This window comes from Acinetobacter sp. SM34 (genome assembly GCF_022012365.1).
In the GTDB taxonomy this organism is placed as follows: Bacteria; Pseudomonadota; Gammaproteobacteria; order Pseudomonadales; family Moraxellaceae; genus Acinetobacter.
The window spans coordinates 1-57,671 of record NZ_JAKLTP010000017.1 but is presented as its reverse complement, the minus strand read 5'-3'; the positions used below and the strand labels follow the sequence as shown (position 1 = coordinate 57,671).

Below are 57,671 nucleotides of genomic sequence, written 5' to 3'. Positions count from 1 at the left end.
GAGCCAGCTGCTGATATTTTCAAACAGTTTCTGGTAATTACGTACATGTTCAAACATTTCCACCGAAACCACACGGTCGAAAGAAGCGGCTTCCAGTTGCAGTACATTGACGTCGCAGGTAATCACCGTCAGGTTTTCCAGTTTTTTCAGACGGGCCTGTTCCTGAATATACTGACGCTGGGTCGAGGAATTCGATACCACGGTAATGCGGGCTTTGGGATAATGCTCGGCCATGTACAAACTGAAAGACCCCCAGCCACAGCCTATTTCCAGAATATCCTGTCCATCCTGCAGCTGTGCACGCTGGCAATAGCTGGCCAGTGCTGCTTCTTCCGCCTGATCCAGTGAGGTATGTGCGTGTTCAAACAGGCTGGCGCTGTATTTCAGACGCTTGCCCAGTACTGCCTGGAAAAATGCGGTGGGCAGTTCATAGTGCTGTTCATTGGCTTTGTCGGTCTCGATGGCAATCTCGCTGTTTTTCAGCATGCTCAGCACATCCATATAGCGCTGTGCTGCCAGTACTGGGTCAAAGCGTCCTTCCTGTGCCAGGCGTTTTTTGCTTAAGCTGCGAATGCCAGCCCGAATCACCGCATCGGGCAGCTTGCCACTTTCGATCAGTTTCAAAGATTGTTGAATCATAAAGTCCATGTATTTACCTACTCTTTGGGTGGCCACGGAATAAACATTGAAGTTCGTTGCTGATAGTCTTTATAGTTGTCGCCGCGATGTGCCAGCGCCTGTTGTTCACTAAAGGGAATCCCAGTGATGTAGTACAGAAACAGCCACATCAACAGTGGATAGAGCCATAATTCATAAACACCTGCCGCCAGACCGAGGACCGGATAAGCAAACCAGTGCAGCCATTCAAAGAAATAGTTTGGATGGCGTGAATATTTCCACAGTCCCCGATCCAGGGTTCTGCCCTGGTTTTGCGGATCGAGCTTGAAACGGTAGAGCTGCTGGTCAGCCGTGCTTTCCCCCATCAGGCCCAGCAGCATAATCAGGGCTGCCAAGAGCACCGTGAGTTGTGTCCAGTCATTCCACTCCTGGACTGGAATGCTCAGCAGTTCCAGCATCGGGTAGGAAAACAGCACCACCAGCCCGGCCTGAAACATAAAAAAGGCCAGAAAACCGAGATGCTGATAATCGCCCATGGCCCGGCGCATATTGGCATAACGGGTATCTTCTGCAGTTTCATTGGCATAACGGCGCAGAAGATGCCAGGTCAGGCGTAAAAACCAGATGCCGCTAAATATGCCCAGAAATACCCGAACCAGCGGTGGTGCAGTTTCCATCACCCAAGCCGCGATAATAACGTTGAGTGCAATACTAAAGCTCCACGCCACATCGACCAGGCCGGCTCTGCGGTTATAGGTGACCAGCAGCCAGCTGCAGAACATGATGAAGACATTCAGCACAAGTAAATCCAGTAGCATGTCAAGCCTCCTGTTTTATCTCGGCTTAGTAAGCACTGGCTTCGAACAGCAGATGCACATCACTGATCACGCCTTCGCGGAAGCCACCTTCGCAATAACACAGATAAAAATCCCACATACGGATAAAGCGCTCATCAAAGCCGAGTTGCATTACCTGATCACGCTGCTCTCGGAAGCGCTGGCGCCAGCAGTGCAAGGTTTGTGCATAACTCTGGCCAATATCTTCCAGATGCTTGATACGTAGTTTTTGCTCGGAAGCAGCCTGGGTCATGACACTGATACAGGGAATAAAACTGCCCGGGAAAATATAGCGCTTGATGTAATCCACCGTATTCAGGGCTTTGGCATAGCGGGCATCCTCAATAGTGATGGCCTGAATCAGTGCCAGACCATTCGGTTTCAGCAGCTCACGGCATTTGCTGAAATAGGTGGGTAAATACTGTTCGCCCACTGCCTCGATCATTTCAATTGACACCAGTTTGTCGTATTTGCCCTTCAACAGACGATAATCTTTCAGCTGGACATCAACGCGATGTGATAGCCCCGCTGCTTCTACCCGCGCGATAGCTTCATCATATTGTGCTTGGGAGATGGTGATGGTGGTGACTTTACAGCCATAATGCTGCGCCGCATAAATGGCAAAACCACCCCAACCGCTGCCAATTTCAACTAAATGGTCCATCGGTTGCAGCTGAAGTTTCTGGCAGATCAGTTCTTTTTTATAATCCGAAGCCTGTTCCAGACTCATATATGGTTCTTTAAATACCGCACTGGAATACATCATGCTGCAATCCAGAAACAGCTTGAAAAAGTCATTGCTCAGGTCATAATGTTCGGCGATATTTTTGCGGCTGCCATCAATCGAATTTTTGCGCGATTTGTACCAGGCCTTTAACAGCAACTGGCTAGCCTTGGCCACTGCATTCTGGTTCATCCGGTCCAGTACATCGCGGTTACGTGCCAAAATTCGGATCACATCCACCAGATCTTCACTGCTCCAGTAACCGCGGATAAAACCTTCTGCGGCTCCCAGTACGCCATTGCGGAACAACAGTTCCATCAGACGGGGATCATGCACCTGAATCACGGCCTGTAAATCACTGTTTTCCCCGACGGCCCCGTTCCAGACGCCTTTAAAAATCAGCTGACCATGGCGTAATTTAAGCAGGTGGTGCAGTACCACCGGCAGTGTGCTTTGCTCTCCCATGAACAGTGTCTTCATCGCAATGTGTTTCCTTTTTCTTTTTTAGGATGTCGGTAAAACGGAATTTTCTTTTTCCATAAACGAAAGGCGTGCAGATAAATTCCGCTGACCATCCTGAAGGGTTCAAGAACTTTCAGCACAGCATAGCGATACTGCTGTGAAGGAACCGTGATGGCCTGCAGGGAAAATTTCAGGGTGGCATCAAATTGCAGCACGCCCTGCTCAAACAGCTGCATATGAATCACGTTCTGCTGATCAGAGAAGCTGAAGCGCCAGCGGTAATCCAGTGCCATCGGCATAAACGGCGATACATGAAAAGCCTTTTTAAAATCAAACTGGTGACTCTGGTACGGCACATGTTCAGCTGCATTGTTCCGGCAGTCGTGAATGTAAACCTGACGTTCATTCCACGGCGTATTGGTAATTTCGCTGAGCACAAAGAGTAACTGGTCGGTGGCACCAAAGACCAGATAAAACACCACCGAATTGAAACGAAAGCCCAATGTACGCGGTAGGGCCAGCACCCGGATGGAAGCGGCATGCGGTAACAGATAGTTTTCCCGCTTGATCAGCAGGCGTGCGACCTTCTGCCGAATCGAGCCACATTCCATAGTAAGAAAGTCACGCTCATCCAGGGTCAGTAAATTCCAGCGGCTAGAGGACCACAGCCAGGATTTTCGGGTAAAGGTTGAGAGTTGATCCGGATCAAACCATAGATAGGTCAGCTGGGTCTCAAAAGCATGGGCTTTGGGCAAATAACGGCGATGTCGAATTTCGGCAGCGGCGATCGCCAATGGATACATCTGCATCATGTGCTCCTAGGCCACCTGCCCGGTCTGCTGCAATAGCTGATCGACTACCCATGCAGCACTGCGCGCCCCATCTTCGTGAAAGCCCCAGCCCCAGTAGGCGCCACAGTATGAGGTCCGGTTCTGGGCATTGACTTCGCTCCAGCGTTGTTGTGCTTCAATGGCCGGCGCATCAAATACCGGATGGCGGTAATGCCGTTCTACCCAGATTTTTTTCGGATCTAGGGCAAAATTAGGATTCAGGGTGGCAAAGACCTGGGTTTTGCATTTCAGGTTCTGCAGCTGGTTCATCCAGTAACTGAAACCATAGTGTATGCCGCTGTGCTGGAACGGGGTCTGTTCGGATGCCTGACTCGGGGTCACATGCACATGCCAGCTGGCCCACTGGCGACGTGATTTAGGCATGATGCGGGTATCGGAATGCACCACCATGCGGTTATCCTGATAGCAGAACTTGCCAAGCACGTCCAGTTCCTGCGCTGACGGGTCTTTCAGCAGTTTCAGGCTGTCATCGGCGTGGCTGGCAAAAATCACCCAGTCAAAACGTTCACTGCCCTGGACAGTTTCAATCAGCACATCATTGGCACTACGCGAGACATGCCGAACGCCGGTCTTGCGGAAAGTCATGTTTGCCTGGGCCTGAATGGCACGAACATAACGCGATGATCCACCCTTGACCGTAAGCCACAAAGGCCGGTCTTTCAGCTGCAACATGCGATGATGCTGGAAAAAGCTCACCACAAATTTATACGGAATCTGTCCGGCTTGCTCCACTGGACAGGACCACAGTGCCCCGCACATCGGATAGAGATGTTCCTGACGAAAGGCTTCCGAGTAGCCATGCCAATTCAGAAAGGTGTCAATACTGAGCTGTGCATCAACCTGTTCCACATCCAGATCTTTATTGGCCGCATAGAACCGGAACAGATCCGACAACATGGCACGAAAATCAGCGTTGAGGAAGTTTTGCGGCCGTAACAGCAGCGAGAATTTTTTTGAGGGATTGTACTGCAAGCCGGTGACCTGATTATTCACCGAAAAGCCCATATCACTGCTTTGCGATTGAATCCCGAGTTCTTTTAGCATTGCGCAGAACAGAGGATAGTTATGCTCGTTAAACACAATAAAGCCACTGTCCACTGCGACCTGTTCACCGTCTATATTGATCTGATGGGTATCGGTATGACCGCCAAAGTAGTTATTCTTTTCAAAGACGGTGACTTCATGCACTTTGCTAAGTTTCCAGGCGGCATACAGACCGGAAATACCTGAACCAATAATTGCAATTTTCATGGTGATTCCTTCGATTGAATCGGGTGAGCGCCCGTCGCAGAGGCTTTTTTCTGTTTTCTAAGCTGAGCAATTTTACTGACTTCATAGACCCGTGCCGGAACGGGCTTGAGTCCCCAGACCAGCCTGAGCCAAGACATGATTTTTAGCAGGTAATAGGTGACATCAATCTGCCACCAGTAAAAGCCTTGTCTGGTACTGCCTGCATAATAATGGTGATTGTTGTGCCAGCCTTCGCCCAAGGTAATGATGGACAGGAATAAGTTGTTGCGGCTTTGATCTTCAGTGTCAAAATCACGGCTGCCGTAATGATGTGCCAGTGAATTGATACACAAGGTGGCGTGGATCAGTAACACGGTAGAGATGACAAAGCCCCAGACCAGCAATTGCAGGCCTGAAGTGCCGAGTTGTGGTAAAGCCATGGCCAGCCATTCGCCTAGCGCATAAATTCCGCCCGCAGTCAGCAGCACCACAATTAAACTGAAACGATCCAGCCAGATCAGTTCCGGATATTTCAGCCAATCCTTGATCACTTCTTGACGTGTGGCAAAGTTATATTCATTCAGAAACCAGCCGACATGGCTGTACCAAAAACCATGGGTGGAGGAATGCGGATCTTGGAGGGTATCAGTATAGCGGTGGTGATAACGGTGATGGGCTGCCCACCACAGCGGTCCACGCTGTGCACTCATGGTGCCAATCAGCACAAACAGGAACTGCACCGGACGCGAGGTCTGAAAAGTTTTGTGTGACAGATAGCGATGGAAAAAAGCGGTGATGGAAAACATGCGGATCAGGTAGAACAACAGCATAAATCCCAGCGCAAACCAAGACACTCCCACCCAGAACACGGCGAGACAGGCCAGATGCAATAGAATAAAGGGCAAAATCCTCAGCCACTGAATCTTGCTATTTTCAGCATTCAGTGTTTCGGGCGTTGTGGGTGTAGACCAGCTGTCTATCCATCGCATCAGACTTTTCAACATGGACTCATCCTATTTTCAAGCGATTGTCTTTATTCTATTTGATGAGTGTAATCAGTCAGATATGAATTTTATGTGAAGTAAATAAAAAAAGCCGAACTGTGTAGAGAGAGTGGTCAGTTCGGCAAAAGGGTAACAGATTAATGCGGTAATTTGATCAGTTTTGTGATGTCATATCCATAGTATTTCGCAGTCTCCAGATAGGATTGATAAGTGGTTTCATCCAGTTGCGGTTCACGCGATAAAATCCACAGGTATTTGTTACTTGGTCCGCCGACCAACGCCACTTTATATTCCGGATCCACGCGTAATACCCAGTAATGACCTTTAGTAAACGGAATCCACCTTAACCCTTGCGGCAAAAAACTGACCTTCAGTTTGCTGTTGCCCTTATTTTGCGGATAAGCAACCCCTTCAGAGCTGATCATCTCACCATTGGCAATCCTGCAGCTATTCAAGACACGCATAGTCTGATCGGCATTAACAGTATATTGTGCAGAGATATTCGAGACACATTTACGCTGAAAATACATCGGTAAATGCGCAATTTCATACCACTTGCCTGCATACTGCTCGATATCTACCTGATCGACTGCCTGAGGTGCAACAGTTTCTGCTCGAGTCGTTGTACTTAAGCTGATGATGGCAAGTGCTGTCGCTGCAAAAACAGATTTAAATAGCATCTTCATTTTTTAGCCTTGTTGTATTCTAGGCTTAAGATAACCTAGGTGGGTGTGAACAAAGCGTGAAGACAAAATGGTGAAATTCAGTATTTGTGATTGAATAATTTAAGCTGGATTAATCTTATTGGCCGTACAAGAATTCTATCAAATGGAGCGTAAAACTCTAAGCGTCCGCTCAGCCCCACTTTTTTTATCTGCTCAACATCACGATACTGTCCACGTAAAATGAACTGGACAGCTATTTATGGATTTAAGGACAGTCAGATAAGGTATATACTTTACAACAACAGCTAGACTCACCTAGGAGCAGGCAAATGCCTATCAAATTTGTAATCCGATTCACTAGTATTTTAGTTTCATTATTAATTTTGGCTGCTCTTGTCAACCAGTTTTTCTTTTCAAGTCAAGTAACAATTGACGTATGGATCCTTTCATTCCCCATTATTGTGGGTGTTCCAATTTTTGCATCTATTATCTCTGCAACAGATAATGAATTAAATCAATCCCACTAATTAGTGTATTTACATGAATTAGATCTCTTTCATAAATCAAAAAACGAGCACCTTTTTGATTAATATTTGTACTCTAACTTTCTTAGCATTCGTGCATAATCTGCGGATGAAATACATTGATTCAAAGAAGCTTTCTGAAACACAGTTTAAGTGATATACAGGCATCTCATGGTCAACCTTTTATTTAATGGTTGAGCAATTGCAGAAGCATGTTCCAGCTAAAGGCAGACCACCCAAATTAAGTCTGGAGGATCAGGTTCTGCTCTGTCTGAGCTATTGGCGGGAATACCGAACCTTTATTTCACATTGCTACGAGTTACGGGGTTTCAGAGCCCACAGCCTCAAGAATTGTGCATCATGTTGAAAACTGCCTGATTCAGTCCAAGCTGTTTAATTTACCGAAGAATTTGCCCGAAGGCGAAGGCATAGACTGGAATGTGGTGATCGTGGATGCCACAGAAATTCCAATTCAAAGGCCTAAAAAAACAGAAGAAAAGCTATAGTGGCAAGAAAAAGACGCATACCTTTAAAGTACAGGCCATCATCCATTATAAAACTCAGCAAATTCTGAGTTTATGTAGCAGTCGCGGTGCTGTACATGATTTCGAGCTATTTAAAAGAAACATAAAGCTGATTCCTTCAGAAGCCTTTGTTCTTGCAGATAAAGGCTACCAGGGAATTTATGCTGTGTATCCTAATAGCCTATTGCCGTTAAAAGCCAAAAGACGCTGTAAACTGGATCCTGAACTCAAAATCTATAATCAGGAAATCAACAAAAGAAGAATCGGGATCGAGCATGTATTTGGTCGCCTGAAGACCTTTAAAATCCTTGCTGGACGTTACCGAAATAGAGGTAAAAGACTGGGTTTGAGATTCAGTTTAATCGCTGGAATCTATAATTTGGAGTTGAGTGAAAAATGATTTATGAAAGAGATCTATTGATAAAGTAGTGATCTAATCGCTGAAAAATTCATTATAAATTATAAGATGTAATGCCAGTCAGTTAAGAAATTGACTGGCATTTTCTTGGATATTTCTGTGGTTTGATCATAAACGTCCGCAGCATCCTCTGTTACAAGAGAAGTTTTATCAGTTAGTAATAAAAAACCATTTATCATCATATTGATTTACTTAAATTTTTTATATTTAAAATTGAAATGCTAAATTTTAATTCTGTATAAGAGTTTTTTGAGTTCAAACTCTTGGATCTACCATACTATTTTAGGCTGCAGGTATTTACAGATTTTCTTTCTTCAACTGAATTAATAAAATTTCCAATCAGGAATTCACTTTGTCTTAAGGAGTCACGATGGTCGCCTTCTTTCAAAGGATAAAACGCAATAGGTTTTCCTACCTTGCAGATTTGTTGATAGTAGGCATAAGTACCGCGTGAATCCACTAACTGATCTTTCTCACCCTGAACAACCATAACTGGCACAGTGGGTATCATATTCTCAATAGACTGCTTTTTTAAATAATTGGTCAAAGGGGCTAGATTTACATTCGGTTTAAAGACAGTTTTAGGGGCTTGCTTCAGATCAGATTGTAATTCTGATAAACAGCGACCGCGTGCCAGATTAAGAATTTCTCCCATTTCTGGGCTAACTAAATTTGCTGGAGCAAGATTAGGATCTGCAGCTTCCGCCCCTAGAAGAACGATTGGAAAAAATGCTGCAACACTGGTGTCGATTTGATAGTGAGTTGCCACATATTCCGCAATTCCTTCATATTGATAACCGCCTGGAGCAAGGGCAATTGCCCCACGTAAATTAAGTTCAGGTGCGTCTTTTTGTCCATACGCCGCAACAGCAAGAGATGCAGCACCTCCTTGGCTATGCCCCATGACATACCAATTTTTATTAAATTTATAAGGCTTTAAATAGTGAGTCGCCTTTACAGCATCCACTACAGTATGCAATTGACTTTGAGTATTCATATAGGGATGTCCACTGGGTGTACCTAAACCTTGATAGTCTGGTGCGACTACTGCATATCCACGAGCAAGCCAGGCATTCAAAGCTTTTGCCGCTATTTGTTGATAAATATGAACCGGTCCACCTACATAATCACTCGAGGGAGCACAAGTATCGGCAACACCTGTTGTACCATGCGCCCATGCTAAAATAGGCCAACCTTCTTTTGGCGCTTTTCCTTTGGGTAGTAAAATAAATCCAGAAGCTACAATCGGTTCCGATTGTATGCCGCGACTTCGATAGGTAATTAAGAAGCGTTGTGATGCACTTGAAAATAGATCGGTATTTTGTGCTTGTATGGATAACAAAGTGCCGGGGTTTGTACTTGCTACAGTAGGTAAGTGAGCTGTATCGTGAGAGGATATTAGTGGAGAGGCAATTGCAGATGCAGAACTTAAGCAGATCCAACCTAACGTCATATTCAGAACATGATTTTTTATTTTAATCATGAGAATGCACTCCATTTTTATAAATTTAATTTTGAATATATGAGTATTTTCATTACCATATTTGATCATAATCTATTGTGAAAATTTTTTAATAAGGAAATAGCCCTCAAATGAGGGCTATTTCCTATAAGCACCATTATATTAAGCTCTAATCTCATACAAGTTAGAGCTTTTATTTTTCTCAGCTTAGTTACCTCGATAGGTTGAATATCCATAAGGGCTAAGCAGTAATGGAATATGGTAGTGTTTTACTGAACCATCTGTTTGGAAAATCACCGGAACTTCAGGGAAGAAAGAATTTTGATTATTTTTCTTAAACCAGTCTCCTGTTTTAAACGTGACTTTATATATTGCATTATCTAAATTTTTATTTTCTGGAAATAATGCCGTTACGCGGCCTTGCTCATTGGTTTTAGCTTCTGAAATCTGTATCCATTTTCCATTTTTCTGTTCTTCCAAAGTAACTTTTACATCAGGTGAAGGCAATCCACTTTCCAAGTTAAGTACATGCACACTTAAAGGATTTTGCGCCATTACCCAACTTGAAATAAAGAAACTGCCAGCGAATAAAAATAACTTGTTCATATGAATTTATCCTGAATTAAATTGATTTAAATGTGTTTGAGTGTGATTTCTATACCCAGTTGTGCGCATTGATCATCTTGGATTGACCCACCTGCACCGGCTACACCAACTGCACCTAATAACTGACTTTTATAAACGACGGGCACTCCTCCACCTAAAAGTAATAATTCAGGTAAACTGGTTAAATTCTGTGAATCAACATTCTTCTGGGCATTACGCATAAATTGTAAGGTAGTCACCTTGCTTGAATATGCAGTAAAAGCTTTCCTTTGCGCTGTGATTAAATTATGTATGCCCACAGTTTCATGCCGTTGACTTGCCAGGACATTGCCACCCTGATCTAAGACCACTACAGCCGCAGGTTTAGCAGTAGTGCTACAGGCTTGCATGACATTGGTTGCCAGTTGATTGGCGAGGTTTAGATCCATGACATAGCTGGTTTTAGGAGCTGAATATGTGATTGAACTAAATAGAAGTACTGGAATAAATAGAAGTTTTTTCATCATTTCTATTAAGCTAAATGAAGAGATAAATTAGCTTATATAAAATAAACTCACTATTGCATGACAATCAGATTACGAATTTGTAATGTAGGGATAGACAAATCCATATAATATTATTTAGATGCAGATACTTATTATTGAAGATGAAACCAAAATTGCTGAATTTCTAGCAAAAGGTTTAAATGAATCCGGCTATTTAGCCAGTGTTGCTCATGATGGATTAACAGCGTTAACGTTGTTACAAGAAAAAAACTTTGATTTAGTAATTTTGGATGTCATGTTACCTGAAATGGATGGTTGGCAAGTATTAAAGACCCTAAGGACATTTTCTAAAATTCCGGTACTTATGCTGACTGCGAAAGATCATGTCCTAGATCGAGTTAAAGGTTTAGAACTTGGTGCAGATGACTATTTAATTAAGCCTTTTTCTTATATTGAACTATTGGCACGGGTCAAAAGCCTGATGAGACGAAGTGTAAAACCCGAGTCTGAATATTACCAGGTTGAAGATCTAGTTTTATATAGGTTTGAACGTACTGTTTATCGGAACCAACAGAAAATCGACTTAAGCGCTAAAGAATTTTCACTCTTAAACTTATTAATGCAACATCAAGGTGAATTGTTAACCCGATCGCAAATTGCATCTGAGGTATGGAATATTAACTTTGAGACAGACACCAATGTGGTAGATGTCGCTATTCGCCGCTTGCGTGCCAAAATTGATGACCATTTTCAGCCAAAATTAATTCATACTGTTCGGGGTATGGGATATCGTTTAAGCATAAATAAATGAAAAATCAGCTAACGCAACTCAGCTTAACAACACGCTTAAGTATTTCCTTCAGTATTATTTGTTGCACTGTATTTTTTGCTATTGGTTTACTTTCTTATCACAACATGCAACACCTATTAGCTAAACAACGGGATCAGAATTTAACTGCACGTGTTGAACGCATCGAAATTTTTTTACAGGATCAAGCAAGTTTTCAGATTTTAGTTCAACACCCTCGTCTGTATGAAAATATGCTAGGGAAAGAAGATAATCTTTTAATCTTAAGAAACCCGCAACACGCCTTAATTGAGATTAATCCACTAAAAGTCCATATTCCCACTATGGCCGAATCAAAAAACATTACTTTTCTGGATAATCAATCTAAATTTGCTACAACCCGGTTGGCCTATAAAACCGTTGTTTTTAATAATCAACATTACCAACTAATTGCTGGAACACAACTTGATGAAGCTCAATCTACTCTAGATCAATATTTATGGAAATTGATTCTCTATAGTTTATTGGGCATTGTCATGGCAAGCCTGCTCGGACGCTGGGTGGGTTGGTATTTACTTAAATCTCTAAATAATTTGATTGAGCAAACACATAAAATTCAGGGCACTCAACCACATCAGCGAATTGAAGTTAAAAGTACTACCGTTGAAGTTGAGCAACTCCGTTCAGCAATGAATGCGATGTTAGAAAAAATTCAAATTAATTATGATCAATTGGCACGGTTTTCTGAAGATATTGCCCATGAACTAAGAACCCCCTTAAATAATTTAATGGGTCAAACACAAATTATGCTCATGCAATCTCGGTCACCCCAAGAACTGGAGCAGCTTTTATATTCTCATCTTGAGGAATATGAACGACTAAGTAAGATGATAAATAATATGTTGTTCATCGCTCGCTCTGAACATAGTGATTATATTATCGATAAAGAAAATATTGATTTATCTAACCTTATTTTAGAATTGGTTCATTATTTTGAATTCTTAGCTGAAGATAGACAAAAGAAATTTGTTTTGGAGTTAGAACAAGGAATTCAAATATATGGTAATGAAGATTTATTAAAAAGAGCGCTGTCTAATCTTCTCATCAATGCCATTGATTATGGATTCAAAAACCAAGACATTGTAATTACAACAAAATCTACAGCAGACTATGTCGATATTGAAGTGTTAACTAAAAATATTTTTATTGATAAACAGCATTTGAATCATTTATTTGAGCGTTTCTATCAAATTGATAGTAGTCGCCATTCCAAAGCAAAAACTGGTGGTTTAGGGCTATCAATAGTTAAATCCATCATGATGTTACATAATGGGGAAGCAAATGCACATAATAGTCAACAAGGGATTATCTTTCGTTTAAGGATTAAATATTAAGCGATTATTGAAAAAATTATAAAAATAAAAATTTGATCTTGCGGATTTTTAGATCATCTAAAATTAACACATTATAATTTAACCTGAATCTCTAATAAGAAATTAACTCGAAAGAAAGGTGGCTGAAACCATTGGTGAGTTACCATAGAACCTACGCCTTCAGCGTCCTTGTTCGATTTTACATATTTCTTCTGCATGATTGATGATTTTTTTCAGAAATTCGAAACAACCTATCTATTGGCACTGCATGCTTTGCCTTGATGAAAGATTGTCAGAGCAGTTATTGCAAACTGCTGAATAAGTCTGCCACCTATTCTTGTTTGTAATCTACCAGTCACTCCTGTTGCCAGTAGACCGCTTTAATTAAAATTAGGTATTTCACTCACTGGATATATTAATGTTAATGGATTTGTTGTTAATGAAATAAAGCCAAAACGCTGATAAAACTCCATCGCTTTTTGATCCTTGGCATGTATGACAACAAAATTAACACCAATAATTTGAGCAACTTTTAAAACTTGTTTAAGCGCATGTGCTAAAAGCACTTTTCCCATTCCTCTCCCTTGAACTGTTTGATCAACGGCAAATCGACCTACAACTACACAAGGGAGTGGATAACGAGGCAATCGTTTAGTAAGTACAGTATCAACTACATCGAATCCTATGGAGATACTTGATAGACAATAAAATCCTTTCACCTGTATATCATCATCAATAGCAACATACGTTTTACTTGTTCCTGATTTCTGATGTTGGGATGCGTATTGTTTTATGAACTTATTTAAATCATCTTGCCCACAATTAAATGATTTTTTCTGATGATGGGCTTGTAAAACCTCAATTTTCATCCAATAAACTCATTAAATTTTTCATCTCATCATTTGCAGGGCGTGGGTTTTCAAGCATGTTCATTAACATATCACGATCAGCATTATTTACTTTTAACTCATGATTAGATTTAAGTAATTCTTTTGCTCGTTCAAATGAGGATTGGATCATAAAGGAACTCACACTGAGACCCAATAAATTCGCAGCTTGTTCAATCACATTTTTTGCATCTACTGTTGAACGAACATTGATTCGTTCTGTTGCTAAGTTAGCCATATTTTTCACCAATAAGTACGTCATTTTGATGTACAAATTATAGCAGATTAAGGTAGTGCTTCAAGATTCAAATTTGCATATTTTGTTTTGAAATATTTGAACAAATCTAGTGGCGCATTCTCGCTATTTTAAGGGCGAGTCAAGTCACTAGGAATTTAAAATATTAGATCACTTACAATTAGCTTAAATATCTAATATAACTCAGTATTTTTATATTATTAACTTTATTTTTAGTCCAAAATAGTATAAAGTCTAAGCACCCAAATAGTAAATTTACTGATGATTTCAGGCGTTAAATTTCGAGCATATCCAACTCAGGAGCAGAAGTTAATTCTGAGCCAGTGGGTGGGGTGTGCGAGATTAATCTGGAATGCTAAATGTGATGAAGATAAGTATTTTAGGAAATTCGCAAGCAAGTTTTTCCCTTTCAAAGAATATTACGCAACTCAAGATCAGAAGTATGCTTAGTTTAGGTCTAAAGAGCTAACTCCGTGGCTTTCACAATGCCCAGGGACAATTCTTAAAAATTCGAATGTGAATTGGTACAACACCCTTAAGAAGTCAACTAAAGGGGGGTGTGGCCGACCAAAGCGCAAAGCTAAAACCGATAAGGGGAGTATTTACCTCACTCGTGATTTATTCAGTTTCGAGAAAGATCAATTTGGTAAAACTCGACTTCAAATTGGTGGTCATAAATACAATATTGGCTATCTGAACTTTAATAAACATGCTGAATTCAATGAACCTAAATCTCTTAATATTCGTAAAGAACGTGGACAGTATTTCGTATCTTTCTGTTATGAAGATTCATTGGAAATTGATGAAATTAAACCAAGTGAACACTTGGATTATCTTCATGGTTTCACTCAAGAACAACTTAATAAAGTTGTGGTCGGTATTGACCGTGGTGTGGCTATCCCTGTTTGTACTCCTGATCAAGAATTTGATTTCAGCAAAGAACAAAAGAATCATTTATCCAAAGCTGAGCGTTATATTAAACGCTTGCAGCGCAAACTCTCTAAACAGCAAAAAGGCTCAAACCGTAGAGCCAAAACCAAACATCGTATTACGATCCATCACGCAAAGAAAGCCAATATCCGAAATGATTTCAACCACAAGACTAGCTATATCTTAGTTAATAATGAAAAGAATAAGGTCTTTATTTTTGAGAAACTCAATACTCAAAAAATGACGAAAAAGCCCAAGCCGAAAAAAGATGAATCAGGTCGATTTATCCCAAATAAGGCAAAGGCGAAAGCAGGATTAAATAAAGCAATCCTGAATATGGGTTGGCATATGCTAGAAACGTATGTGAAATACAAAGCCAAGCATTTAGGAAAAGCGGTATTTAAGGTTAGAGCAGCTTACACCAGTCAGGAGTGTGCTTCGTGTGGTCACACTCATCCCGACAATCGCAAAACTCAAGAAAAGTTTAAATGCGTGAGTTATGGTCATACTGATAATGCGGATAAAAACGCATCCAAAGTGATAAAAAGCAGAGCTATAAAATTAATTATAGACACTGGAACGGTGTTGGAGGAGGATTTATTGTCTTCTTCTAGTGGGCGTGGAGGCAGTCGTAAGACGATTAAGACTAAAAACCCTAATTGCATTGTCGATGAAACGTCAAAAGAGATGATGACAACTTAGGTTGTTTTCAGAAACTCGTTGCTTTAGCTGCGAGTAGTTCATTAAGAATAGGTGGTAGGTTTACATAACAATACGCAAGTTATTTATGGATCGATTCGACTACGTTTCCCGTATACAAAAAACAGTGTATTCAAAGGCATAAATCACTAGGAGCGATTTGTAACCCGCGGTAAAATCTCATCTGCACGGTGCTAGACAAAATTTGTCTAGGAGAGTGGTGGCCGTCCAAAGTGTTGTTGCTACACTTATATAAGTGTTGTGATCCATCAAATGCCGGAACTAAACACCTAACACAATCGCAAATGAGTAGATTTAGTCCTACCCGCTTTGTTCGGTTATTATTAATATAAAGTCAAATTTGAAAACTGATATAAGCTTAAGCTTTGTGCATATGTAAAAAAATCATTATTCCTGAAATTAAAAACATCAATATTATTATTACAGAGCTATATAATCGCATTCATTTACTGCTCAAATTTATTGGCCAAGTAGATTAACTTTGTTTGGTTATAATTACAATAAAATATATAAATCAGTCAGATAACTAGATTTTTAATAAGATAATTAAATATACATATAAAAAACGTGATTATTCCTGTTTTTAGGGTATAGTTGACTCAACTAGAAAAAAGTCTTGTTTCATTAAATCTCTCTTAAGTATCGTCGTTTTATTCATAATTCTTCGTTTTTTTCAGATTTTAAGTTTCATTCTTTATTATTTTCAAAGTTATATGCAGTCAATAAAATGACTAAAAATTATTAAAAAATTAGTAGGATTTATTATGTCAAACTCAAATGTTGTTAAAGGTACCGTTAAGTGGTTCAATGAAACTAAAGGTTTTGGTTTTATTCAACCAGAATCAGGTCCAGATGTTTTTGCGCATTTCAGTGAAATTGCCAACTCAGGTTTTAAAACCTTATTCGAAGGCCAACAGGTTGAATTTAGTATTGCTCAAGGTCAAAAAGGACCGAATGCAGTCAATATTGTTGCTATATAAGCACTAATACGAGTTGAAAAAGCACTACTCAGTGCTTTTTTAATTTTAAAGAAAAAGTTGTTCTTCCATATTGGAAAAAAATCATAAAAATAGGATACAAATTGTTAAAAGTTAATGAATTAATTGCAAAATCTAAAAATGGTACTGAAATTATCGTTTCTTTAATTCCCTTAAATAAAATGCAGAATACACGTCAAGGTTTTAAAGAAATTGAAGTGGGTAAAAGAGTTCTGCTGGAATCTGGAATTGAGGTAGATTTAAATTTAGATGGTCGTACATTTTATACGTCTTTAAATCAATTATTTAAGCTAAATCAAAAAGTTATTTAAAAATAATATATTGCTTAATTAATTGAATAGCCGCTCTGCCATAATCTTGTTAAAGGTAAACTAATGTTTAAACAAAATCTAAATGTAAAAGACCAATTCGGTATCAAATATTCTATTCAGGCCACGGTTGAGCGCCATTTTAGTGCTAGCCAGTCTTGTTCCCATGTCAAATATATTACCGTGGATGGTGAAGATATTCGGCCCAGCTTTGAAATGTTTTTCCAAAGTACTTCTAGCGGAAAAATTTTCAAGATTATTTAAGTCGATGAACTACTCACAGCTAAAACAAAGCTGATAATATAAAAATATTTATATATATTATAGCTTTATATTATTTATAACTAGGGCGTGTCCTCATTTGGCTTTGCACCAAATAAATATGCAGGCTATACGGATCATAGATTTATAATTGCGTGCTAGTTTATCAAATCGAGTTGCAATAGCACGGAAATGTTTTAATCTCGCAAAAGCATTTTCAACTAAATGTCTTAATTTATATAGATATTTATCAAATTCCTTATTCGATCTCTTACTGTTTGATCTCAATGGAATAATGGGAATCATATTCTTGTTCTTGGCACATGTTCTAATGTGCTCAGCATCATACCCCTTGTCAGCAATGAGATCAGTTGCCTCGCCTACAATATCAATCAGTTGTTTTGCAACTTGACTGTCGTGGACGTCACCCCCAGTGATTTTAAAATCAATCGGTAATCCATTCGCGTCGGTTGCAAGATGTATTTTTGTTGTTCGTCCACCGCGTGATTGTCCAATTGCTCTTTCGAAACCATGCCGAGCTCCACTTGCATGTTGATGCACGCGTATGTAGCTTCCATCAATGAATACCCATTCCTGATCCAGAATGCCTCGTAATCTAAAAAAAATTTATCCCATAATCCCCTACTTGCCCAACGATTAAAGCGATTGTAAGCAGTTTGCCAAGGGCAAAGTTCTTGAGGAATATCACGCCATGTCGCACCCGTACGTAGTTTCCATAAGATGGCTTCCATGATATTTCTACTGTTTTTTGAACAGTAACAACCGTGTAATCGCATAGTATCTTGAATTTGCTGCCAAATATCATCGGTGAGAAGAGTACGTGCCATTGAAAAAATATAGAAATGAAAAGAGCTTAAAGGAGGATTTTAAGTATTTAATACCAATTCTTCAAATGAGGACACGCCCTAATATAATAATTTTAAATTTCTAGTGGCTTAACTCGCCCTTAAAAGAGCGAGAATGCGCACTATATTTGTTCAAAATTTCAAAGCCATTCTTTGCTGTCATCTGCAACAGGCGTTCCATGCATCACATGCTGAATCATGGCATAGGCGATACTGCCCTTGAACGGAATTTCGGGTAACTGATCAAATTTGAAAAACTGCGCATCGCTGAGTTCATTTTCCTGAATTTGAATTTCCCCTGCGTGATATTCCGCCTTGAAGGCCATCATCAGATTGCTGGGAAACGGCCACGGCTGACTGGCCAGATATTGAATATTTTTGATCTGTAGCCCCACTTCTTCCAGCGTTTCACGGCGTACTGCCTCTTCCAAGGTTTCCCCGACTTCAACAAAGCCTGCAATCAGGCTGTACATCTGGGTTTTGTTACGAGCATTTTTTGCCAGCAGAATTTCATCTGTACCCCGGGTAATGATGGTAATGACACAGGGATTCACCCGCGGATACTGGTTATAGCCACAGGATGGACAGACCATGGCATACTGGCTGGCGTGCTGCTGGGTGGCGTGACCGCATTTACTGCAAAAGCGGTGATTACGGCGCCATTCCAGTAACTGTACTGCACGGCTGGCCTGTTCAAACTGCGGTCTGCTCCAGACTTGCACCAGTTGTCTGATCGGAACCAGCTGATAACCTTCCGGCACCGGTTCGTCTTCTTTCAGATCACGGGCAATGATCTCGCCATTTTCCGACAGATTCAGGTCGTGCTGCAGTCTTGCGACCTGCGGCAACTGAAAATGGTCATCCACCAGTAATTGCTGCTGTCTAAAAATATACGCTTTTGAGTGCATGCTCATACAATTCCCTGATTAAAAAAAATCCCATACAGAGGGGTGTATGGGACAAAACTAAGGAAGCTTACATGGAGTAACTTCTACTCAGATACTAGGCGCAAGCTGCCTGAATTACAACCATAATAATTTGTATCTTTTTGATTAAAATCACATAATTTTCACACCACCTATGCATTCAGGAATAATGCAAAACGAGTTTCATCAACTGGCTTTAGCACTATAGAGATGAATGTCCCCTTATTACAGTGCTCATAAATTGCATGCGATGCCAGAGGATCATTTGGTCGAGTTGAATTGACTCAACATGCGGGCTGATCTTTATTTTCACAAAAAATTGAACTGTCTGGCTTTACACTGCGCTATCTTTCATCGGGTCTGGAATGGCTATGCGTTTCGGTTTAATTCTGGGTGACCAGCTTCATCAACAGCTTGCTACGCTCAAAGCACTGGACCGTACCCAGGATATGATCCTGATGGCCGAAGTTGTCGAGGAAGCCACGTATGTCGCCCATCATCCGCAGAAAATTGCCCTGATTTTTAGCGCCATGCGTCATTTTGCCAAAGAACTCAAAGCAGAAGGCTGGCGTGTACGTTACCATACTTTTCAATCCGGCAGTCCGATTCGTAGCCTGCTGGATTTCGTGCATGCACAGCAACAGCTCTTCCCCGTCACAGAATTAGTCATGACCCACTGTGGGGAATACCGTTTGCAGCAGCAGATTGAACAGCACTGGAGCCAGCAGCTGCAAGTGCCGGTACAGTGTCTGAATGACGAGCGTTTTTTCTGCAGTCCGGAGCAGTTCCGGCACTGGGCCAGCCGCTACCAGACGCTGCGCATGGAATATTTTTATCGGGAAATGCGTAAACAGACCGGCTATTTAATGCAGGGACAGCAGCCGCTTGGACAACAGTGGAACTATGACAGCGCCAATCGCAAGGCCTGGTCAGGCAGTCCGCCATTGCCGGTACCACTTCACTTTGAACGCGATCAGATTGATCTGGATGTGCTTGAACTGGTTGAACGCGAGTTTTCCCATCACCCTGGCAGCCTTAGCGATTTCCGCTGGGCCACCACGCGCAGCAATGCCCTGCTTGCATTGGAGCATTTCATTGCCCTCAGTTTGCCGCATTTTGGCGATTATCAGGATGCCATGGTTCAGGACGCAGACATGCTGTTTCACAGCCTGCTCTCGCCTTATCTGAACTGTGGCCTGTTACTGCCTAAAGAAGTCTGTGATGCGGCAGAAGCTGCCTACCATGCCGGTCATGCACCACTGAATGCAGTGGAAGGTTTTATCCGGCAGATTCTCGGCTGGCGCGAATATGTCCGCGGAATTTACTGGCTGTACATGCCTGAATATGCCAGCCGCAATGCACTGCAGCACTCAGCACCGCTACCACAATTTTACTGGACTGGCCGTACCCGGATGAACTGTATGGCGGAGTGTTTCCGTAATACCTTTCAGCATGCCTATGCACATCATATCCAGCGTCTGATGGTGACTGGCAATTTTGCCTTATTAACTGGTGTAGACCCGCAACAGATCAGTGAATGGTACCTGGCGGTCTATGCCGATGCCTATGCATGGGTAGAATTGCCGAATACGTTGGGCATGGTGATGCATGCCGATGGCGGCTTGATGGCCAGCAAGCCTTATGCCGCTTCGGGCAATTACATCCATAAGATGTCGGATTACTGCAAGCACTGTAGCTATAGTGTCAAAACCCGCACCGAGCGGGACAGCTGTCCGTTCAATAGCCTGTACTGGTATTTCATGATCCGGTATGAAGCGACATTCCGCAATCATCCACGTATGGGCATGATCTATCGCCAGCTAGATAAACTTCAAGATCGGCCGCAGATCATCAGCCATGCCCAGCAGCTTCTTAGCCGAATCGATGAGTTATAAACCATGAAAAAACAGCATCTCCCTGAAAAAATCTGTATCCACTGCTTGCGTCCTTTTACTTGGCGCAAAAAATGGCAACGCTGCTGGGAGGAAGTCAGATACTGTTCTGAACGATGTAAACGTGAGTCCAGACGGCGGTCAAAATCAAACACTTAGAAACGCTTGTATTGCCGTGAACAATAAGCCCGTATCACATCGGGTGAACGCAGCTGCAGATGCTTGGTTTTTCGACCAGTCACGCGTTCACGCCACATTTTAAAGCTACTGGGTTTCATATTTTGCCGCATCAAGCGGATCACCGCCGCTTCATTCAAACCGAATTCACGTTGAATGGCTTCAAATGGGGTTCGATCCTCCCAGGCCATTTCAATAATCCGCGACAGGTCCGCTCCCACATATTCAATTACTCGACGCACCACAGGCCCCTGATTGTTTTCATTCTTTAAATAAAATTTAAGAGATAAGATTTAAATTTATCTCTCTGCGTGTCTTGGTCAGATGAAACTGGCCAAATTCATCCTAATCCTAAAAAACGGGAGATGAATATTTTGTGATTTTTTAGGGATTCTATTTTCTTTTAGTCCTGTACGGCTGGTGAGGTCAAGATGTGCTCTAAGTAGCTACTACCAAAGCCTATGCTCCCGGTTGTTGTTAATGATATCCCCTCTATCAGACGGTATGCTGATGCTAAAAACACCTTGGGGAAAACTGTGCTCGAAATTATTGCTCAGCTCTGTGGAGGGATTGGTTTATTCTTGATTGGCATGATTTTAATGACCGACAGCCTAAAAGAGATGGCTGGTGAAACCTTAAGGGTATGGTTGACCAAATTTACCAGAACACCGTTGAAATCACTATGTTCTGGTATTGGTCTGACCTTGATTGTCCAGTCCTCTACAGCCACCACACTTGCGACTATCGGTTTTGTCGGAGCTGGAGTCTTGAGTTTTACCTAGGCGATTGGAGTGATTATTGGCGCCAATATCGGAACAACAAGTACCGGTTGGATGGTGGCTTTGCTGGGGGTGAAGTTTTCTATCGCTACTTTTGCCTTACCCATGATTGCTGTAGGTGCGTTGTTCAAGTTATTAACGCATGGTCGTTTGGCATTATTCGGTTTTGTGCTTGCAGGTTTTGGCCTGATTTTCTTGGGAATTGAGAAATTACAGTTTTCGATGTCAGGTCTTGCTCAACAAGTCGATTTGTCTATTTTTCACTATCATTCATTTGGGCAGAAGCTGTTTCTGGTCTGGATCGGACTGATCATGACGGTGCTACTGCAGTCTTCCAGTGCCGCTATTACGGCAACTTTAGCTGCTGTGGTGCCAGACTATTAACAAGATAAACAGCGCTTGACCTCTTTATTACGCATGATGGTTTATATTCGGGTTCTGCGTAGTGATTTGGAAAGTGTTCCCTATGCACTGGCTATTCGGACCCAACCACAGATTTATCAAGTGGCTTTAGATTTTTTAAATATTCTAGAGCATTATGTCAGCCGTCCGGATTTTTTAGAAAATGCTGAAAAGATTGAAAATTTCAAGCAGGAACTGGCTAATCTCAAACAGTGGGGCGATGAGCATCGTGCCGTCTTACGTGAGGAAGTGATGCAATATGCCACCTTGAATCGGTTGAGTGCACCAGAAGCTTAAAACTGCTTGCTGCAAAACGCTGGCTGGACCGATTAATCGCCCATACCAAAAGATTATCCAAGGTGCTGGCCGAACGTTAACAACGAGAACAGCCCTGTAATGGTTTTTGGGTATGAGCAACGTGAAGGTTGGGCTAAATCCCGAAGGACGAGGTCATTTGGCTTGACTCGACAATTACAAACTTAGTTCTGTACACTCAATTTGATCATGCAAATACTGTCCTGTCATATCCTTGCTGTTTTTCCATATGCATGGCTTGATCTGCTCTTTCGATGACATTTTCCAGTGTTTCATGGTGTCCGACTGTGATTACACCAATAATTGCGGTGATATATATGGCTTCGCCATTTTTTTAATAGTAAATATCCAGAGAACTTTGGTGCAACAAAGCCAATACAATATAAAACTATCTCTTTTTTTTGCGTCCGCGCATTCTAATTGGGTCGGTAAAACAATCGGTAATTTTATAATTTTTGAAAAGGATAAATAAAATGACCAAGCAACAGCACCCCAAAGATGAATCGGAATCTAAAAGAGCTGAAGAACAGACAAATCCAGAGGATCTTCAGCCACAAAAGAATCCTAAAGATAAATCTGATGAGCATGAAATGCATAAATCAAGTCACTATCATCAGCACCATGATACAACAAGCAACTATAAGCAACCTCATTGAGTCGGATTTTATCAAATGGAGCGTAAAACTCTGTCCTTCAGGGCAGAGATATAAGCGACACGACATGAAATGTCGTTGAATTTTTTAAAAATCAACACCTTTAATTTAACATGAGCTAATATAAGCCCATGAAAACTCTTAAATTACGCATAAAAGACAAACATTGCAAGGTGCTAGACCAATTAGCATCTGAGGTGAACTTTGTTTGGAATTATGTGAATGATTTAAGTTTTAAACACCTGAAAAGAACAGGTGACTTTTTCTCAGCATTCGATATGGCTAAATACACAAAAGGGACTTCAAAATTGGGTGGTTTGCATAGTCAAACGGTGGATGCAATCAGAGAAGAATATGCTGGTAAAAGAAAACAGTTTAGAAAAGCAAAATTAAAATGGCGTGTGAGTAACAAGAAGTCAGCAAGACGTTCACTTGGTTGGATACCCTTTAAAAAAGTAGCGATTAAATATGCTGATGGCTATGTGCAATACGGCAAGCAGAAATTTAACCTATGGGATAGTTACGGTATAGGCAATACAGCGTTAGAACAGGCTCATTTGTTGAGGATAGTCGTGGGCGCTGGTATGTGTGTCTTGTTGTGGATAGCACTAAAGCTGAGAAACCCACCGCCACCAAAGCGATCGGGATTGATCTGGGCTTAAAAGATATAGCCACCTGCTCAGATGGTACTGTGATTTCAAATCCTAAATTCTATCGAAAATATGAACAGAAATTAGGTATAGCTCAACGAGCAAGAAATAAAAAACGTGTACGTGCATTACACGCCAAGATTGCAAACTGTCGTAAAGATCATTTGCATAAAGTAAGCACTCTGCTTGTGAAAGAAAATGCACTGATTGTTGTAGGTGACTTAAGTGCGAAAAAGCTGGTTAAAACCAAGATGGCGAAATCTGTTTTGGACACAGGATTTTCAGCACTCAAAACAATGCTCAAGTATAAATGCGAGAACGCAGGGGTATTGTTTGAAGAAGTCAATGAAACCTATACCACCCAGATCTGCTCGTGCTGCAAGAAAATATCAAGCAGTAGTCCGAAAGGTAGGGTTGATCTTGGAATGAGAGAATGGACATGCCAGAACTGCGGTACAGTCTGGCAGCGGGATTTGAATTCCGCCCTGAACATACTCGCGCTTTGGCATGAGCGTCTCGCAGGAGGAATCCCCTTGCTTTAGCTGGGGGTGGATGTCAATACAGTAGAAGATTGAAGATATTCAAAAATTTTAAAGACAAAGCTGCACAATATTTTGGAGTATGCTCGCATACGATAAAAAATGGAAAAATCGACCAAGACCAGATTCGGAACTTGACTATAATGATTTACAGGCTCTAAATGCTCCGAGTCAGTCATCATTCGGCTGACCCGGATTAATCAAGTCAGCTTATTCTTTATAAGTCTGCGTACTGTAGAGTTCAACAGCTAAGCGCTTCAGCACTTTTTCATTTTTTGCATAATCCAAGAAGGCTTCAGCATAATCCAGTCCCACCTCTACACGACGTTCACCGGTGATATTTTTAAAACTGCTATAAAAATCCTGACCATCTGCCAGAAAATTAATGGTAATCACCTGATAGGTCTGGTCTGGATTTAAAGCTTCATAAATTCCTTGTGCATTGCGAACTTTTAAGTTGGATATCCGTTGACCTTTGGTTTTAGATAAATCTACATCCCAATGCAGTCCACCCGCATAAGGATAACTGCCGGTATTGTTATTTACGACTGCATCCATCGCATCTTCAAGTACATTTTTAATTTCTAGCCCAGTCGCCTTCAACTGTACCAATGTGTTTTTAAATGGCAATACCGTATAAATTTTCTCTACAGAAATATCACCTTGAGGTAGATCCACCCTGACACCACCGCCATTTTGGATCGAGATATCGGCATTAAAATACTTTTTACCCTGTTGTAAAAATGCTTCAGCCACGAGTTGTTGCACATCACCGCCATGCTGATTGGTAAAATCTGATTTGTTACAGATGTCCCCTAAACTGGAACGTGAGGGATCTTTTGTCGTTCCTGGTACACGACGCAGGCATAGATTTTCTTGGGCATTCGCAACAATTTCCTTGCCCAATAAATTTTTAGCGGTTTTATAAGGTGCTAAAATATCTAAAGCTGCAGCATCAGGCTGCACAATCCGCAGGCTATTACTGTTTTCAATATCTTTTTTAATTGCATCCAATTCAGTAGCACTCAAGGCTGGAGCATCTTTAGCGCTGCGCTTAAAATCATCTCCAATCAATACATTGGCTTTACCGGTACATGCCTCAACTTTTCCGTTGGCATCAAAATTTACTTTTAACTGGCCAACCATATAGGCATATTGCCAGGCTTGTACCACACAAACCGGATCACCCTCTTTATTTTTTAAGGTCGTTGGGTAAGCGCCTTCCGGGCTGAGACCATAGTTTTTCAGCTTTGCATCGGCCAGTAGGGTATGCGAATCCCCACCCACAATCACATCAACACCAGACAATTGTGCAGCCAGTGCTTTATCCATGCCATAGCCTAAATGAGACTGTACAATAATTTTGTTAATGCCTTGCTGCTTGAGCTGATCAATATAGTTTTGTGCAGTGGTTAATTCATCTTTAAAAATGGTATCTGCATTGGGGCGAGAGGCATTCTTGGTTTTATCAGCAATCGTTAGACCGATTAAGCCAATTTTTTGCCCTTCTTTGTCCATAATGGTATAAGGTTTCACCAGATCAGTCTGGTAGAGTGCTGAGGTTTTTCCAAACTCGACATTGGCACTTAAAACTTGTGTTTTATTTTTACAGCGACCTTTATTATTCAAGAAACCAATAAATTTTTTTAAGCCTTCATCAGTATTATCAAATTCATGATTGCCTAGCGTTAAAGTATCGAAACATACTGCATTCATGAGATCTGCTTCTGCTTCACCTTCTTTTAAAGTAAAGTACAAATCGCCAGTGATGGCATCCCCTGAATGAATTTTTATCGGGTTTCTCTCCGTGCTGGCTAGGGTATTCATCAGTGCAGCAACTCGTGCAAAACCCCCATTTGAAACCTGGATTTGCTCGCGATTACCTGCAGAGGTTTCCAGCAGTAATTTGGTACTTTCTTCATCCAAATGTGAATGGCTGTCGTTAATATGCAATACATTGACTTCCAGCGGTTGCGATTGAATGATCGGTGTTATATTCGTATTGTCTTTACTATTATTACACCCAGCTAAAAATATACTGGAAACCAATAAACTGCATGTGATACCTGAATATTGAATGCTTCTGTTTTTAAAGACCACGGTCACCCCCATTTGACTATAATTTAATCACATATCATGTGGGACTATTGTTTAAAATTCATGAATTTAGCTATTTTACCCACAATAAAATAAGGAGAAATTTTATATTTCTCCTTATCGATTAAATCAACACAAAAATCCTAGCATAGAGCTATTATCGCCACCTATCATTTAAGAATGTTTGGATGTACTCAGCAATGCAACCATCCGCTGTATGTCTTCAGTTTTTAAATTGATACTTTATTCAATCAACTCAATTCCTTAACTATCCCTCTTATTAGCCTGATGTAAGTCCCCACGTATTTGTAAGTAGGGACTTAGTCCATGATCATAAATTTTTAGCAGCGATTCCTGTTGCTAAAAAGTGACCAACGTACAGCACCCAGTTCAAAATCAGTTAGGGAGATGTAGGTTTGAAAATCTTTATGCAACAAAGCTTCTCGCAATCAGAAATAATATTTAAGGTCGCTCAACTGCTAATGCAACGCCCATTCCACCACCAATACATAAGGTCGCCAGTCCTTTTTTCTTTTCACTGCGTTGCATTTCATGTAACAGCGTGACCAGAATTCGACATCCTGAGGCTCCAATCGGATGGCCTAAGGCAATAGCTCCACCGTTGACATTGACCTTGTCCATATTCAGACTTAGTTCTTTTGCCACCCCTAAAGCTTGTGCGGCAAAGGCTTCATTGGCTTCAACCAGATCAACCTCGTCCAAAGACCAGCTTGCTTTTTCTAGCGTCTTTCTCACAGCATTCACTGGACCGAGTCCCATCACTTCCGGCTCAATACCAGACATGCTATAGGCTTTAATTTTTGCGAGTGGCTGTAAACCAAGCTCTGCTGCTTTATCGGCACTCATCACCAATACGGCTGCTGCACCATCATTAATCCCCGAGGCATTACCTGCAGTCACCGTTCCATCCTTTTTAAAGGCTGGGCGCAGCTTGGCTAGACTCTGTTCATTCGTTTCGGCCTTGATATATTCATCACGGTCAAAAACTAACGGATCACCTTTACGTTGTGGCACTTGAACCGGTACAATTTCCGCATCAAATTTCCCTTCTACCTGTGCTTTGACTGCACGCTGCTGAGACGATAGTGCCAAAGCATCCTGATCTTCACGGCTAATCGACAGTTTTTCCACAATATTCTCAGCGGTCATTCCCATGTGATACTGGTTATACACATCGGTCAGACCATCATAGACCATGCTATCCACCAATTGCGCATTGCCCATCTTCTGTCCATTACGCATCTGGATAATATGAGCACTTTGTGACATCGACTCCTGACCACCTGCCACGACAATATCGGCTTCACCAGTGGCAATCGCCTGTGCGGCCAAATGAACAGCGCGCAGTCCCGAACCACATACCACATTCAAGGTTGAAGCGGGTACTGAAACCGGAATACCCGCAGCAATTGCCGCCTGTCGTGCCGGATTCTGTCCCACACCTGCAGTCAATACATTCCCCATAATGACCTGATCTACCTGTTCTGGCTTCACTCCGGCAGCGTCTAATACCGCACCAATCACCACCTTTCCTAACTGCGGTGCACTGACACTGGCCAGGCCACCCAAAAAACTTCCAATCGCAGTACGTTTTGCAGCAACAATCACAACTTCTTTCATTTTAATTTCCTGTTTTTTAACTTACATCTTGCTTAATACTCCTGCCCTCATACGATTGGTCGGCAGTGAGAATGCTTAAATGCTAAAATAGACTGACCTGTACATAACTGCCTGGTGCTGCTTCCTTGACAGGATAGGTTGCATTACCCAATGTACGCGCCGGAACCTGATCGCCGGTATAAGGTGCGATCCATTGCTGCCAGCGTAACCACCAGGATTCGGGATGGAACTGGGCATCTGCCAGCCACTGTTTCGGATTTTCATAGGGAACATTATTGGTATAACAGCCATACTTGTTGCGGTTTGGCGGATTGACAATGCCTGCCACATGTCCAGATTCGCCGAGGACCAACGTGCTTTCACCCCCCAGATAGGTAGATCCTTTAAAGCACGTATCCCATAGTGCAATATGATCTTCCTGGGTCGAGATAAAAAAGTTCGGTGTTTTTACTTTCGACAGATTTAAACCCACACCATTGACCTTGATTTTATTCGGCTGAATCAGTTCATTATTCAGGTACAGATTGCGTACCAGGAAATTGTGCACATGTGCAGCAATGTTGGTGCCATCACTATTCCAGTACAGAATATCAAAGTCTGACGGATGTTTGCCCTTCAGGTAATTTTCAATGTAATAGTTCCAGTACAGGGTATTTTCGCGTAACAGACTAAAGGTTACCGCCAACATACGGCCATCAAAATAGCCCATCTGTTGATTTAAAGTTTCAATCCCTTGAATGACTGGCTCATTAATAAAAGCACCCAAACTGCCTGGATTGTCAAAGTCCAACATTGTTGCCAGATAGGTGGCACTCTTGACGTGATTCTTCAGGCGTTTCGCCACATAGTACGCCTGCGTCGCAGCAAGTACCGCTCCACCGATACAATAGCCAATGGCATTGACCTCTTTTTCTCCAGTCATTTCCTCAATGACACGCATCGCCTCAACCGTACCAGACTTAATCAGGTCCTCAAAGCGCATGTCCTTTTGTTCAGCCCCCGGATTACGCCAGGACATTAAAAATACGCTGTGCCCTTGCTGACGTAACCAGTTCACAAAAGAATTCTGCTCACGTAAATCCAGAATATAGTATTTATTAATAAAGGGCGGGATAAGCAAAATAGGCGTCTGATATACAGTTTCAGTGGTCGCTTCGTACTGTAACAATTGAAAAACCGGATTTTCAAAGACCACTGCACCTGGAGTATAGGCCAGATCTTTTCCCAATCGGAAAGAGTCATTATTGACCATGCGTACGGACAGATATTTACTACTGTTCATGATATCGTCATGAAAAATTTCCATGCCACGCACCAGGTTTTGTCCGTGTTCCTGTACCGTTTGATGGATCACTTCCGGATTGGTCCATAAAAAATTGCCGGGAGAAAAGGCATTCACCATTTGGCGGGTAAAAAAGTGGATACGCTGGCGGACTTTGTCCGGGATGCCTTCAACCTCATCCAGCATTTCTTGTACCAATTGACTGAAATGCAGATAGGACTGGGTCAAGAGATCGTAATTGGGTTCTTGCCAAAGTGTATCCTTGAAACGGCGATCACCCGGCTCAGGTTTGACGAGAGGTTGGATATCCTTGTTGACACTGCGCAGCATGATATTTTGGTAAATCTGCATCTGACCGATCCACCATTTACTCTGTATCTCGATCAAGCGTGCCGGATTTTTGGTTAATGCCTGAAAGAACAGATTCATATCTTCACTGTTGACTTTGCTTAATGCATCATTGAGCGGATTATCGCCATAGTAAAATTCTTGCACTTTCTTCCAGATTTCTTCATGCACATCGAAAAAACGCTGGACGTTCTGATTAAACTGAAAAAGATTCTGCTGCATTGCACCACTCCGCATACTGGGTCATTCCTCACTTTCGATCAGGAATGGAATCGAAAAACGGGGAAGTGATCTCCACTTCCCCGCTCGCTAGTCTTCAATCTTCATTAAGGTTGCTAACCGTTATTTATTGTTCGGCATCGATTCGCTAACTAACTTGTCAAACTCGGCTTTAAATTCAGTGGCCAAGCTTGCCAGTTTTTGGCCATCGTCAATCATTTGCTGGCTGAGTTTGCTCATGGTTTCCACTTGCTTCATGCCACAATTGATCATACTTTGCATGTCTTTGACTTCACTGTTGGCAAAGACTTGTGATAATGTAATATCCGCATAATGACGTGCAGCATTGAGTTGTAAATTGGTCAGATCGGCAAAGTTTTTCGCCACCAGACTGTTAAATTTTGCATAAGGTTCAAACATATTTTTGTACTGAGCATTCATGTTTGAAAAAATATCACCGTATAGCATGTTGTATTACTCCATTGATTTATAGTGCTTAAAATTTAGTTATTGTGAAAAAAACAAAGAAAAACTGACTCAATAAGTACAGGACTTATTGCATGTATAAACCGCCATTGATCGATAAGGTTTCACCCGTAATATAGGTGCCATACTCACCGACCAGATACATAACTGCCGCTGCAATTTCTTCAGGCTGGGCAAGACGATGCAAAGGAATCTGGTCTTCAATATTTTTGATAACCTCTTCCCGCATGGCAGTCACCATCGGTGTTGCCGTATAGCCCGGGGCTACAACATTCACGCAAACATTGGAACGTGCACCTTCCTGAGCCAGAGCTTTGGTAAAACCGATCATGCCCGCTTTTGCGGCTGAATAATTGGCTTGACCAAACTGTCCTTTCAGACCATTGACCGAACTAATATTGACAATGCGTCCCTGCTTTTGCTCCAGCATTTTATTAAAAACAGGATGGGTCACGGTAAATAGTGTTTTTAAATTGGTATCGATTACCTGTGACCACTGTTCGAATGACATTTTCTTAAATGTTGCATCGCGCGTGATGCCTGCATTATTCACCAACACATCTACACGACCTTCAGCCTGTATCGCATCCTGGATCGCGCTCGTCGCATCAGCATGATGGGTGAGATCCGTTAACACAAAACGGATGTCTTCGTGTTGGAAACCCTCATTTTCTAGCCACTGCTTTTCCCGGTCTTCCTCTCGAGGCACAACCGTTGCAATCACTTTATAATTTGCCTTTACCAGCTGACGACAAATCTCACTACCAATACCACCTAGTGCCCCTGTCACAAATGCGACTTTTCTTTCGGACATATCTTTACCTTTCGCAAATCGAAAAAAATGGTTGAGTGAATCCACAAAGATTCTTTGGAATCTGGACTTAAATTAACCCTTTCTATGTTAAGGCTCGATTACAGGCGATCGATTTTTTATGAGCAAATGTAAATGGCGCTAGGTTTGAATAACTGCAAAAAGAAAAATTAAATAAATAGTGCAAAAAAATCAGTAAAAAGCATAAATAACATACACTTAAATAATATATAAGGTATATTTTAACAAATCTGTAATGTAATGTCCGCAGAATGTTAAAGTTGAATAGAATTCAATTTTAGCCTTTTATTAATACAATAATTTTCTGATCTAATGTACTGAAAATCAGTTTGTCTCATTTAAGGGTTTTATGAATGTTTATTCAATTGATTTGAACCTTGTTATCTAATGATATAAGAGCCATAAATGACTGCTTTAAATGTGCCTTCAAATTCTTCCATACATACATTAAAAACTTATATTAATCGGGACCTTTCCTTACTTGAATTTCATAAGCGAGTATTGGCACAGGCTAAAGATACTGAATACCCTTTACTTGAACGACTCAATTTTTTAATTATTTTTTCGCGAAATTTAGATGAATTTTTTGAAGTACGTGTCGCGAGTTTGATACAGCAATTTGAGCTGTCAAGCCATAATAAGACCAGTCCAGATAATTTATTCATCTCAGAAATACTGACGACTATTTCTAAGCTTGCACATGAGGCAGTCGAGGAACAATATAAAATTCTGAATTATAATATCTTGCCTCAACTTCAAGGCAATGGAGTTAATTTTATTCAGTATGGCGATATCCTTCAAAAACATAAAGCATGGATTAAAGATTATTTTCATCATGAAGTTCAACCTGTTGTAACCCCCATCAGCCTAGACCCCGCACACCCTTTTCCTCGTTTAGCCAATAAAAGCTTAAACTTTATTGTCACTTTGGAAGGCAACGATGCCTTTGGACGAAAAATTGATTTAGCGATTGTTCCTGCACCTCGATCATTGCCAAGATTAGTTAAATTGCCCACACATGTTTCTGGTGAGGCTGAGCATTACATTTTACTTTCCGCGATCATTCAGCAACATATTCATGAATTATTTCCCGGGGTGACCACCACGGGGTGTTATCAATTCCGGGTAACGCGAAATGCTGACCTCACCGTATCAGAGGATGTGGAAGATTTAGCGATTGCTTTAAAAGGGGAACTCTCATCCCGGCGTTTTGGTCGCGCTGTCAGACTCGAAGTGAATAAAGATTGTCCAGAAACGATTACTGATTATTTACTTGAACAATTTGATCTTGATCAAGACCAGCTCTATCTGGTGAATGGTCCTGTTAACCTGGCCCGCTTTATATCGAACTTTAATTTGCCAGAGTTACGTTTCCCTCCCTATGTACAAAAATTACCGAAAGTGTTGTATGGCAAAAAATCCATCTTTGAGGTATTAAAAACCGAAGACGTTTTATTACACCACCCTTTTCACTCTTTTGCTCCGGTCATTAAGTTGCTGAAAGAGGCAGCCCGTGATCCACATGTATTGGCCATAAAACAAACCCTTTATCGCAGCGGTGTAGACTCTGAAATCGTGCAGGTCCTTGCTGAAGCGGCACGGAATGGCAAGGAAGTTACTGCCGTAATTGAATTGCGTGCACGCTTTGATGAAGAGTCAAATATCGAAGTTGCCAATCTATTACAAGAAGCTGGCGCGGTTGTTGTATATGGGATTGTCGGCTATAAAACCCACGCCAAAATGATCCTGATTGTGCGTCGTGAAATAGATAAAATTAAACGTTATGTCCATTTAGGCACAGGCAACTATCATGCGACCAATGCCAAAATCTATACTGATTATGGCTTACTCACCAGTGATGCTGATATTTGTGAAGATGTACATAAAATCTTTCAAGAATTAACCGGTATGGGAAAAACCATAAAACTGGAAAAACTTTTTCACGCGCCATTTACCCTGCATTCACAATTGCTTGAACTCATACAGCAGGAAATTAAAAACAGTAAAGCAGGAAAAAAAGCGCAGATTATTATTAAGGTCAATGCATTAACTGAACCTCAACTGATTCATGAACTTTATCAAGCCTCACAAGCGGGTGTACAGATCGATTTAATCGTTCGTTCAATTTGTTGCTTACGACCCCAAGTTGCAGGGCTCTCCGACAATATTCGTGTACGTTCCATCGTCGGACGTTATTTGGAACATACCAGAGTGTATTATTTTTATAATAATGGTGACAGCAAACTGTATTGCGCCAGTGCGGATTGGATGGGACGTAATTTATTTTCTCGCATCGAAACCTGTTTCCCGATCGAGAATAAGAAAATTCGCAAACAAATTCTTGAAGAAGGATTGAATAATTATCTCAAAGATAATCGGCGTGCATGGGAATTACAAGCCGATGGAATCTGGATACAATGTCAGCCTGGTAATGGACAGGCAGTCTACATTGCCCAGCAACAATTAATGAATCAAGTTTTTTAACGAAAAGTTGCAAGTTATTGTATAAATGACAATCACTTGCAATGATTTAAATTTATTTTAACCAAATTGTAATAATACAATCCTAAAGTAAAACTCAAGAGGGAGTGAGTCAATTACATGAATGATATCAGTGTTAAAAAGATCAACAAATTAATTGAACAGTTCGAAGAAGAAGGCAAAAAAGTAGAAGCTCTTGAAATAGGCTATAAAACTTATGCCATTCTTATGTCTGATCAGAAATTTGCAGATAAAGTAACCAAATCAGCAGAAAACGCCAAAGAGCGACTTTATAAGAAAATAAAAATCAAACTTATTCCCGAGAAACATCATTTTAAAATAAAGTAAGAAGTACAGAATTTTTAATAAACTTGTAAATTATTTTATGTAATTGCTTTTGATCAATTACCAGATATGACCTGACACAGACCCAATAAAAATCTCACTGTCAGGATCGGCTTTGAGTGAGTACATACTTCAAATACCACATGTGTGCTGATTTTAGCTGAACGATCAGGTATAGGTGTACTCTCGACCGCTTTCTTACAGAGTTGTATCTTATGAGTGGTGTACACCCTGCGCTTAAGTTGCTGTCGAACGATGATTTTCTATCTGGCTTACGGCATCATCGACACTTTGTGCATCATAACTAGAGCGGGGGAATAAAGGACTATTCACATACAATAAAGTTTCTGCGACTGAACGGCGTACGCGTGCCAATTTCAGCTCAATCCCCTCCTCTTGCAAATGCTCAGCTAGCAATAACAACGCTTCAATACTGGTACTATCCAGGCTTGGACATTCTTCAAGATTCAAAATCACATACTGATAATTTTGCCCAGAAACCTTCTTTAGAATCGCATGACAGATTTTTTCTGCATTGGCAAAAAACAGGGGATGATCAGGTCGTGCAATTAAAATAGCATCAGGTGCTACAGCTTCAGGAAAGCGGTTGATGTCAACATAATCATGCCCGCCATTGAGACGTCCAAGCCAGGCAATTCGAGGAACAGAGTAGCTTTTTAATAACATTAAAATGCTCACCAGCACCGCAATCAGTAACCCATTGAGTACACCAAAAATAATCACTGCCCAAATTGCAACAATTGACAGTAAGCGATCTTTATGCCAGATAAAATACTGTTTAAATGGGGCAAAACGAATATGTCCACTGACCGCATACATCACAATACTTGCCAAAACGGGTTCAGGAATATTGGCAATATACTGGCGAAAAAATAGCAGAAAAATCACCACGGCCAGCGCTGCCACCCAGGCCGATTTTTTGCTTCTTGCTCCTGCAGACTCATTGGCTGAAGTCGCCGAATAGCCTGCACCAACCGCCATCCCCTTAAACAGTCCTGAGCAGATATTACTCACGCCCAATGCAATCAGGTCACGATTTGGCTGGATTGCATCATGGTATTTTAGGGCCGAGGTACGAATTGAAGTATAAGATTCGGCATAAATAATCAGTGCAACTGCCAGTGAAAGTTCTACCAGTTGCAACCAGCTATTCATATCCAAATGGGGTAAGTGAACACTCGGTAAAACCAACTCAAAATGCCCAACAGAACGGATTCCCCAGGCCTGAGTATAGCCCATCACATTGAAACTAATGCCTAAAATAATCAGCAACAAGGCCACTGGAATAGTTTTATAGCGCTGGGTTAATTGCAAAGTGAAAAAGGTACAAAGTCCCATGATCAAAGCATGCCAGTTCCAGTTCGAATAGGCTTGTAGCATTTCCCACAACTGACGGAAAAAATCACTATGCTCAGGATGTACCTGTAATACTAAAGGAAGTTGTTTAACCACAATGCTGAGTGCCAGGCCAAAGGAAAAACCTTTCAGCACCGGTTTTGCAATAAAATGGGTCACATCTCCAAGCTTAAATAACCCTGCGATCACCAGTAAAATGCCTGACAGAAATACCAGCGCATAGGCCAGACCTGCGCGTTCAGGCGAAGAAAACATCACTATGGTTGCCAGACTTGAACTCATGACTGCGGCAGAAGATGAGGTCGCAGAAACAATCGCAAAACGGCTATTCCCGATTAGACCATAACACACTAAACCCAGCACCAGTGCCACCAAACCACTTTGCGGTGGCAACCCCACCATATTGGAATAAGCGACTGCTTCAGGCAGCAGCAAACCTGCGATAGATAAACCTGCGATCACATCAAAAATCGGGAATTTTTTAGCAACGGTCATACATTTGCCAAATCTTGTACAGTCAATGAAATAATCTGGCAAGGAATGAGAGCATCTTCATCATGCAGATACACCGCACAGAGTCGGTGATAGCCATCGGCGATAATTAAATGACGCTTTCCTAAATCACGGACTAGCAACAAAGGTGAAAGTGCTTTGCTCTGCTCAATTTTGCTCAAATCACGTGCCACATGAAAATTGTGCTCATCAAGTAGCGGAAGCTGTGCTGCACGAAAAATATCTTTGGCTTTAAACTGAGTGATGGTTTCGACTTGTAACTGGTTCAGCAGTTTTTCAACCTGTGAAGGAGGCAACAATAAACATAAATAAGAACTCGCAGCAGGATAATCATGCGATTCTGGCTGATCGCGCCATACAATTGAATGTTTAGGTTTTTTATTATTACTATCCATGGTTTCAGGTTTCTTACAATGCCTATAAATCATCTGACAGCATAACAAATCAATCGGATAAAAGTCTGTAAAAAAAGTGGTTTTAGTTAAAACTTGGCTATCTGATTAACCTCGATTCCTTTCATAAATCAATAAAAGAAGAATGGGGAGTGAGCATCTATTTGACAGCCTAGCAACAGCATAATCATAAATCTGGTTTAAATAACTATAGGCTTTCTTTACAGGTTCTTTTACATTTCGAAATTCTATATTTTTAATAATTTTAACAAGATCATATCTTTTAATTTCATTAAATGGCATCAGTTCAATATTTGGGTAAATATCATGATTTAAACATTTTTTTGCCAGCTGAATTACACCGCAACGTGGCTAATCTTTAAAAGAATTCATTATTTTAAATTCTAACCATTCTTCATCAACAGCTTGAAATGTTTTTATACTTTTTATGCAACGTTTCATTTTTATGGCCACTGAATTTATATTCATCCCGAGCTGCTCTTGCCTCTTTTAGTGGTATTAAAGCATATTCGCCTAGCTTCACCCACGGACGCTTATTTGTACCTTCTATTGAATAACGATAACTCCAGAATTTACGTCCAGTCGGTTCCGCCTTCAAACTTAAGCCATCGTCATCTGCCAGAAAATAAACTTTCTCTTTTTGTACTGAACAATTTAAGTCTCTAAATTGAGTTCATTAAAAGTTTGGGCATAGCTCAATAAGCTCATCGAAGCACAGCAAAACGTTTTTCTTCATTAGCATCGTAATTATTGAAATTTCTGAACATCAGGAAGGCTAGGTACAACACAACTTTTTACTCAAATGAATATCAATGCTGAAAAGATAATATTAGTTTTTTATTAAAATAGGTATATAATGAATAAAATCTAAATATTTTACTATTTTAATAAAATTATGAATCAGTATTGTACATTACAGATTTACCAAAATAATGAATGGCTGGACTGCGCTATTGTTGAGCTGGTAGGCCAGCAACACTCTGGATGGCAGGCAGCCACCCGGACCTCTTATTTGTTCGAATATGCAATTTCCTATATGGATTTAAGAGATGGGCACGCGCTTGCCTACCATTTTCCTGTAAATGTTCAGAATACTTTGCAATCTACCTGGCCGGCTTTTTTAATGGATTTATTACCTCAAGGTTATGGTCGTAAAGAATTACTCCGCCAACTTTATTTTTCAGAAAATGCGCAAGAGCAAGCCGACTGGGCACTTTTAAAAGCAGGGGCAGGCAATCCGATTGGCAATTTACGTATCAAAGAGGCGCATGAATGGCTTAAAGGCCATTTTCCTCTCCAGCAGAATCATGGATTTAGCCTAAGCCAAGTGGTAGAACGTCAAGAAAATTTTATCGAATCCCTAGCTTCGTACGGACTTTTTATTGCCGGTTCTTCTGGCATTCAGGGTGAATGGCCTAAATTACTGTTAACCCAAGGTCATGATGACCTCTTCTATCTGGATCACACGCTTACAGATGATCAGGTCAAACAGCACTGGCTGGTTAAATTCAGCCGTGGCAGTGATCAAAATCTGGATAAAATCTTGATGTGTGAAGCTTTATACATGCAGATTGCCCAGTACTTGGGACTACGAGTACATGGTGAACTGAAGTTGCATGGAAAAACTTTATTTATTCCACGATTTGACCGCAAAGTGATGGAGGGTCAGGTGGAAAGAATCGCTCAGGAAAGCCTGGCCTCTTTAGGCGGAAAAGCCGGTTTTGGCGTAAGAATGACCCATAACCAGATTTGTAGCCTGCTTATGCAATGTTGTAGTGAACCAAAACAAGAAATTTTTGAATATTTGAAGCGTGATCTGGCCAATGTCGCTTTAGGCAATAAAGACAATCATACCCGTAATACAGCGATTCAACGCTTTAATAACGGAATGGTTCAACTAACGCCACTGTTTGATTTTGCGCCAATGTGGCTGCATCCGGATGGTATTGCCCGAACCACGCGCTGGCAACGAGATGATCATGGGGGTATGCCACTTTGGCATTCCGTAATTGAACAGATAGCAGAAAGTACATTGATTGATCCAGAAGAGATTAGAGCTTTACTGATCCAGCAACTCCCCCTTTATCAGGGATTGCTCGAGGAAATGCAGCATCTGCAATTGGCAGCTGAAATTCTGGAAAATAGCCAGTATCGAATTGCCAATATTTGCCAACAGTTGGAAGAGCTCAGTTATGGATAAACGTTTTAAGCCACTGACCCCTATTCAACAAATGCAAAAAAGATTGGAGGTACTTGAAACCGTCAGTAATCACCCCGACTGGCCTTTTCACCAAGTTGCACGCTTCATCCGTACCGAGTTGCACTTAACCCTCAATGATATGGCCAAAATCACTAAAATTGCGCCGCAAACTTTACAAAAAATGGAGCAGCCTGAAGGTAATCCCACGCTTAAATCCATGCAGAAATTATTGCATGTATTTGGTCTAAAGTTAGAGATTAGAATTAAATAAGATCATTGATATTATTCTGATCTTTTTATTCAATAAACGACCTGAATAGACCAAAGACTCATCAGGATCGATCTCTTTGCTCATTCAGCAATTCCATCAATCAATGAGAGCTGGGTTGAGGTCATAGCATTATCAATAATGTCAGATTAAATCCAGCCATAGCTTCCTCAACTCGCATCATCATAACTATTTTTCCTAAATACCAGACGCCAAAATAAAGTTTACCATTAAGTAAAAAATAGAAAACGGATAAATATTTATGCCGGTATTTACTGTTCAATATACATATCTAAATTTCAGAATGTTTAACCTCTTCTTCGCCCACCCTGATTTAAATTGTATCTAGTAAAATTACTCATATAAATATATGTTTTATATAATTTTTACTTTAATAAGCTAGATACAATGCATGTGGGTGGCGAATGGCAAGGTTGGGTTTAATAGAGCAATTTATGTGCGCGCTTTAATGATTTACTGCCCATATCAATCCAAGTCCTGTAAGCAGGACATTCAAAAAATAATAGGGAAAAACAGGATTTAACTGGTAAAGTCCGGTACTGATTAAAGGGCCTAATACAAAGCTCAGTGCCTGAGTGGCAGTACACCATATGCCGCGACTCTGGTCTGCATATCCTGTGGTGCAGTCTGCGCAGCCCCTGTGATGAAAGCAGGTGTCAGACAGGCAATCCCAATCCAATAGAGTACATATGCACTTTGAAAAATAATCAGTTAACTGGTACTCAAGGAAATCAGTAATCCAGCCAGCATGGTCATCAGTCCCACCCATAATAAATGTGAGACAGCCCATCGCAGATACTTTGAAATCAAGATCTGCATGGTGACGAGTGAAATACCTGCAATAAAAGCACACTGCGAGAAATATACGGCGCCTTGTTGTGCACTGATATTAAAATGATCCTGAATATAAAAACCCGCAGTCAGGTTCAGGGTAATCATTGCCAGATATAAGCTGAAACCCAGAATGAGCCACAAGAGCACTTGGTGGAAGCTAAAATCCGTTCTGACATGCCTAGAGGGCTGCTCTGGAATATCCGGCTGGCTATGCAAGACCGTATCCTGAGTTTCTTCCTTGTTATAATTGATAAGGATCAATATGCTGAGCAAAGCCAAAATCACCATCGCAGTCCACCAGGACACCAGCATTCCCCAATTCAGCAGAATAGTCGTAAATGAAGGTCCGAGAATCAGGCCAAATGATAAATATTAAGCCTAAATAATAGGATAATCAGTTCACACGTTTATCTTAAGGCCCATATTATGAAAAAACTTGGCTGAATTTATTCATATCCTAATTTCTTTCTTAGAGATGACTTTATCTATATACGTAGAATTTACTAATTAAAATATTTATAAACTAAAACTTTCTATAAAATCTCCCCACCACTGCATCATTTCAACACGCTGATTAAAATATTCTGCATGATTATAACTGGCACGAGTCTTATTTTTATCTGTATGGGATAGTTGTGCTTCGATCCAATTTGATTGAAATAAGCCAGATTCATTTAATACTGTACTAAATGTTGATCGTAAACCATGGGAAGATAATTCATTTTTAGTATATCCCATTTTTCTGATAATCAAATTTAAGGTATTAAAATGAATAGGTTTATTATTATTCCGGGGGCTAGAAAATACATACTTCTCTCCATGAGACCAAGCTAATGCCGATTTCAGAACTTCTAGTGCCTGACTAGATAATGGAACAAAAAATTCAGGAATATCATGACCTAGAATAACTTTTCGCCTATATTGTTTGATATGTAAGGCAGGTATTTTCCATATTTTTTTATCTAAATCAAAATGATGGGGTTCACAAAGTAATAACTCACTTCCACGCACTCCAGTATATAACTTAAATAAAAGAGCTCTTTTAATGATAGGATCAGTATTAATTTTATTTAATCGATTTAAAAAAATAGGTATCTCACCTGAGTTTAAATAAGGATAATTCTTTTTAATCTTATTATTTATTAATATTTTATGTAGACCATTCGCAATATTATATTCACAATAACCCATAGCCACAGCATAATCATAAATCTGGTTTAAATAGCTATAGGCTTTCTTTACAGGTTCTTTTACATTTCTAGATTCTATATTTTTAATAATTTTAACAAGATCATATCTTTTAATTTCATTAAATGGCATCAGTCCAATATCTGGGTAAATATCATGATTTAAACATTTTTTTGCCAATTGAATAACACCACAACGGGGTTCATCTTTAAAAGAGTTTTTTATTTTAAACTCTAACCATTCTTCGCAAATGTCTTGAAATTTTTTTATATTTTTTTTATGTACTGTTTCATTTTTATAACCATTAAATTTATATTCATCCCGGGCGGTTCTTGCCTGTTTTAATGACATGAAAGGATATTCGCCCAACTTCACTCGCGGACGCTTATTGCTACCTGCTACTGAATAACGATAACTCCAAGATTTACGTCCATTCGATTCCACCTTCAAACTTAAGCCATCGTCATCTGTAAGAAAATAAACTTTCTCCTTGGGCTTGGCCTGGCGTACCTTCGCTTCCGTAAGACTCATAAATTTAAACCCAACCACTAATGACACTGCAGATTTTAATTATAGCAAATTTAAGCAATTTTTATGTGATGCGTATGATACGCATCATACTATTTTTTAATTTATTGTTTTTTATTAATTTAATTTTTAATATTTCATTTTTAGTCACCAGCTTAAGTACCAATCATATTACTTGCAAGATATCTGAAACTGTTGCTCTAGGAATTTAATGCCGAGAAAGAGTTTAAAATAACTAAGTTAACTTGATCAGCGAGTTTTTTATGTATCCAAATATGGACCCCAACGAAGACAATAAGACAGTCAAACGGTCAGGCAACAGGACTATGATATGAATAAATAGATGAAGATCAGGAAAGGGCCACTAAATTCGACAACCGCTCTAGGGGATAAGGACAGCCTAAAACCTTGGACGGCTTTAAGCCGCTTACGATGTCACTTTCTGCGAAGATCCAGTTGGATTACTAAAGGGAGATTATGGATAAGGCGTTGGATCTTAGCCAACCAGCGATTGTCAAACTGGGTTCTCGGCAAGTGGAGCTTTTCTGTGTCAGTAGCCGATGAAATTGTGATTTCGATTTCTGAGGTTGCGCACCAATTTAATCAGATCGCAGATGATCTGTTGGCTGAGTAGATTCGATCAGAAACGCTCCATATGATTCAAAGCCGGATTGAACAGAATATTGATTTATTAAATGCAAGATAAACACCTGTATGAGGATAGATAGAAATTTTATCCTTCCCTGTATTTTTCTGTGGCTTAAAAATCAGTCTTGAAATATGACTAAATTTAGGAAAATTTTTATTTTAAAATAAATGGGCTAAGATCATTGCAAATGACCTGATAGGGGAAAATCTGTCTATATAATTGTATTCTTTACAAAAAAATCATTTAAAACAAGATTTAATCAAATAAACCTCAGTAACCTTGCAAGATTTAAATCATGTTATTGATGAGAGCATAAGATGGAGATGATACCTCTCCATCTTATGAGGGTGTATTAATATTGCGTTTGACCTGGAATCCAGTTGGTTCCAGCAAGTGGTACACGAGCCATTGCCGCCGCCTCGACATTCAGCGCCACCAGATCTTCCGGATCTAGGTTGTGCAAATGCGATTTACCGCAGGCACGTGCCATGGTTTGTGCTTCCAAGACCAAAACACGCAGGTAATTAGCCAAATGGCGTCCGCCTTCAACCGGATCGAGGCGTTTGGACAGTTCTGGATCCTGGGTCGTAATCCCTGCAGGGTCACGGCCATTTTGCCAGTCATCATAATAACCCGCCGCTGAACCAATTTCTTTCAGTTCTTTGTCTAGACGTGGATGGTTATCCCCGAGCGCAATCAGCGCTGCCGTACCAATCGCTACCGCATCTGCTCCCAAGGCCATCGCTTTCGCCACATCGGCACCTGTGCGGATACCGCCAGAAACAATCAGCTGAACCTTACGGTGCATGCCCATTTCCTGCAAGGCTTGTACCGCTTGCGGAATGGCAGGAAGAATAGGAATACCGACGTGCTCAATAAACACTTCCTGGGTAGCTGCGGTACCGCCTTGCATACCATCCAGCACGATCACATCTGCACCCGCTTTCACCGCCAGTTTTACGTCATAATAAGGACGGCTGGCCCCGATTTTGACATAAATTGGCTTTTCCCAATCGGTGATTTCACGGATTTCGGCAATTTTAATTGCCAAGTCATCTGGACCCGTCCAGTCCGGATGACGGCAGGCACTACGCTGATCGACACCGACTGGCAAAGTACGCATACCTGCCACACGTTCCGTCACTTTCATGCCTAACAGCATACCGCCACCGCCGGGTTTAGCACCTTGCCCGAGTACGATTTCAATCGCATCCGCTTTACGCAAATCGTCAGGGTTCATACCGTAGCGCGATGGCAAATATTGATACACCAATGTTTGCGAATGACCACGTTCTTCAGGGGTCATGCCACCGTCACCGGTGGTGGTGGATGTGCCGACCATAGAGGCACCGCGGCCTAAAGATTCTTTGGCATTGGCAGATAATGCACCAAAGCTCATGCCGGCAATCGTTACAGGAATTTTTAAATGAATCGGTTTTTTGGCAAAGCGTGTGCCCAGTACCACATCGGTACCGCATTTTTCACGGTAGCCTTCCAGCGGGTAGCGTGACATGCTTGCACCGAGCAGCAGCAAATCATCAAAATGCGGCACTTTACGCTTGGTGCCACCGCCACGGATGTCATAGATGCCGGTTGCCGCTGCACGCTGGATTTCTTGAATGGTTAAACGGTCAAACGTTGCAGATTCACGTAACACGGGTTCAAATTCTTGGATAGTTTGAGTCATGATTGATTGCTCCATTATTACGCTTGATTAGTATGCAGATGCATTGTCGACTTTGAAGTTGTACAGTTGGCGCGCCGAACCATAACGTTTGAAAGAAGCGGGATCTTCATCAAATCCGGCTTTAGACAGCAGTTCTGCCAGTTCTGCCAGATGTTCCTGACGCATTTCTTTTTCAATACAGTCTGAACCTAGAGACTTCACCGCACCTTTGACATAAATTCTGGTTTCATACAGCGAGTCGCCCAGCGCATCGCCAGCATCACCGCAAACCACCAGACGGCCAGCCTGCCCCATGAAGCAGCTCATGTGTCCAATACTGCCGCCTACTACAATATCTACGCCTTTCATTGAAATACCGCAGCGTGCCCCAGCATCCCCTTCAATGACCAGCAGACCGCCATGCGCTGTTGCTCCTGCTGCTTGAGAGGCATTGCCTTTGATATGCACTGAACCTGACATCATATTTTCAGCTACGCCTACCCCAACGTTGCCGTTGACGATGACATGAGCTTCTTGATTCATGCCGGCGCAGTAATATCCGGCATGGCCGTCAATGGTGACATTTACAGGGGCTTTAATGCCGACTGCAATATTATGCTGGCCGCCTGGATTGCTGACTTTCCAGTCCATAATGCTGTCGGTCAGTTCTTTGCTATGCAGGGCTTGGTTTAAATCACGGATGCTGTCTACGCTTAAATCAAATTCATCTTTTAAAATTGAAGTGCTGATTTTTTCTGCAAATGCTGTATTCATAGGGTTATTCCTGTTTTCTATTCTGGTTCATTCTTAGGCGGCTTGATCTGCACTGCGTTGCCAAACATATAAGGTGGCTGGTTCTGGCTCCCAGACCTTGGCTTTGTCAATATTCGGCAATGACGCCAAGGCTTGATATTCGGAAGCCATGGCCACATAGTCATCCGTTTCCGCCAGCACGGCCGGTTTGCAGGCAATCGGATCACGGATCACGGCAAAACCGTTTTTGGTGCCAATGGCAAAGGTAAAGAAACCGTCCAGATCGTCTAATGCATTGTTCAGCGCTTCTGCCAGAGAATCCCCTTGCTGTAAACGCCAAGTCAGATAGCCTGCAGCCACTTCGGTATCGTTATCTGTTTCAAAGCTGATGCCTTCACGTTTTAACTCTTGGCGTAAACGGGCATGATTAGACAGAGAACCGTTATGCACTAAACACAAATCAGCGCCGGTGGAAAATGGATGACTGCCTTCCATGGTCACTGCACTTTCAGTGGCCATCCGGGTATGACCGATAATGTGACTGCCTTTCATATTCGCCAAACCAAAACGCTCAGAAATTTCGACTGGCAAACCCATGCCTTTAAGAATTTCGATGCTTTGACCAACACTCATGATCTTGAGCTGCGGGGCAATTTTGCCAATCGCTGCGCGCACTGTTTGTTCATCCGATTTTGCTTTAATGACTGCAGCCGTGGCATTCTGGAACCAGTCCATGTCGGTGTTCAGTTCTGCTTTCAGTGCTTCTGCAAATGCAGACCAGTCAAATTCATCTTCAACTGACTGCAAGGTAAGTTTGACCCAGCCCTCAGACACTTCGTCACCATAAATGGCAAAGCCTGCGCTGTCAGGGCCACGCCCGGTCATCGACTCCAGCATCGGTTCAAACAGTTTGCCGAGTTGTGATTCCAAAGCTGGATTTTTTAAGTATAAGCCTACGATTCCGCACATAATTGTTCTCCGCTAAATGCTCTTTTTAATTCATGTCCTAGGGACGCTATGGGGTGAAAATAAGGTTTAGAAAAATTCGGTATAGCGCTGAATTTCCCAATCTGAAACATGGCGGCTGTATTCAACCCATTCCATGCTTTTTTGCAGGATGAATTCATCAACGATTTCAGCACCGAGAGTTTCTCTAAACAGCGGATCTGCTTTTAGAGCCTCGACAGCTTCTTTCAGGGATTGAGGCAAGGTGCCAATACCGCGTGCAGCAATTTCTTCCAAACTCAAGGTATACAGGTTTTCATTGCATGCAGGTGGCGGGGTCAGTTCACGTTCAATACCGTCTAAGCCGGCAGCAATAATCGCTGCAGAAACCAAGTAGGGATTGCAACCGGCATCCGGCAAGCGCAGTTCAATACGGCCATAAGGGATACGAACCATGGCGGAGCGGTTATTTGAACCATAGGCAATAAATGCCGGTGCCCAGGTCGAACCTGAAAGGGAGCGACCCACCACCAGGCGCTTGTATGAGTTCACAGTTGGGGCACAGAAGGCACACAGGGCCGGACCATGCTCAAGCAACCCTGCAATAAAGTGATAGGCCATTTTTGACAAGCCCATGCCTTGCGGATCACTGTCATCATTAAATAGGTTGCTGGATTCTGCACTGCCTATCGACAAGTGGAAATGCATGCCATTGCCGGCACGTTTCGGGTCTGGCTTGGGCATAAATGAACAGACCATGCCCAAATCATTGGCAATTTCACCGGCCGCCATACGGAAGAACGTGAACATATCCGCCGAGTTCATGGCATCACTATAGGTATAGTTAATCTCAAACTGGCCGTTTGCATCTTCATGGTCAATTTGGTAAATATCAAAACCGACTGGAATTAATGCCTCAGTAATCCGTTCCAGGAACTGGCGTGAACGGGATAGGCCTTTATAGTCATAGCAGGGCTTGTCCAGATTGTCTGACTCATCGACTGCTTTCAGTTTGCCGTCTTCACCACGGCGGAACAAGCTGAATTCAGGTTCCAAGCCGGTATTGAGGGTCCAGCCTTTAGCCGACAGACGTTCAACTTGTTTGCGCAGTACATAGCGAGAATCGTAGGGATGCGGTTTGCCGTTGACATAGCCCTCACAGACCACACGGCCATAACCCGGCTGCCAAGGTACTGGTGTTAAAGAAGATAAATCACCTTTCACCATAAAGTCTGGACCATGCGGCTGCATCCCCATCCCTGAAATGGCAAAACCGGCAAAACCTACCCCTGCACCTTCAATGGCTTTGAGACCCGAAATCGGTACAGATTTTGTTTTTGCTGACCCATGAATATCGACAAACTGAGCCAATACATATTTTAACTGATGATCATCAATGACTTTCTGTACTTCTGCACGGTACTTGGGCTTACTAATGATGTCCTGTTCTTCTTCAAAGAACTCTTTTACGATGGCCTGCTGGAACATATTTGACATACTCCCGATATGACAAAAAATGATATTTGGCTCGAATAATGCACAGATATTTGATTCAATGTATTATTCAACAGAAGAAACTTTCTTTCCTAAAGAGAAAGCAATTCCCTTGCCAACTTTTTTAGATCGGTTAAAAAATTTGTGCTTGGGGCCTAAAAGCCTTAATATTCCTAAAGAGAATAAAAGTTTCATAAAATAATACTTTCATTCCACATCGGGGCTGCTTTTTAATTTTGATTAAGAGTCAGCAGGATTTAGATTCAAAACAGTGCGAGTTGATCCATAATGAGACAAAACAAAAACAGCCTTAAACTGGAACAGTACATTGGCATTCAAATCAAACGTTGCCGTCAGGAACAGGGCTTGAAACTGGCGGAAGTGGCGCAGACTGCTGAAATCAGTCAGGGCATGCTGAGTAAAATTGAAAATGCCCAGGTCTCGACCAGCCTTGAAACGCTGAGCCGTCTATGTGAAGTACTGGGAATCCCCTTATCCACCTTATTCAGTCAATATGACCATCAGGAAAGCCGGGCAATGATTGTGAAATCAGGCGAAGGGATGGAGGTGGTGCGTCGCGGTACCGAAAAAGGGCATACTTATCACCTGCTGACCCATTCTCGCGGGCCGCGCAAAAACTTTGAAGCCTATTTGGTCAGCATGGATGATGCCAGCGAAGAATTCCCCACCTTTGCCCACCCGGGAACAGAGATGCTGTATCTGATTGAAGGTGAAATCATGTACCGTCATGGCGATGAAGTGTTTCATATGCAGCCAGGCGACTGCTTGACTTTAGATGGTGAAATTCCGCATGGCCCAGAACAACTGATTAAAGTCCCGATCCGTTTGATCTCCATGGTGAACTATGGAGATAACCAGGCCGAATAAAGCGGCCCTGTTTTTATAAAAAGATGGCACTGCCATCTTTTTTGCTGATCAGCTTCAAATAAACTGCGCGGTAGCGTAATCAAAGTTTATCTTACCCTACCCTTATTGCTCTTTCGCCATCTCAACAGTTCCATCTCCCTATCAACAGCCCCATCCTTATGACAACATCCCTCGGCTGTTGCAGAGATCAAAATTCAACTCTGGTATAAGAATTGCTTTGCTTAAAAATAAATAAATATTCCCAATAAGAATATATTATTGCAACGAATTGATTTTGGGATATTGATCTTTACAGCCTAGTAAAAAAATCCGGAGTACAACCTATGTGGGTAAATCATTTAAAAAGAATTGTCGTAGCGAGCCTGCTGCTACCAGGCTTAGCCTTTGCAGGTGAGACCGATCTGGATAGCGCCTCTACCGTATGGATGATGCTGTCGACACTGCTGGTACTGCTGATGTTTGTTCCCGGCTTGGCGCTGTTTTATGGCGGGATGGTCCGTGCCAAAAATATTCTGTCCATTTATACCCAGTTTTTTGCTGTGGCAGGCGTGGTTTGTGTATTGTGGCTGACTGTGGTTTATAGCATGAGTGCAGATAAAACCCATATGCAAGCGGGGGTAACCAATCTCTACAGCTTTGTTGGCAGTTTAAATAAGGCCTTTCTGGTGGGTATTGATGAAAATACTCTGCTGGGCGGTGTACCTGAATATATTCTGATTATTTTTGGCATGACCTTCGCGATCATTACCCCCTGTCTGGCCATAGGTGCTTTTGCTGAACGCATGAAGTTTGGTGCAGTGGTGTTGTTTTCTGCCCTGTGGCTGGTTTTGGTATATGGACCAATGACCCATATGGTCTGGGGTGGTGAAGGTGCAATCATGCACACCTGGGGAGTTCTGGACTTTGCTGGCGGTACCGCGGTGCATATTAATGCTGGCGTTGCCGCCTTAGTCGGCGCAATCGTATTAGGCAAGCGTAAAGGCTGGCCGGTTGCCCCTGTTCCCCCGCACAATGTGGTCTATACCATGATCGGTGCAGCATTTTTATGGGTAGGCTGGTTCGGCTTTAACGTCGGTTCTGCATTCGCGGTAAATGCATCGGCAACCATTGCCATGATGACCACCATGGTGGCGACCTGCGGCGGGATCTTAGGCTGGATGGTGATTGAAAAAATGCATACCCATCATGTCACGGCTTTGGGCCTGGCTTCAGGTGCGATTGGCGGACTGGTGGGCATTACCCCTGCAGCAGCTTATGTCGGACCTTTTGGTGCGTTGGCGATCGGCTTTATCACCGCCATCTGCTGTTTCTATGCCGTGACCAAGCTGAAGCATAAAATGGGAATCGATGATGCCCTGGATGTCTTTGCCCTGCATGGCATAGGCGGCATGGTCGGCTGTATGCTCACCGGTATTTTCTGCATCCCGCAACTGGGCGGAAAAGTGGCCGACATTTCCCTGCTGAACCAGTTGGCTGCACAGGCAGGCAGTATTGTACTCACCGTGATTTATTGCGGCGTGCTGACCTGGCTGATTATGAAGTTGGTCGATAAGACCATCGGTTTACGTGTAACCCCGGAACAGGAAGAGCGCGGTCTGGATGTCAGCGATCACAACGAACGTGCGTATAACAATTAACGCCGCGGCCCGCTTTCAGTTGATAAATTAAAATTTCATTTTAGTCCATTTAAAATTATTCAACTTCACCAAGCAAATGCTTCAGGGCATTTGCTTTTATTTTTGCAAGTACAATGCTCAGACTGGCAATTCCCATCTGCTTTCCCGGGGTGAAAACAGCTGAGCATGGCTAAAGGGTTACTTCTTTTGAGATATAGACGCCCTAGCTTTAAAATGATTATGATAGATCGTTTAACCGCAAATTAAGTAAAAATATATATTTGAAAAATAATAAAATAATTATTAATTAAAGACTAATGGTATAAGAATTGCATCTTGAATCATGAAAGAAATATTCCCTTTAGTAATACCAATTCCCACCAAAAAATGGGCAAGCTAATGTAAATCTATATTCATGAGATTCAGGAGCAATTCATGATAATGAACAATGTGAAGAAGTTACTCATGCTGAGTGTACTGCTGTCGCCTAGCGCAGTTTTCGCCGCTGAGGGAACGATTGATGGACCTGCCACTGTATGGCTCATGGTTTCTATTGTTATTGTCCTGCTGATGTTTATTCCAGGACTTGCGCTGTTTTATGGCGGTATGGTCCGCGCCAAAAATATCCTGTCTTTATTTACCCAGTTTTTTGCGATTGCCGGTATTGTCGGCATTTTATGGGTGGCCGGTGTATATAGCCTGGCAACCGATACCACCAATATGCAAGAAGGCGTTTATAACCTGAACAGCATTGTCGGTGGTCTGGATAAGCTGATGCTGAAAGGCATCACCGCAGAAAGCCTGGCAGGTGGCATTCCTGAATATATCTTGATTGTGTTCCTGATGACCTTTGCCATGATCACGCCGTGTATTGCACTGGGTGGTTTTGCGGAAAGAATGAAATTCCGGGCAACGGTTATTTTTTCATCTCTGTGGATAGTGCTGGTCTATGGCCCAATGGCTCATATGGTATGGGGCGGCAAAGGCGCACTATTCCATAACTGGGGAGTATTGGACTTTGCCGGCGGTACTGCTGTACATATTGCAGCCGGGGTCACGGCATTTGTTGGCGCCATGGTGGTGGGCAAACGTAAAGGCTGGCCTGCTACGCCGATGCCGCCGCACAATGTGGTATTTGTGATGATTGGCGCAGCATTGCTCTGGGCCGGCTGGTTCGGTTTTAACGTGGGTTCGGCTCTGGCCATCAATTCTTCAGCCGCACTGATTTTCATGACCACCATGCTGGCAACCTGCGGTGGTATTGTCGGCTGGATGTTTGCTGAAAAAATGTATTCCGGCCATGTCACTGCCTTTGGTCTGGCTTCAGGTGCCATTGGCGGCTTGGTCGGCATTACCCCGGCGGCCGCTTATGTTGGCCCTTTTGGTGCAATTGTGATTGGCCTGCTCACCAGTATGGCCAGCTATTACGCGATTATGATACTAAAGAAAAAGCTCGGCGTAGACGACGCGCTGGATGTATTTTCGCTACATGGCATTGGCGGTATGGTTGGCTGCCTGCTGACCGGCATTTTCTGTATCCCCGAGTTGGGCGGCAATGTTGAAGGCATTTCCCTGCTCCCGCAATTCTTGGCACAACTGGCCAGTATTGCGATGACCTTTGCCTATGTCGGCATCTTGAGCTGGATCTTGCTGAAAATCATTGATAAAACCGTGGGGCTACGTGTCACGGCAGAACAGGAACAACAAGGCCTGGATGTCAGTGATCATAACGAACGTGCCTATAACTAAAGGCCGTATAAAATCAAGTAACAAGGGCTTCGGCCCTTGTTTTTTTATGGCTGCTTGGGATGAACGTCGCTTTGCATCATTTGCATACATGACTATGCTGTCCTTTGGGGATTAAATCCCTACTGTCCATCTGCGGGTTAAACCGGTACTCTCCTCGCTCATTCTCTCTCAGGGGAAAAACAGGGATAGATAGCGCTGACGGCTTCCTTTTGGTCATTTTCCCACAACACGTCTTTGAGATTGCATGATGCAATGCCGAGTGCTCCATCACGATATGTTGCTGAACATTCCCAAAAAAACCACAAGGATAATTCTCTATACAGGGTCATCATTATAGAAAAATCGGGTAGAGCGAGAATGTATCCATGGTTGCAAGAGCAAACGGCGAATTTCGTCCTATCGGTTTGAAGCATTTAAATTTTTTCTTGATCAAGACGATGCTTGGCTAAACGGCAAATGCTTGAAAGCATAGCATTAGCAAATGGACGGTTGTACGCTTTTATGATAAAGGTTTATTGCTGTCCTGATGCCAGTACATAAAGCAAATGGCTGCCAGCTTACGCTAACAGCCATTCAGGGGGATTGCAGTTGGGGGAAAACAGAATTGTTATTTATGCAATGCTGAGCAGCCCGTCAATACCGACAGCTTGACCATCAAATTCCGCAATGGCATCCAGCAGTACATTCCATAAATACAGTGTAGAGGCCCGGTCACACAAGAGATTGAATTTCGGCGCCTGGGCATCGCTAACATTCATCACCACAGTATTAATGCGAGCCACCGAGGTCTGTGCAATCTGACCTGCAGCAAAAGCCTCTGCGGACAAATCGACCGCACACAGCTTAGCCATGATCAAAGCCACAGATTGTCCGGTCAGTTGAATCCAGGCATGGCTGTCTTGGCGCGGCAGCAGATAGTTGACGCGGTCACTCAGCTCCCAGCTCAGTTCCAGTGCGGCAACACTTTCGCCAAAATCCTGCATTGCACCCAGCACTAAATATTCGGTCGCAGACAGCCGTGCCACAATGCTGCCATTAGCCTGATGACACAATTTGTTGGGTGCATCCGGCAATGTAAAACCGGCTGAAGTTAAATAGCTGGCACTGTCGGTTCCCCGGAAACCGACGCGTGGCATATTGGTTAAATCCACCAGCGCACATTGCTGAATGCGGTGGGACTCACCGCCTGCAAGAAACATGCGTCCGGCCCCATAAGACTGATAGGCCGCACAGGTTTTTTGAATGGGACTGCGTTCCGCTTGAGGCAAAATACTCATAATCAGATCTCCTGACGGGCATTATTAGGGTCATAAAAAGGCGCTTTTACTACTGTGGCGTAGACACTTGCACCTTTTTCCACACGAATCTGGAACTGCTGGCCCACTGCGCTTTGCTCGATACCGACATACGCCATGCCAATAATTTGGTCCAAAGTTGGTGAATATTCACACGAGGTTACGTTTCCTGTAATTTTCTCGCCATTCAGCACAATATGGCCTTCCAGCGGTTTTTGCTGCTGTTTGTCCAGCACAAAGGACACCAATTTGCGTTTCATGGGCTGCTGTTCCAAAATGGCAATCGAACGCTTGCCCACGAACCAAGGCTTGCTTTTCGCCACAGCCCAGCCTAAGTCCACTTCCTTAGGATGTGACATGCCATCGGTATCCTGACTGATAATGATATGACCCTTTTCCAGACGCAGCAGTCGCTGGCTTTCCACCCCAAAAGGCTTCATTGAGAATTCTTGACCCGCCTGCATCAGCAGATCCCACATGAACTCGCCATAGCGTGCGGGGAAGTGAATTTCATAGCCCAATTCGCCCACAAAACCAACGCGCAAGATACGCACAGCAATGCCCTGAATGGTTCCGGTGCGCAAACCCAGGTAGGGAAATGCTGCTGCACTGAAGTCAACATCCTGACAGACCTTTTGCAGCACTTTGCGGGAATTCGGACCGGCAATATTCACCGCCGCAAATGCCGACGTGACATTGGCGATATCGACATTTAAGCGCCACTGCGCATTCCATTTCAGCATTTGCTGGTAAATGCGGTCTACCCCGCTGGTGGTTGCGGTAACATAAAAATGGTTTTCACTTAAACGCCCGGCAACACCATCGTCTATCACCACGCCATCTTCGGCAGTCATGACCGCATAACGGGTTTTACCCACCGGCAATTTTACAAAACCGAAGGTATATAAGCGGTTGAGGAACTCGCCGCTGTCAGGTCCGCGAAGATCTAATCCGCCTAAAGTAGAGACATCAATCATGCCGACATTCTGACGTACATTGCGCACTTCATTTTCAATATGCTGCAAACGGCCAGAGACGTCACCATAATAGGCCGGACGCTGCCAGTTGCCTGCCGGCATCATTTGTGCACCGGCCTCAATATGGCGTTGATGCATGGCAGTTTGACGGAATGGATCAAAACCGCGTCCCGCAATATGCGCCAGTTTTTCTGCGGTGAACGGTGGGCGGGCGGTCGTAACCCCGGTTTCGCTCACTGTGCGGTCTGTATATTTTGCCACGAGACGCGCAGTAGGTAGGGCTGAATGACGGCCTTGAGAAGGTCCCATGCCCACGGTAGAAAAACGCTTGACCAGCTGTACATCACGATAGCCCGATTTGGTGGCATTGATAATGTCGCGGATTTGCAGGTCTTCATCATAATCGACAAATTCTTTGCCCTTAGGATGCGCGAAAATTGGCCATGGGAAATTCACAGCTGCTTCGACAACAGGTTTTTTTGCTGCTGCTGCAGCATTGCCCAAAATGGCATTCACTGCATCCGTGGCGGTTTGCACCGCATCGTGCAGAACATTGTCCAGCTGATGCACACCGGCAACAGAGCCACTAATGTGCAATCCCTGAGGCAAACCGGAAATGCTGAACTGTGCCTTTTTGTCGTTATAGTTCAGTTTGGCCCCAGCTTGACACAGCAGCTGGTACACTGGCATATAACCGGATGACATGGCCAGCACATCACAATCAATTTTCTTGCTGTGTGTACCCACCTGGCCTTCGGCAACAATACTGCGTATATCGACTCCGGTCAGATGCTGCATGTCCTTGCTATGCAAGGCTTCATACACGGTACTACTGAGGTAGACCGGAATCTGGTGCAGTTCAACCGCTTTTTGCAAAGCGGGATCTTCTGCACCCGCGCGCATGTCGATCAGGGCAGCTACAGAGATACCGGCTTCGGCCAGATCTAGGGCGGCCAGATAGCCATCATCGTTACCGGTTAAAATAACCGTTTTCTGGCCCGGCCGTACCCCATACAGCTTGACCAGACGCTGTACGGCACTGGTCAACAGCACGCCGGGCAAGTCGTTGTTGCGGAACACCACCGGCTGGTCAAAACTGCCGCTGGCCACAATGCATTGCTTGGCACGGACTTTATACATGCGCTTGCCTTGAATGACCGGTAAATAATGATCGGTAAACCAGGCATTACAAATGGCTTGTGTCAGCATGCTAATGTTTTCATGCTGTTCTACTTGCGCAATCAGTTTGGCCGCACATGCAGCGGCTTTTTTGCCTTCGGCATCAAAACGCGCATAATGCAGGCTGCCACCCAGTATTTTATCCTGTTCGATTAACAACACTTTCATACCGGCATTCGCGGCGGTTAATGCTGCCTGCAAGCCGGCCGGACCGGCACCAATAATGGCAATATCCGTAAATAGATAGGCTTTGTCATAGTATTCAGGCTGAAAATTAAGATCCAGCACCCCCAGCCCGGCTTTTTTACGGATCATGGACTCCCACAGCTTCCAGACCCCTTTAGGCTTGTAAAATGAGCGGTAATAAAAGCCGACAGGCATAAATTTTGAAAATTTACCTAAAAATGCATCGCTGTCTTTCATTAACGAGCCAGCATAGTTTTGCCCCATTGCCGACAGATTCGCTGCAATCTCGGTACTATCTGCCAGTACATTCGGCTCCTGCGGCAATTGAATCAGCGTATTGGCATCTTGTCCCGCCATGGTTAAAGGTGCACGCGGACGGTGGTATTTAAAAGAGCGTGACATAATCCAGCGATGATTGGCAATCAAGGCACTGGCAATACTGTCTCCCGCATAGCCCTGAAAAGTCTGCTGATCAAACTGAAAAGTCACAGGCTGGTTGCGGTCAATCAAAATGCCATACGGCAAAGGCAGTCGGTTTAAATCTAGATTGCTCATGCGGATACCTCCTGTTTAGCAGCCTGTTCTGCTGTTTTTTCTGTAGCTGCCGGATTTTCAAAATCGATGCGCTGGCTGAACATTTCCTTGGCATCAAAGGTACGCAGAATTTCATCGCTCACTGTATGGCGCTCGGCAATAAACCAATAACTGCTTGGGGTATGCATCCACCATTCCAGTACCACGCCGGCGATATTACTTTTATTGAACACATAATCTGCCCATTCTTCATTGCTGCAGGTGTTCTGGTCCGGCATGGTTTTCAGCTCGCCGCCATAACTAAACTCACTGATATTTCTTGGACCATTTAAAGGACAAATCATTATTTTCATGGGTTTACTCCTTAATGGCTCGCCGCAGTGGCGCCCATTTCATTGACTTGCTGGAAGCGGCTGAAACGCGACAATTCAAATGGCTTGATCAGATCCGGCGTACGGCCAGTCGCCACAAGTTCCGCCATGGTCTTGCCGCAGATCGGGGTGGATTTAAAGCCCCATGTGCCCCAGCCTGCGTCCAGGTAATAATTGTCATAAGGCGATTTGCCCATAATCGGGCTGTAGTCAGGCGTCATGTCGGTCATGCCCGCCCATTGGCGCATGAGTTTGACATTGGCCATAAAGGGGAACATTTCAATGGCATGAGCCAGCAGGCTTTCTTTTAACTCCAGGGTAGAACGGGTGTTGTACAGTGGATAAGGGTCTGAACCGCCGCCAAAAACAATTTCACCGCGGCTGGTTTGCTGCACATAGCAGTGCAAAGCAGATGAGCTGACCAAAGGATTGATAAACGGTTTAAACGGCTGGGACACCATGGCCTGCAGCGGGAAGGTATGAATCGGCGACTTGATATGCAGCTTGTTCATTAAAATGCTGGACGCGCCGGCAATCGCCTGTACCACGCAGCCACACTTGATGCTGCCGCGGTTGGTTTTCACCGCCGTGACCAGGTTTTTTTCAGTCACAAAATCCTGTACTTCAGTCAGCTGGTGGATTTCCACGCCGCGTTTCGCCGCTTCCTTGGCATAGCCCCAGGCCACGGCATCATGCCGCGCTGTAGCACCATCCATATGCCAGAGTCCTGCCAGAACCGGCAAGTGTGCGGGATCAAGATTCAGACACGGTACCAGCTCCTTAATTTGCTGGCGGTCAATCATTTCGGTACGACCGCCAAAATGCTTGTTCACTTCGGCACGCTGGCGGAAGGCACGCACAGTAGAATCGGTATGCGCCAAAGTCAGCTGGCCGCGCTCTGAATACATGATGTTGAAGTCAAATTCATTGGACAGGTTTTTAAATAAATCAACCGATTCTGAATAGAACTTCACCCCTTCTGAGGTCAGATAGTTGGAACGGATCACCGCAGTATTGCGCGCCGTATTACCACCGCCAAGATAGGATTTTTCCAGCACAGCAACATTGGTGATGCCTTGATACTTTGCAAGATAATATGCGATTGCCAAACCATGACCGCCAGCGCCAATAATCACTACGTCATAGTGTGATTTCAGCTCCTTCGGTGGAGGCAAATCAACTTCAACAGGATATTCACTGCTTAATCCATATTTGAGCAAACCGAGTGGCATGATTTTTTCTCCAAGGCATCTTTTCCAATGCCGCTAGCTTATTTTTTAAAAATGTTTGCCTGCATACGCGCAGCATCAAGGGTATTTTTCATCAGGTAGGCAATGGTCATGGGTCCGACACCGCCCGGAACAGGCGTGATGGCTTTGACCACAGACAACGCATCGTCATAATCGACATCTCCGACCAGACGGTTTTTGCCGTTTTCCTGAATGCGGTTAATCCCCACATCAATGACCACCGCACCCGGTTTTAAATACGATGCATCGATCATTTTCGGTCTACCGACCGCTGCCACCAGAATGTCCGCATTTTTGCAAATGTCGCGAATATTCTGGGTGCGTGAATGGACAATGCTGACGGTGCAACTTTCTTTTAATAACAGCGCTGCCATCGGCTTGCCGACAATGTTGGAACGGCCGACCACCACGGCATGCAGTCCGGACAAATCCGGCCCCAGGGTATCTTTCAGCAGGCGGATACAGCCAGTCGGTGTGCATGGGGTTAAGACCTCACGGCCCTGACTCAGACCGCCGACATTTTCACTGTGAAAACCATCGACGTCCTTAAGCGGATGAATGCGCTGCAACACAGCCGTTTCATCAATATGTGCCGGCAACGGCAGCTGCACCAGGATGCCATGCACGGTAGCATCTGCATTCAGTTCATCAATTTTCTGTAACAGTGTGTCAGCACCTGTATCTGCCGACATGCGGTATTCCAGTGAGCGGATGCCGACATACAGTGCTTTTTCAACCTTGTTGCGTACATAGACATGACTGGCCGGGTCATCTCCGACCAGGACTACCGCAAGGCAAGGCTCAATACCTTGCGCTTTCATCTGCTGCACTTCGCTTTTGATCTCGTCCAAAACGGTTTGTGCGGTTGCTTTGCCGTCGATTATCAGCGGCTGTGAGTGTTCTTGAATGGCTATGTTC

56 protein-coding genes and 4 pseudogenes (1 of these 60 running past the window's edge) are annotated in these 57,671 nt (G+C 42.8%); 25 read left to right on the top strand and 35 right to left on the bottom strand.

Annotation, left to right across the window (positions count from 1 at the left end; all coding sequences use genetic code 11):
* The 7 genes from LZZ98_RS13710 to LZZ98_RS13680 all read right to left on the bottom strand — a co-directional run.
* Positions 1–648: the 5' portion of an SAM-dependent methyltransferase gene (locus tag LZZ98_RS13710; protein ID WP_237788328.1), read on the bottom strand. It extends 402 nt beyond the left edge of the window; 648 of the gene's 1,050 nt are visible here — the first part of the coding sequence; its start codon is at positions 646–648; its stop codon lies beyond the left edge, outside the window.
* An 8-nt stretch (positions 649–656) separates the two neighbouring features.
* Complete coding sequence (locus LZZ98_RS13705; protein WP_237788327.1) at positions 657–1,436, bottom strand: DUF1295 domain-containing protein; 780 nt, start codon at positions 1,434–1,436, stop codon at positions 657–659.
* Between the two features lie 25 nt (positions 1,437–1,461).
* Entirely contained in the window at positions 1,462–2,658 is a 1,197-nt protein-coding gene (locus LZZ98_RS13700) for an SAM-dependent methyltransferase (RefSeq protein ID WP_237788326.1), read from the bottom strand.
* Positions 2,655–3,449: a DUF1365 domain-containing protein gene (locus LZZ98_RS13695; RefSeq protein WP_237788345.1), complete on the bottom strand. Its 795-nt coding sequence runs from the start codon at positions 3,447–3,449 to the stop codon at positions 2,655–2,657. Before LZZ98_RS13695 ends, LZZ98_RS13700 begins: the two co-directional genes overlap by 4 nt.
* Positions 3,450–3,458: 9 nt before the next feature.
* Positions 3,459–4,742, bottom strand: coding sequence for an NAD(P)/FAD-dependent oxidoreductase (locus LZZ98_RS13690; protein ID WP_237788325.1), 1,284 nt, complete (start codon positions 4,740–4,742; stop codon positions 3,459–3,461).
* On the bottom strand, positions 4,739–5,725 hold the full coding sequence (locus LZZ98_RS13685; RefSeq protein ID WP_237788324.1) for an acyl-CoA desaturase: 987 nt from the start codon (positions 5,723–5,725) through the stop codon (positions 4,739–4,741). Before LZZ98_RS13685 ends, LZZ98_RS13690 begins: the two co-directional genes overlap by 4 nt.
* Before the next feature lie 137 nt (positions 5,726–5,862).
* Entirely contained in the window at positions 5,863–6,411 is a 549-nt protein-coding gene (locus LZZ98_RS13680) for a lipocalin family protein (protein WP_237788323.1), read from the bottom strand.
* 308 nt (positions 6,412–6,719) lie between these two features.
* Here LZZ98_RS13680 and LZZ98_RS13675 point away from each other — a divergent pair, with 308 nt between their 5' ends.
* From LZZ98_RS13675 to LZZ98_RS13670, 4 genes are all read left to right on the top strand, one after another.
* Complete coding sequence (locus tag LZZ98_RS13675; RefSeq protein ID WP_166171913.1) at positions 6,720–6,917, top strand: hypothetical protein; 198 nt, start codon at positions 6,720–6,722, stop codon at positions 6,915–6,917.
* 187 nt (positions 6,918–7,104) lie between these two features.
* Complete coding sequence (locus tag LZZ98_RS15655; RefSeq protein WP_269091849.1) at positions 7,105–7,281, top strand: transposase family protein; 177 nt, start codon at positions 7,105–7,107, stop codon at positions 7,279–7,281.
* On the top strand, positions 7,223–7,420 hold the full coding sequence (locus LZZ98_RS15515; RefSeq protein ID WP_442862718.1) for a hypothetical protein: 198 nt from the start codon (positions 7,223–7,225) through the stop codon (positions 7,418–7,420). Before LZZ98_RS15655 ends, LZZ98_RS15515 begins: the two co-directional genes overlap by 59 nt.
* Positions 7,368–7,838, top strand: coding sequence for a transposase family protein (locus tag LZZ98_RS13670; RefSeq protein ID WP_237788322.1), 471 nt, complete (start codon positions 7,368–7,370; stop codon positions 7,836–7,838). Before LZZ98_RS15515 ends, LZZ98_RS13670 begins: the two co-directional genes overlap by 53 nt.
* 295 nt (positions 7,839–8,133) lie before the next feature.
* On the opposite strand, the gene LZZ98_RS13665 is transcribed toward LZZ98_RS13670, so the two are convergent.
* The 3 genes from LZZ98_RS13665 to LZZ98_RS13655 all read right to left on the bottom strand — a co-directional run bounded on the left by LZZ98_RS13665 (position 8,134) and on the right by LZZ98_RS13655 (position 10,427).
* Positions 8,134–9,339: an alpha/beta fold hydrolase gene (locus LZZ98_RS13665; protein WP_237788344.1), complete on the bottom strand. Its 1,206-nt coding sequence runs from the start codon at positions 9,337–9,339 to the stop codon at positions 8,134–8,136.
* A gap of 186 nt (positions 9,340–9,525) precedes the next feature.
* Complete coding sequence (gene uraH, locus LZZ98_RS13660) at positions 9,526–9,924, bottom strand: hydroxyisourate hydrolase (protein WP_237788321.1); 399 nt, start codon at positions 9,922–9,924, stop codon at positions 9,526–9,528.
* 26 nt (positions 9,925–9,950) lie between these two features.
* Complete coding sequence (locus LZZ98_RS13655; RefSeq protein ID WP_442862717.1) at positions 9,951–10,427, bottom strand: GlcG/HbpS family heme-binding protein; 477 nt, start codon at positions 10,425–10,427, stop codon at positions 9,951–9,953.
* A gap of 121 nt (positions 10,428–10,548) precedes the next feature.
* Here LZZ98_RS13655 and LZZ98_RS13650 point away from each other — a divergent pair, with 121 nt between their 5' ends.
* Both LZZ98_RS13650 and LZZ98_RS13645 read left to right on the top strand, forming a co-directional pair.
* A complete protein-coding gene (locus tag LZZ98_RS13650; protein ID WP_237788319.1) occupies positions 10,549–11,220 on the top strand; it encodes a heavy metal response regulator transcription factor in 672 nt (223 codons plus the stop codon).
* Positions 11,217–12,590 (top strand): heavy metal sensor histidine kinase, encoded by a 1,374-nt coding sequence (locus LZZ98_RS13645; RefSeq protein WP_237788318.1) that lies wholly within the window; start codon positions 11,217–11,219, stop codon positions 12,588–12,590. The genes LZZ98_RS13650 and LZZ98_RS13645 overlap by 4 nt, the downstream gene beginning before the upstream one ends.
* Positions 12,591–12,949: 359 nt before the next feature.
* Here LZZ98_RS13645 and LZZ98_RS13640 read toward each other — a convergent pair whose 3' ends face one another.
* Complete coding sequence (locus LZZ98_RS13640; RefSeq protein ID WP_237788317.1) at positions 12,950–13,438, bottom strand: GNAT family N-acetyltransferase; 489 nt, start codon at positions 13,436–13,438, stop codon at positions 12,950–12,952.
* On the bottom strand, positions 13,428–13,694 hold the full coding sequence (locus LZZ98_RS13635) for a type II toxin-antitoxin system TacA family antitoxin (protein WP_086176103.1): 267 nt from the start codon (positions 13,692–13,694) through the stop codon (positions 13,428–13,430). Before LZZ98_RS13635 ends, LZZ98_RS13640 begins: the two co-directional genes overlap by 11 nt.
* 279 nt (positions 13,695–13,973) lie before the next feature.
* Here LZZ98_RS13635 and LZZ98_RS13630 point away from each other — a divergent pair, with 279 nt between their 5' ends.
* The 6 genes and pseudogenes from LZZ98_RS13630 to LZZ98_RS13610 all read left to right on the top strand — a co-directional run bounded on the left by LZZ98_RS13630 (position 13,974) and on the right by LZZ98_RS13610 (position 16,932).
* Complete coding sequence (locus tag LZZ98_RS13630; protein WP_237788316.1) at positions 13,974–14,162, top strand: helix-turn-helix domain-containing protein; 189 nt, start codon at positions 13,974–13,976, stop codon at positions 14,160–14,162.
* 66 nt (positions 14,163–14,228) lie between these two features.
* Positions 14,229–15,344 (top strand): transposase, encoded by a 1,116-nt coding sequence (locus LZZ98_RS13625; RefSeq protein ID WP_237788315.1) that lies wholly within the window; start codon positions 14,229–14,231, stop codon positions 15,342–15,344.
* Positions 15,345–15,412: 68 nt separating this feature from the next.
* Positions 15,413–15,502 (top strand): annotated as a pseudogene (locus LZZ98_RS15650) (IS982 family transposase); the annotation flags it as partial.
* 624 nt (positions 15,503–16,126) lie between these two features.
* The gene (locus LZZ98_RS13620; protein ID WP_019837890.1) at positions 16,127–16,342 is read left to right on the top strand and encodes a cold-shock protein; all 216 of its coding nucleotides are present in this window, start codon (positions 16,127–16,129) and stop codon (positions 16,340–16,342) included.
* Between the two features lie 101 nt (positions 16,343–16,443).
* Entirely contained in the window at positions 16,444–16,671 is a 228-nt protein-coding gene (locus tag LZZ98_RS13615; RefSeq protein ID WP_004761266.1) for a hypothetical protein, read from the top strand.
* Between the two features lie 63 nt (positions 16,672–16,734).
* Complete coding sequence (locus tag LZZ98_RS13610; RefSeq protein WP_019837892.1) at positions 16,735–16,932, top strand: hypothetical protein; 198 nt, start codon at positions 16,735–16,737, stop codon at positions 16,930–16,932.
* A 93-nt stretch (positions 16,933–17,025) separates the two neighbouring features.
* On the opposite strand, the gene LZZ98_RS13605 is transcribed toward LZZ98_RS13610, so the two are convergent.
* A protein-coding gene (locus LZZ98_RS13605) for an IS5 family transposase (protein ID WP_442862714.1) occupies positions 17,026–17,777 on the bottom strand; the annotation gives its coding sequence in 2 pieces (ribosomal slippage) (positions 17,026–17,543 and positions 17,543–17,777; 753 coding nt in all).
* Between the two features lie 158 nt (positions 17,778–17,935).
* Positions 17,936–18,709 carry an NAD(+) diphosphatase gene (nudC, locus tag LZZ98_RS13600; protein ID WP_237788313.1) on the bottom strand — a complete coding sequence of 258 codons (774 nt, stop codon included), beginning with the start codon at positions 18,707–18,709 and terminating at the stop codon, positions 17,936–17,938.
* 383 nt (positions 18,710–19,092) lie between these two features.
* Here nudC and LZZ98_RS13595 point away from each other — a divergent pair, with 383 nt between their 5' ends.
* Positions 19,093–20,616, top strand: coding sequence for a cryptochrome/photolyase family protein (locus LZZ98_RS13595; RefSeq protein WP_237788312.1), 1,524 nt, complete (start codon positions 19,093–19,095; stop codon positions 20,614–20,616).
* 3 nt (positions 20,617–20,619) lie between these two features.
* Entirely contained in the window at positions 20,620–20,772 is a 153-nt protein-coding gene (locus tag LZZ98_RS13590) for a DUF2256 domain-containing protein (protein ID WP_237788311.1), read from the top strand.
* Here LZZ98_RS13590 and LZZ98_RS13585 read toward each other — a convergent pair.
* Positions 20,769–21,020, bottom strand: a complete 252-nt coding sequence (locus LZZ98_RS13585; RefSeq protein ID WP_409976742.1) for a TIGR03643 family protein — start codon at positions 21,018–21,020, stop codon at positions 20,769–20,771. The genes LZZ98_RS13590 and LZZ98_RS13585 overlap by 4 nt on opposite strands.
* Before the next feature lie 306 nt (positions 21,021–21,326).
* Here LZZ98_RS13585 and LZZ98_RS15645 point away from each other — a divergent pair.
* A pseudogene (locus tag LZZ98_RS15645) lies at positions 21,327–21,938 on the top strand (Na/Pi symporter); the annotation flags it as partial.
* A gap of 30 nt (positions 21,939–21,968) precedes the next feature.
* The gene (locus LZZ98_RS15640) at positions 21,969–22,268 is read left to right on the top strand and encodes a hypothetical protein (protein ID WP_442862713.1); all 300 of its coding nucleotides are present in this window, start codon (positions 21,969–21,971) and stop codon (positions 22,266–22,268) included.
* A gap of 205 nt (positions 22,269–22,473) precedes the next feature.
* On the opposite strand, the gene LZZ98_RS15635 is transcribed toward LZZ98_RS15640, so the two are convergent.
* Positions 22,474–22,605, bottom strand: a complete 132-nt coding sequence (locus tag LZZ98_RS15635) for a hypothetical protein (RefSeq protein ID WP_442862716.1) — start codon at positions 22,603–22,605, stop codon at positions 22,474–22,476.
* A gap of 154 nt (positions 22,606–22,759) precedes the next feature.
* Between LZZ98_RS15635 and LZZ98_RS13575 the strand changes: the two genes are divergently transcribed.
* Positions 22,760–22,942, top strand: coding sequence for a hypothetical protein (locus LZZ98_RS13575; RefSeq protein ID WP_237788310.1), 183 nt, complete (start codon positions 22,760–22,762; stop codon positions 22,940–22,942).
* Positions 22,943–23,070: 128 nt separating this feature from the next.
* Positions 23,071–24,131, top strand: a pseudogene (locus LZZ98_RS13570) (RNA-guided endonuclease InsQ/TnpB family protein).
* A gap of 207 nt (positions 24,132–24,338) precedes the next feature.
* Here the strand turns inward: LZZ98_RS13570 and LZZ98_RS13565 are convergent.
* From LZZ98_RS13565 to LZZ98_RS13545, 5 genes are all read right to left on the bottom strand, one after another.
* On the bottom strand, positions 24,339–26,240 hold the full coding sequence (locus LZZ98_RS13565) for a bifunctional metallophosphatase/5'-nucleotidase (RefSeq protein ID WP_237788309.1): 1,902 nt from the start codon (positions 26,238–26,240) through the stop codon (positions 24,339–24,341).
* A 447-nt stretch (positions 26,241–26,687) separates the two neighbouring features.
* The gene (locus LZZ98_RS13560; RefSeq protein WP_237788308.1) at positions 26,688–27,866 is read right to left on the bottom strand and encodes an acetyl-CoA C-acetyltransferase; all 1,179 of its coding nucleotides are present in this window, start codon (positions 27,864–27,866) and stop codon (positions 26,688–26,690) included.
* Positions 27,867–27,948: 82 nt separating this feature from the next.
* Complete coding sequence (gene phaC, locus LZZ98_RS13555) at positions 27,949–29,718, bottom strand: class I poly(R)-hydroxyalkanoic acid synthase (RefSeq protein WP_237788307.1); 1,770 nt, start codon at positions 29,716–29,718, stop codon at positions 27,949–27,951.
* A 120-nt stretch (positions 29,719–29,838) separates the two neighbouring features.
* Positions 29,839–30,183, bottom strand: a complete 345-nt coding sequence (locus tag LZZ98_RS13550) for a phasin family protein (RefSeq protein ID WP_086197569.1) — start codon at positions 30,181–30,183, stop codon at positions 29,839–29,841.
* A gap of 85 nt (positions 30,184–30,268) precedes the next feature.
* Positions 30,269–31,015 carry a beta-ketoacyl-ACP reductase gene (locus LZZ98_RS13545; protein ID WP_237788305.1) on the bottom strand — a complete coding sequence of 249 codons (747 nt, stop codon included), beginning with the start codon at positions 31,013–31,015 and terminating at the stop codon, positions 30,269–30,271.
* Positions 31,016–31,438: 423 nt separating this feature from the next.
* On the opposite strand from LZZ98_RS13545, the gene ppk1 reads away from it, so the two are divergent.
* Both ppk1 and LZZ98_RS13535 read left to right on the top strand, forming a co-directional pair.
* The gene (gene ppk1, locus LZZ98_RS13540) at positions 31,439–33,517 is read left to right on the top strand and encodes a polyphosphate kinase 1 (protein ID WP_237788304.1); all 2,079 of its coding nucleotides are present in this window, start codon (positions 31,439–31,441) and stop codon (positions 33,515–33,517) included.
* A 117-nt stretch (positions 33,518–33,634) separates the two neighbouring features.
* Positions 33,635–33,862: a hypothetical protein gene (locus tag LZZ98_RS13535; RefSeq protein ID WP_237788303.1), complete on the top strand. Its 228-nt coding sequence runs from the start codon at positions 33,635–33,637 to the stop codon at positions 33,860–33,862.
* A gap of 234 nt (positions 33,863–34,096) precedes the next feature.
* Here LZZ98_RS13535 and LZZ98_RS13530 read toward each other — a convergent pair whose 3' ends face one another.
* The 3 genes and pseudogenes from LZZ98_RS13530 to LZZ98_RS13520 all read right to left on the bottom strand — a co-directional run.
* Positions 34,097–35,731 carry a SulP family inorganic anion transporter gene (locus tag LZZ98_RS13530; protein ID WP_237788302.1) on the bottom strand — a complete coding sequence of 545 codons (1,635 nt, stop codon included), beginning with the start codon at positions 35,729–35,731 and terminating at the stop codon, positions 34,097–34,099.
* Positions 35,728–36,144, bottom strand: a complete 417-nt coding sequence (locus tag LZZ98_RS13525; protein WP_237788301.1) for a hypothetical protein — start codon at positions 36,142–36,144, stop codon at positions 35,728–35,730. The genes LZZ98_RS13530 and LZZ98_RS13525 overlap by 4 nt, the downstream gene beginning before the upstream one ends.
* Before the next feature lie 171 nt (positions 36,145–36,315).
* Positions 36,316–36,784 (bottom strand): annotated as a pseudogene (locus LZZ98_RS13520) (integrase arm-type DNA-binding domain-containing protein); the annotation flags it as partial.
* Positions 36,785–37,057: 273 nt separating this feature from the next.
* Between LZZ98_RS13520 and LZZ98_RS13515 the strand changes: the two are divergent.
* Positions 37,058–38,362: a type II toxin-antitoxin system HipA family toxin gene (locus LZZ98_RS13515; RefSeq protein ID WP_237788300.1), complete on the top strand. Its 1,305-nt coding sequence runs from the start codon at positions 37,058–37,060 to the stop codon at positions 38,360–38,362.
* Positions 38,355–38,633 (top strand): helix-turn-helix domain-containing protein, encoded by a 279-nt coding sequence (locus LZZ98_RS13510; RefSeq protein WP_237788299.1) that lies wholly within the window; start codon positions 38,355–38,357, stop codon positions 38,631–38,633. Before LZZ98_RS13515 ends, LZZ98_RS13510 begins: the two co-directional genes overlap by 8 nt.
* 729 nt (positions 38,634–39,362) lie before the next feature.
* Here the strand turns inward: LZZ98_RS13510 and LZZ98_RS13505 are convergent.
* The 6 genes from LZZ98_RS13505 to glnT all read right to left on the bottom strand — a co-directional run bounded on the left by LZZ98_RS13505 (position 39,363) and on the right by glnT (position 46,702).
* Positions 39,363–39,791 carry a hypothetical protein gene (locus LZZ98_RS13505; RefSeq protein ID WP_237788298.1) on the bottom strand — a complete coding sequence of 143 codons (429 nt, stop codon included), beginning with the start codon at positions 39,789–39,791 and terminating at the stop codon, positions 39,363–39,365.
* A 210-nt stretch (positions 39,792–40,001) separates the two neighbouring features.
* Positions 40,002–41,204, bottom strand: a complete 1,203-nt coding sequence (locus LZZ98_RS13500; protein WP_237788297.1) for a tyrosine-type recombinase/integrase — start codon at positions 41,202–41,204, stop codon at positions 40,002–40,004.
* A gap of 998 nt (positions 41,205–42,202) precedes the next feature.
* Positions 42,203–43,537 carry an FMN-binding glutamate synthase family protein gene (locus LZZ98_RS13495; RefSeq protein WP_004704280.1) on the bottom strand — a complete coding sequence of 445 codons (1,335 nt, stop codon included), beginning with the start codon at positions 43,535–43,537 and terminating at the stop codon, positions 42,203–42,205.
* Positions 43,538–43,564: 27 nt separating this feature from the next.
* The gene (locus LZZ98_RS13490) at positions 43,565–44,290 is read right to left on the bottom strand and encodes a protein glxC (protein ID WP_237788296.1); all 726 of its coding nucleotides are present in this window, start codon (positions 44,288–44,290) and stop codon (positions 43,565–43,567) included.
* A gap of 33 nt (positions 44,291–44,323) precedes the next feature.
* Positions 44,324–45,238, bottom strand: a complete 915-nt coding sequence (locus tag LZZ98_RS13485) for a class II glutamine amidotransferase (protein WP_004704283.1) — start codon at positions 45,236–45,238, stop codon at positions 44,324–44,326.
* Between the two features lie 66 nt (positions 45,239–45,304).
* On the bottom strand, positions 45,305–46,702 hold the full coding sequence (glnT, locus tag LZZ98_RS13480) for a type III glutamate--ammonia ligase (RefSeq protein WP_004704285.1): 1,398 nt from the start codon (positions 46,700–46,702) through the stop codon (positions 45,305–45,307).
* A gap of 294 nt (positions 46,703–46,996) precedes the next feature.
* Here glnT and LZZ98_RS13475 point away from each other — a divergent pair, with 294 nt between their 5' ends.
* From LZZ98_RS13475 to LZZ98_RS13465, 3 genes are all read left to right on the top strand, one after another.
* Positions 46,997–47,596 (top strand): helix-turn-helix domain-containing protein, encoded by a 600-nt coding sequence (locus LZZ98_RS13475; protein WP_004704287.1) that lies wholly within the window; start codon positions 46,997–46,999, stop codon positions 47,594–47,596.
* Between the two features lie 323 nt (positions 47,597–47,919).
* Positions 47,920–49,233 (top strand): ammonium transporter, encoded by a 1,314-nt coding sequence (locus tag LZZ98_RS13470; RefSeq protein ID WP_237788294.1) that lies wholly within the window; start codon positions 47,920–47,922, stop codon positions 49,231–49,233.
* Between the two features lie 414 nt (positions 49,234–49,647).
* A complete protein-coding gene (locus LZZ98_RS13465) occupies positions 49,648–50,961 on the top strand; it encodes an ammonium transporter (RefSeq protein WP_237788293.1) in 1,314 nt (437 codons plus the stop codon).
* 611 nt (positions 50,962–51,572) lie between these two features.
* Here the strand turns inward: LZZ98_RS13465 and LZZ98_RS13460 are convergent.
* Genes LZZ98_RS13460 through folD form a run of 5 tightly spaced genes read right to left on the bottom strand, consistent with a single transcriptional unit; the run spans position 51,573 to position 57,667 of the window.
* Entirely contained in the window at positions 51,573–52,238 is a 666-nt protein-coding gene (locus LZZ98_RS13460; protein WP_237788292.1) for a sarcosine oxidase, read from the bottom strand.
* A gap of 2 nt (positions 52,239–52,240) precedes the next feature.
* Positions 52,241–55,153, bottom strand: coding sequence for a glycine cleavage T C-terminal barrel domain-containing protein (locus LZZ98_RS13455; protein ID WP_237788291.1), 2,913 nt, complete (start codon positions 55,151–55,153; stop codon positions 52,241–52,243).
* A complete protein-coding gene (locus LZZ98_RS13450; RefSeq protein ID WP_086176141.1) occupies positions 55,150–55,485 on the bottom strand; it encodes a sarcosine oxidase subunit delta in 336 nt (111 codons plus the stop codon). Before LZZ98_RS13450 ends, LZZ98_RS13455 begins: the two co-directional genes overlap by 4 nt.
* Before the next feature lie 11 nt (positions 55,486–55,496).
* Entirely contained in the window at positions 55,497–56,735 is a 1,239-nt protein-coding gene (locus LZZ98_RS13445) for an FAD-dependent oxidoreductase (protein WP_237788290.1), read from the bottom strand.
* Between the two features lie 38 nt (positions 56,736–56,773).
* Positions 56,774–57,667 carry a bifunctional methylenetetrahydrofolate dehydrogenase/methenyltetrahydrofolate cyclohydrolase FolD gene (gene folD / locus LZZ98_RS13440; RefSeq protein WP_442862715.1) on the bottom strand — a complete coding sequence of 298 codons (894 nt, stop codon included), beginning with the start codon at positions 57,665–57,667 and terminating at the stop codon, positions 56,774–56,776.
* Positions 57,668–57,671: the final 4 nt, after the last annotated feature.

Coding starts and splice junctions, on each gene's coding strand:
- LZZ98_RS13705 (WP_237788327.1), bottom strand. CDS start 1,436: ATGCTACTGGATTTACTTGTGCTGAATGTCTTCATCATGTTCTGCAGC.
- LZZ98_RS13700 (WP_237788326.1), bottom strand. CDS start 2,658: ATGAAGACACTGTTCATGGGAGAGCAAAGCACACTGCCGGTGGTACTG.
- LZZ98_RS13695 (WP_237788345.1), bottom strand. CDS start 3,449: ATGCAGATGTATCCATTGGCGATCGCCGCTGCCGAAATTCGACATCGC.
- LZZ98_RS13690 (WP_237788325.1), bottom strand. CDS start 4,742: ATGAAAATTGCAATTATTGGTTCAGGTATTTCCGGTCTGTATGCCGCC.
- LZZ98_RS13685 (WP_237788324.1), bottom strand. CDS start 5,725: ATGTTGAAAAGTCTGATGCGATGGATAGACAGCTGGTCTACACCCACA.
- LZZ98_RS13680 (WP_237788323.1), bottom strand. CDS start 6,411: ATGAAGATGCTATTTAAATCTGTTTTTGCAGCGACAGCACTTGCCATC.
- LZZ98_RS13675 (WP_166171913.1), top strand. CDS start 6,720: ATGCCTATCAAATTTGTAATCCGATTCACTAGTATTTTAGTTTCATTA.
- LZZ98_RS15655 (WP_269091849.1), top strand. CDS start 7,105: ATGGTTGAGCAATTGCAGAAGCATGTTCCAGCTAAAGGCAGACCACCC.
- LZZ98_RS13670 (WP_237788322.1), top strand. CDS start 7,368: ATGCCACAGAAATTCCAATTCAAAGGCCTAAAAAAACAGAAGAAAAGC.
- LZZ98_RS13665 (WP_237788344.1), bottom strand. CDS start 9,339: ATGATTAAAATAAAAAATCATGTTCTGAATATGACGTTAGGTTGGATC.
- uraH (WP_237788321.1), bottom strand. CDS start 9,924: ATGAACAAGTTATTTTTATTCGCTGGCAGTTTCTTTATTTCAAGTTGG.
- LZZ98_RS13655 (WP_442862717.1), bottom strand. CDS start 10,427: ATGAAAAAACTTCTATTTATTCCAGTACTTCTATTTAGTTCAATCACA.
- LZZ98_RS13650 (WP_237788319.1), top strand. CDS start 10,549: ATGCAGATACTTATTATTGAAGATGAAACCAAAATTGCTGAATTTCTA.
- LZZ98_RS13645 (WP_237788318.1), top strand. CDS start 11,217: ATGAAAAATCAGCTAACGCAACTCAGCTTAACAACACGCTTAAGTATT.
- LZZ98_RS13640 (WP_237788317.1), bottom strand. CDS start 13,438: ATGAAAATTGAGGTTTTACAAGCCCATCATCAGAAAAAATCATTTAAT.
- LZZ98_RS13635 (WP_086176103.1), bottom strand. CDS start 13,694: ATGGCTAACTTAGCAACAGAACGAATCAATGTTCGTTCAACAGTAGAT.
- LZZ98_RS13630 (WP_237788316.1), top strand. CDS start 13,974: ATGATTTCAGGCGTTAAATTTCGAGCATATCCAACTCAGGAGCAGAAG.
- LZZ98_RS13620 (WP_019837890.1), top strand. CDS start 16,127: ATGTCAAACTCAAATGTTGTTAAAGGTACCGTTAAGTGGTTCAATGAA.
- LZZ98_RS13610 (WP_019837892.1), top strand. CDS start 16,735: ATGTTTAAACAAAATCTAAATGTAAAAGACCAATTCGGTATCAAATAT.
- nudC (WP_237788313.1), bottom strand. CDS start 18,709: ATGAGCATGCACTCAAAAGCGTATATTTTTAGACAGCAGCAATTACTG.
- LZZ98_RS13595 (WP_237788312.1), top strand. CDS start 19,093: ATGCGTTTCGGTTTAATTCTGGGTGACCAGCTTCATCAACAGCTTGCT.
- LZZ98_RS13590 (WP_237788311.1), top strand. CDS start 20,620: ATGAAAAAACAGCATCTCCCTGAAAAAATCTGTATCCACTGCTTGCGT.
- LZZ98_RS13575 (WP_237788310.1), top strand. CDS start 22,760: ATGACCAAGCAACAGCACCCCAAAGATGAATCGGAATCTAAAAGAGCT.
- LZZ98_RS13565 (WP_237788309.1), bottom strand. CDS start 26,240: ATGGGGGTGACCGTGGTCTTTAAAAACAGAAGCATTCAATATTCAGGT.
- LZZ98_RS13560 (WP_237788308.1), bottom strand. CDS start 27,866: ATGAAAGAAGTTGTGATTGTTGCTGCAAAACGTACTGCGATTGGAAGT.
- phaC (WP_237788307.1), bottom strand. CDS start 29,718: ATGCAGCAGAATCTTTTTCAGTTTAATCAGAACGTCCAGCGTTTTTTC.
- LZZ98_RS13550 (WP_086197569.1), bottom strand. CDS start 30,183: ATGCTATACGGTGATATTTTTTCAAACATGAATGCTCAGTACAAAAAT.
- LZZ98_RS13545 (WP_237788305.1), bottom strand. CDS start 31,015: ATGTCCGAAAGAAAAGTCGCATTTGTGACAGGGGCACTAGGTGGTATT.
- ppk1 (WP_237788304.1), top strand. CDS start 31,439: ATGACTGCTTTAAATGTGCCTTCAAATTCTTCCATACATACATTAAAA.
- LZZ98_RS13535 (WP_237788303.1), top strand. CDS start 33,635: ATGAATGATATCAGTGTTAAAAAGATCAACAAATTAATTGAACAGTTC.
- LZZ98_RS13530 (WP_237788302.1), bottom strand. CDS start 35,731: ATGACCGTTGCTAAAAAATTCCCGATTTTTGATGTGATCGCAGGTTTA.
- LZZ98_RS13525 (WP_237788301.1), bottom strand. CDS start 36,144: ATGGATAGTAATAATAAAAAACCTAAACATTCAATTGTATGGCGCGAT.
- LZZ98_RS13515 (WP_237788300.1), top strand. CDS start 37,058: ATGAATCAGTATTGTACATTACAGATTTACCAAAATAATGAATGGCTG.
- LZZ98_RS13510 (WP_237788299.1), top strand. CDS start 38,355: ATGGATAAACGTTTTAAGCCACTGACCCCTATTCAACAAATGCAAAAA.
- LZZ98_RS13500 (WP_237788297.1), bottom strand. CDS start 41,204: ATGAGTCTTACGGAAGCGAAGGTACGCCAGGCCAAGCCCAAGGAGAAA.
- LZZ98_RS13495 (WP_004704280.1), bottom strand. CDS start 43,537: ATGACTCAAACTATCCAAGAATTTGAACCCGTGTTACGTGAATCTGCA.
- LZZ98_RS13490 (WP_237788296.1), bottom strand. CDS start 44,290: ATGAATACAGCATTTGCAGAAAAAATCAGCACTTCAATTTTAAAAGAT.
- LZZ98_RS13485 (WP_004704283.1), bottom strand. CDS start 45,238: ATGTGCGGAATCGTAGGCTTATACTTAAAAAATCCAGCTTTGGAATCA.
- glnT (WP_004704285.1), bottom strand. CDS start 46,702: ATGTTCCAGCAGGCCATCGTAAAAGAGTTCTTTGAAGAAGAACAGGAC.
- LZZ98_RS13475 (WP_004704287.1), top strand. CDS start 46,997: ATGAGACAAAACAAAAACAGCCTTAAACTGGAACAGTACATTGGCATT.
- LZZ98_RS13470 (WP_237788294.1), top strand. CDS start 47,920: ATGTGGGTAAATCATTTAAAAAGAATTGTCGTAGCGAGCCTGCTGCTA.
- LZZ98_RS13465 (WP_237788293.1), top strand. CDS start 49,648: ATGATAATGAACAATGTGAAGAAGTTACTCATGCTGAGTGTACTGCTG.
- LZZ98_RS13460 (WP_237788292.1), bottom strand. CDS start 52,238: ATGAGTATTTTGCCTCAAGCGGAACGCAGTCCCATTCAAAAAACCTGT.
- LZZ98_RS13455 (WP_237788291.1), bottom strand. CDS start 55,153: ATGAGCAATCTAGATTTAAACCGACTGCCTTTGCCGTATGGCATTTTG.
- LZZ98_RS13450 (WP_086176141.1), bottom strand. CDS start 55,485: ATGAAAATAATGATTTGTCCTTTAAATGGTCCAAGAAATATCAGTGAG.
- LZZ98_RS13445 (WP_237788290.1), bottom strand. CDS start 56,735: ATGCCACTCGGTTTGCTCAAATATGGATTAAGCAGTGAATATCCTGTT.